Origin of the sequence: Clostridium paraputrificum AGR2156, assembly GCF_000424025.1 — a bacterium.
Lineage (GTDB): Bacteria > Bacillota > Clostridia > Clostridiales > Clostridiaceae > Clostridium > Clostridium paraputrificum.
On sequence record NZ_AUJC01000011.1, the window covers coordinates 110,689 to 168,359 of the forward strand.

Annotated in this window: 56 protein-coding genes, 1 riboswitch and 1 other annotated feature (1 of these 58 running past the window's edge); of the genes, 52 read left to right on the forward strand and 4 right to left on the reverse strand. The window is 30.2% G+C overall.

Annotated features, from left to right (window positions below):
- Positions 1 to 176, reverse strand: the beginning of a protein-coding gene (locus G594_RS0112555) for a cation-translocating P-type ATPase (protein ID WP_027098906.1). 2,473 nt of this gene lie to the left of the window's left edge; only the first 176 of its 2,649 coding nucleotides appear in the window; the start codon lies at positions 174 to 176; its stop codon lies off the left edge, out of view.
- A gap of 314 nt (positions 177 to 490) precedes the next feature.
- Here G594_RS0112555 and G594_RS0112560 point away from each other — a divergent pair, with 314 nt between their 5' ends.
- The 20 genes from G594_RS0112560 (at position 491) to G594_RS0112655 (ending at position 22,985) form a co-directional block, all read left to right on the forward strand.
- Positions 491 to 1,558, forward strand: coding sequence for a mannose-1-phosphate guanylyltransferase (locus G594_RS0112560; RefSeq protein ID WP_027098907.1), 1,068 nt, complete (start codon positions 491 to 493; stop codon positions 1,556 to 1,558).
- Between the two features lie 150 nt (positions 1,559 to 1,708).
- The gene (locus tag G594_RS0112565) at positions 1,709 to 2,068 is read left to right on the forward strand and encodes an ArsR/SmtB family transcription factor (RefSeq protein ID WP_027098908.1); all 360 of its coding nucleotides are present in this window, start codon (positions 1,709 to 1,711) and stop codon (positions 2,066 to 2,068) included.
- Positions 2,069 to 2,084: 16 nt separating this feature from the next.
- Entirely contained in the window at positions 2,085 to 4,262 is a 2,178-nt protein-coding gene (locus tag G594_RS0112570) for a heavy metal translocating P-type ATPase (protein ID WP_027098909.1), read from the forward strand.
- Between the two features lie 347 nt (positions 4,263 to 4,609).
- The gene (locus tag G594_RS0112575) at positions 4,610 to 5,170 is read left to right on the forward strand and encodes a manganese efflux pump MntP (protein WP_027098910.1); all 561 of its coding nucleotides are present in this window, start codon (positions 4,610 to 4,612) and stop codon (positions 5,168 to 5,170) included.
- 188 nt (positions 5,171 to 5,358) lie between these two features.
- Complete coding sequence (locus tag G594_RS0112580) at positions 5,359 to 5,991, forward strand: redox-sensing transcriptional repressor Rex (RefSeq protein WP_027098911.1); 633 nt, start codon at positions 5,359 to 5,361, stop codon at positions 5,989 to 5,991.
- Positions 5,992 to 6,280: 289 nt separating this feature from the next.
- Positions 6,281 to 7,066 carry a short-chain-enoyl-CoA hydratase gene (locus G594_RS0112585; RefSeq protein ID WP_027098912.1) on the forward strand — a complete coding sequence of 262 codons (786 nt, stop codon included), beginning with the start codon at positions 6,281 to 6,283 and terminating at the stop codon, positions 7,064 to 7,066.
- Between the two features lie 34 nt (positions 7,067 to 7,100).
- Complete coding sequence (locus G594_RS0112590) at positions 7,101 to 8,240, forward strand: acyl-CoA dehydrogenase (RefSeq protein ID WP_027098913.1); 1,140 nt, start codon at positions 7,101 to 7,103, stop codon at positions 8,238 to 8,240.
- 14 nt (positions 8,241 to 8,254) lie between these two features.
- Positions 8,255 to 9,034: an electron transfer flavoprotein subunit beta/FixA family protein gene (locus G594_RS0112595; protein WP_027098914.1), complete on the forward strand. Its 780-nt coding sequence runs from the start codon at positions 8,255 to 8,257 to the stop codon at positions 9,032 to 9,034.
- A 22-nt stretch (positions 9,035 to 9,056) separates the two neighbouring features.
- On the forward strand, positions 9,057 to 10,064 hold the full coding sequence (locus G594_RS0112600) for an electron transfer flavoprotein subunit alpha/FixB family protein (RefSeq protein ID WP_027098915.1): 1,008 nt from the start codon (positions 9,057 to 9,059) through the stop codon (positions 10,062 to 10,064).
- 33 nt (positions 10,065 to 10,097) lie between these two features.
- Positions 10,098 to 10,946, forward strand: coding sequence for a 3-hydroxybutyryl-CoA dehydrogenase (locus tag G594_RS0112605; RefSeq protein WP_027098916.1), 849 nt, complete (start codon positions 10,098 to 10,100; stop codon positions 10,944 to 10,946).
- Between the two features lie 172 nt (positions 10,947 to 11,118).
- Positions 11,119 to 13,839, forward strand: coding sequence for a sigma 54-interacting transcriptional regulator (locus G594_RS0112610; RefSeq protein ID WP_034866660.1), 2,721 nt, complete (start codon positions 11,119 to 11,121; stop codon positions 13,837 to 13,839).
- Positions 13,840 to 14,063: 224 nt separating this feature from the next.
- Positions 14,064 to 14,477, forward strand: a complete 414-nt coding sequence (locus tag G594_RS18930) for a PTS sugar transporter subunit IIA (protein WP_051196010.1) — start codon at positions 14,064 to 14,066, stop codon at positions 14,475 to 14,477.
- 25 nt (positions 14,478 to 14,502) lie between these two features.
- Positions 14,503 to 15,288 carry a PTS mannose/fructose/sorbose/N-acetylgalactosamine transporter subunit IIC gene (locus G594_RS0112620; protein WP_027098918.1) on the forward strand — a complete coding sequence of 262 codons (786 nt, stop codon included), beginning with the start codon at positions 14,503 to 14,505 and terminating at the stop codon, positions 15,286 to 15,288.
- Positions 15,281 to 16,072: a PTS system mannose/fructose/sorbose family transporter subunit IID gene (locus tag G594_RS0112625; protein WP_027098919.1), complete on the forward strand. Its 792-nt coding sequence runs from the start codon at positions 15,281 to 15,283 to the stop codon at positions 16,070 to 16,072. Before G594_RS0112620 ends, G594_RS0112625 begins: the two co-directional genes overlap by 8 nt.
- Before the next feature lie 18 nt (positions 16,073 to 16,090).
- Positions 16,091 to 16,570 carry a PTS sugar transporter subunit IIB gene (locus tag G594_RS0112630; RefSeq protein ID WP_027098920.1) on the forward strand — a complete coding sequence of 160 codons (480 nt, stop codon included), beginning with the start codon at positions 16,091 to 16,093 and terminating at the stop codon, positions 16,568 to 16,570.
- Between the two features lie 146 nt (positions 16,571 to 16,716).
- On the forward strand, positions 16,717 to 17,625 hold the full coding sequence (gene murQ / locus G594_RS0112635; RefSeq protein ID WP_027098921.1) for an N-acetylmuramic acid 6-phosphate etherase: 909 nt from the start codon (positions 16,717 to 16,719) through the stop codon (positions 17,623 to 17,625).
- 263 nt (positions 17,626 to 17,888) lie between these two features.
- Positions 17,889 to 18,779 carry a sulfide/dihydroorotate dehydrogenase-like FAD/NAD-binding protein gene (locus G594_RS0112640; protein WP_027098922.1) on the forward strand — a complete coding sequence of 297 codons (891 nt, stop codon included), beginning with the start codon at positions 17,889 to 17,891 and terminating at the stop codon, positions 18,777 to 18,779.
- Position 18,780: 1 nt separating this feature from the next.
- Positions 18,781 to 20,181, forward strand: a complete 1,401-nt coding sequence (gene gltA / locus G594_RS0112645; RefSeq protein WP_027098923.1) for an NADPH-dependent glutamate synthase — start codon at positions 18,781 to 18,783, stop codon at positions 20,179 to 20,181.
- Positions 20,182 to 20,673: 492 nt separating this feature from the next.
- On the forward strand, positions 20,674 to 21,852 hold the full coding sequence (nhaA, locus tag G594_RS0112650; RefSeq protein WP_027098924.1) for a Na+/H+ antiporter NhaA: 1,179 nt from the start codon (positions 20,674 to 20,676) through the stop codon (positions 21,850 to 21,852).
- A 239-nt stretch (positions 21,853 to 22,091) separates the two neighbouring features.
- Positions 22,092 to 22,985, forward strand: a complete 894-nt coding sequence (locus tag G594_RS0112655; RefSeq protein WP_027098925.1) for a DNA-3-methyladenine glycosylase family protein — start codon at positions 22,092 to 22,094, stop codon at positions 22,983 to 22,985.
- 207 nt (positions 22,986 to 23,192) lie between these two features.
- Here G594_RS0112655 and G594_RS0112660 read toward each other — a convergent pair whose 3' ends face one another.
- Complete coding sequence (locus G594_RS0112660; protein ID WP_027098926.1) at positions 23,193 to 23,489, reverse strand: HNH endonuclease; 297 nt, start codon at positions 23,487 to 23,489, stop codon at positions 23,193 to 23,195.
- Between the two features lie 193 nt (positions 23,490 to 23,682).
- Here G594_RS0112660 and G594_RS0112665 point away from each other — a divergent pair, with 193 nt between their 5' ends.
- The 15 genes from G594_RS0112665 to guaA all read left to right on the forward strand — a co-directional run bounded on the left by G594_RS0112665 (position 23,683) and on the right by guaA (position 39,685).
- A complete protein-coding gene (locus G594_RS0112665; protein WP_027098927.1) occupies positions 23,683 to 25,173 on the forward strand; it encodes a 4Fe-4S dicluster domain-containing protein in 1,491 nt (496 codons plus the stop codon).
- A 338-nt stretch (positions 25,174 to 25,511) separates the two neighbouring features.
- Entirely contained in the window at positions 25,512 to 25,796 is a 285-nt protein-coding gene (groES, locus tag G594_RS0112670) for a co-chaperone GroES (protein WP_027098928.1), read from the forward strand.
- A 13-nt stretch (positions 25,797 to 25,809) separates the two neighbouring features.
- Complete coding sequence (groL, locus tag G594_RS0112675; protein ID WP_027098929.1) at positions 25,810 to 27,429, forward strand: chaperonin GroEL; 1,620 nt, start codon at positions 25,810 to 25,812, stop codon at positions 27,427 to 27,429.
- A 252-nt stretch (positions 27,430 to 27,681) separates the two neighbouring features.
- Positions 27,682 to 29,379, forward strand: a complete 1,698-nt coding sequence (locus tag G594_RS0112680; RefSeq protein WP_027098930.1) for a GspE/PulE family protein — start codon at positions 27,682 to 27,684, stop codon at positions 29,377 to 29,379.
- A gap of 29 nt (positions 29,380 to 29,408) precedes the next feature.
- Complete coding sequence (locus tag G594_RS0112685) at positions 29,409 to 30,623, forward strand: type II secretion system F family protein (protein ID WP_027098931.1); 1,215 nt, start codon at positions 29,409 to 29,411, stop codon at positions 30,621 to 30,623.
- A 59-nt stretch (positions 30,624 to 30,682) separates the two neighbouring features.
- Entirely contained in the window at positions 30,683 to 31,084 is a 402-nt protein-coding gene (locus G594_RS20555; protein WP_034866668.1) for a type II secretion system protein, read from the forward strand.
- 66 nt (positions 31,085 to 31,150) lie between these two features.
- Entirely contained in the window at positions 31,151 to 31,912 is a 762-nt protein-coding gene (locus tag G594_RS0112695) for a prepilin peptidase (RefSeq protein ID WP_027098932.1), read from the forward strand.
- Between the two features lie 13 nt (positions 31,913 to 31,925).
- Positions 31,926 to 32,933 carry a type IV pilus biogenesis protein PilM gene (pilM, locus tag G594_RS0112700; protein ID WP_027098933.1) on the forward strand — a complete coding sequence of 336 codons (1,008 nt, stop codon included), beginning with the start codon at positions 31,926 to 31,928 and terminating at the stop codon, positions 32,931 to 32,933.
- Position 32,934: 1 nt separating this feature from the next.
- Entirely contained in the window at positions 32,935 to 33,492 is a 558-nt protein-coding gene (locus G594_RS0112705; RefSeq protein WP_027098934.1) for a PilN domain-containing protein, read from the forward strand.
- A complete protein-coding gene (gene pilO, locus G594_RS0112710; protein WP_027098935.1) occupies positions 33,482 to 34,087 on the forward strand; it encodes a type 4a pilus biogenesis protein PilO in 606 nt (201 codons plus the stop codon). The genes G594_RS0112705 and pilO overlap by 11 nt, the downstream gene beginning before the upstream one ends.
- 33 nt (positions 34,088 to 34,120) lie before the next feature.
- Positions 34,121 to 34,612: a PilW family protein gene (locus G594_RS0112715; protein ID WP_027098936.1), complete on the forward strand. Its 492-nt coding sequence runs from the start codon at positions 34,121 to 34,123 to the stop codon at positions 34,610 to 34,612.
- Positions 34,613 to 34,629: 17 nt separating this feature from the next.
- Entirely contained in the window at positions 34,630 to 35,175 is a 546-nt protein-coding gene (locus tag G594_RS0112720) for a PilW family protein (protein WP_027098937.1), read from the forward strand.
- Between the two features lie 10 nt (positions 35,176 to 35,185).
- Entirely contained in the window at positions 35,186 to 36,280 is a 1,095-nt protein-coding gene (locus G594_RS0112725; RefSeq protein WP_027098938.1) for a hypothetical protein, read from the forward strand.
- A 100-nt stretch (positions 36,281 to 36,380) separates the two neighbouring features.
- A riboswitch (purine riboswitch) is annotated at positions 36,381 to 36,478 on the forward strand.
- Between the two features lie 147 nt (positions 36,479 to 36,625).
- Positions 36,626 to 38,080, forward strand: a complete 1,455-nt coding sequence (gene guaB, locus G594_RS0112730) for an IMP dehydrogenase (RefSeq protein WP_027098939.1) — start codon at positions 36,626 to 36,628, stop codon at positions 38,078 to 38,080.
- A gap of 63 nt (positions 38,081 to 38,143) precedes the next feature.
- Positions 38,144 to 39,685: a glutamine-hydrolyzing GMP synthase gene (gene guaA / locus G594_RS0112735; RefSeq protein ID WP_027098940.1), complete on the forward strand. Its 1,542-nt coding sequence runs from the start codon at positions 38,144 to 38,146 to the stop codon at positions 39,683 to 39,685.
- A gap of 129 nt (positions 39,686 to 39,814) precedes the next feature.
- On the opposite strand, the gene G594_RS0112740 is transcribed toward guaA, so the two are convergent.
- The gene (locus tag G594_RS0112740; protein ID WP_027098941.1) at positions 39,815 to 40,177 is read right to left on the reverse strand and encodes a hypothetical protein; all 363 of its coding nucleotides are present in this window, start codon (positions 40,175 to 40,177) and stop codon (positions 39,815 to 39,817) included.
- A 310-nt stretch (positions 40,178 to 40,487) separates the two neighbouring features.
- Here G594_RS0112740 and G594_RS0112745 point away from each other — a divergent pair, with 310 nt between their 5' ends.
- The 17 genes from G594_RS0112745 (at position 40,488) to gltX (ending at position 57,291) form a co-directional block, all read left to right on the forward strand.
- Positions 40,488 to 41,012: a hypothetical protein gene (locus tag G594_RS0112745; protein ID WP_027098942.1), complete on the forward strand. Its 525-nt coding sequence runs from the start codon at positions 40,488 to 40,490 to the stop codon at positions 41,010 to 41,012.
- A 63-nt stretch (positions 41,013 to 41,075) separates the two neighbouring features.
- Entirely contained in the window at positions 41,076 to 41,426 is a 351-nt protein-coding gene (locus G594_RS0112750; protein ID WP_027098943.1) for a hypothetical protein, read from the forward strand.
- Between the two features lie 25 nt (positions 41,427 to 41,451).
- Positions 41,452 to 41,706 (forward strand): hypothetical protein, encoded by a 255-nt coding sequence (locus tag G594_RS0112755; RefSeq protein WP_027098944.1) that lies wholly within the window; start codon positions 41,452 to 41,454, stop codon positions 41,704 to 41,706.
- Positions 41,707 to 41,726: 20 nt separating this feature from the next.
- Positions 41,727 to 43,085: an FtsK/SpoIIIE domain-containing protein gene (locus G594_RS0112760; protein WP_027098945.1), complete on the forward strand. Its 1,359-nt coding sequence runs from the start codon at positions 41,727 to 41,729 to the stop codon at positions 43,083 to 43,085.
- A gap of 281 nt (positions 43,086 to 43,366) precedes the next feature.
- Entirely contained in the window at positions 43,367 to 43,873 is a 507-nt protein-coding gene (locus G594_RS0112765; RefSeq protein WP_027098946.1) for a hypothetical protein, read from the forward strand.
- Positions 43,854 to 44,882, forward strand: coding sequence for a replication initiation factor domain-containing protein (locus tag G594_RS0112770; RefSeq protein WP_027098947.1), 1,029 nt, complete (start codon positions 43,854 to 43,856; stop codon positions 44,880 to 44,882). Before G594_RS0112765 ends, G594_RS0112770 begins: the two co-directional genes overlap by 20 nt.
- Positions 44,883 to 44,903: 21 nt before the next feature.
- Complete coding sequence (locus tag G594_RS0112775) at positions 44,904 to 45,119, forward strand: DUF3173 domain-containing protein (RefSeq protein WP_027098948.1); 216 nt, start codon at positions 44,904 to 44,906, stop codon at positions 45,117 to 45,119.
- Positions 45,109 to 46,350, forward strand: coding sequence for a tyrosine-type recombinase/integrase (locus tag G594_RS0112780; RefSeq protein ID WP_027098949.1), 1,242 nt, complete (start codon positions 45,109 to 45,111; stop codon positions 46,348 to 46,350). The genes G594_RS0112775 and G594_RS0112780 overlap by 11 nt, the downstream gene beginning before the upstream one ends.
- A 195-nt stretch (positions 46,351 to 46,545) precedes the next feature.
- Positions 46,546 to 46,761 (forward strand): hypothetical protein, encoded by a 216-nt coding sequence (locus G594_RS0112785; RefSeq protein ID WP_167539563.1) that lies wholly within the window; start codon positions 46,546 to 46,548, stop codon positions 46,759 to 46,761.
- A 58-nt stretch (positions 46,762 to 46,819) separates the two neighbouring features.
- Entirely contained in the window at positions 46,820 to 47,578 is a 759-nt protein-coding gene (locus G594_RS0112790) for a metallophosphoesterase (protein WP_027098951.1), read from the forward strand.
- Between the two features lie 238 nt (positions 47,579 to 47,816).
- A complete protein-coding gene (locus tag G594_RS18940) occupies positions 47,817 to 49,109 on the forward strand; it encodes an O-antigen ligase family protein (protein ID WP_051196011.1) in 1,293 nt (430 codons plus the stop codon).
- Between the two features lie 292 nt (positions 49,110 to 49,401).
- Positions 49,402 to 50,751 carry a glucose-6-phosphate isomerase gene (locus G594_RS0112800; protein WP_027098952.1) on the forward strand — a complete coding sequence of 450 codons (1,350 nt, stop codon included), beginning with the start codon at positions 49,402 to 49,404 and terminating at the stop codon, positions 50,749 to 50,751.
- 1 nt (position 50,752) lies between these two features.
- Positions 50,753 to 51,199, forward strand: coding sequence for a YaiI/YqxD family protein (locus G594_RS0112805; protein ID WP_027098953.1), 447 nt, complete (start codon positions 50,753 to 50,755; stop codon positions 51,197 to 51,199).
- A 138-nt stretch (positions 51,200 to 51,337) separates the two neighbouring features.
- Positions 51,338 to 53,341 (forward strand): triple tyrosine motif-containing protein, encoded by a 2,004-nt coding sequence (locus tag G594_RS0112810; protein ID WP_027098954.1) that lies wholly within the window; start codon positions 51,338 to 51,340, stop codon positions 53,339 to 53,341.
- Between the two features lie 10 nt (positions 53,342 to 53,351).
- Positions 53,352 to 54,041: a lytic transglycosylase domain-containing protein gene (locus G594_RS0112815; protein ID WP_027098955.1), complete on the forward strand. Its 690-nt coding sequence runs from the start codon at positions 53,352 to 53,354 to the stop codon at positions 54,039 to 54,041.
- A gap of 190 nt (positions 54,042 to 54,231) precedes the next feature.
- Positions 54,232 to 54,948, forward strand: a complete 717-nt coding sequence (locus G594_RS0112820; RefSeq protein WP_027098956.1) for a pseudouridine synthase — start codon at positions 54,232 to 54,234, stop codon at positions 54,946 to 54,948.
- A 437-nt stretch (positions 54,949 to 55,385) separates the two neighbouring features.
- Positions 55,386 to 55,583 (forward strand) — a binding site (T-box leader).
- 52 nt (positions 55,584 to 55,635) lie between these two features.
- Entirely contained in the window at positions 55,636 to 57,291 is a 1,656-nt protein-coding gene (gltX, locus tag G594_RS0112825) for a glutamate--tRNA ligase (RefSeq protein WP_027098957.1), read from the forward strand.
- A gap of 42 nt (positions 57,292 to 57,333) precedes the next feature.
- Here gltX and G594_RS0112830 read toward each other — a convergent pair whose 3' ends face one another.
- Positions 57,334 to 57,657 carry a DUF1622 domain-containing protein gene (locus G594_RS0112830; RefSeq protein ID WP_027098958.1) on the reverse strand — a complete coding sequence of 108 codons (324 nt, stop codon included), beginning with the start codon at positions 57,655 to 57,657 and terminating at the stop codon, positions 57,334 to 57,336.
- Positions 57,658 to 57,671: the final 14 nt, after the last annotated feature.

The following is a 57,671-nucleotide window of genomic DNA, read 5'->3' on the forward strand; positions in this document are numbered from 1 at the left end:
AGATCTTTAAATTGCTCTAAGAAAACAACTAATACACTCTTTTTCTTTTTTTCTGTTAATTCATTAAATCCATTTTCCTCTTTTGATTTATTTACTTGTTCAGTAGATAAACCTTCTTTAGTCACATTAAAGTGGTTTAAAACATCCTTGGATGATTTTGAAAAAAACTTGTCCATAATATCTTCTCTCCTTTTTTGAGTAATAAAAAAAGACCCCTAATATAATTTACGCATTGCGAAAATTATATTAAAAGTCTGGTAACCTTGATTATTAGGCATATAACACCAGGTTTAAATAACCGCGATTGTTGATGCTATATTTTAAACTACTCCCTCTTAATAAAAGAAATTTATATTTAATTATATTTTTATGATAAATTGTAAATGTAAAAAAGTCAAGAATCTAAATTGAAAATGGAAAAATTATTAAATACACAAAGTGATAAATAGTTCATATACTATAATATAACATTACATGGAGTTGAAAAGTTGTGATATACGGGCTGATTTTAGCTGGAGGCAAGGGAAGTAGGCTATACCCCCTATCAAGAGCCGATCAACCAAAGCAGTTTTTAAAACTAATTAACGATAATAGTTTCTTAGTTAATACTGTTGATAGGATTGTACCTTTAATAAGTAGAGAGAATATTTATGTAGTAACTAATAGAGACTATGAGGATAAAATAAGGAACGAGTTAAGTGATATTAAAGAAGAAAATATTTTTACTGAACCAAGTAATAAAGAAACTGCTACGTGTATAGGTCTTTCAGCTGTTAAGCTTTTAAAGAAAGATGGAGATGCAGTTATGGTTGTTCTTCCGTCAGATCATTATATTGAGAATGAAAAGAATTATGTAGAAACATTGAATCAAGCTGTAGAACTAGCTAATAGAAGAAGAGGAATAGTTACTTTAGGGATAGAGCCAACTAGACCAGAAACGGGGTATGGATATATTGAAATGGGAGAAAGAATTAGTGGGAATATTGCCACTTATAAAGTAGCTAGATTTACAGAAAAACCAAATGTAGAAGTTGCTAAAGACTTTTTAGTTAAGGAAACCTATCTTTGGAATTCTGGAATGTTTGTTTTTAGAGCTGATGTAATATTAAGAGAAATTGAAAAGTATTTGCCTAAGATGCATAAAGCTCTAATGGAAATATATAAGCATGTTGGAGAAGAGGATGAGGAAGAGGTTATAAAGGAACAATATGAATTAATAGATGGTATTTCAATAGATTTTGGAGTAATGCAAAAAACTAGGAAGGCATATGTAATTAGATGTGATTTTCCGTGGGATGATATAGGGAGTTTTTCAGCATTAAGCAGATTTTTGGTGAGTTATAGGAATAATAATGTTTCTAAAAATGTTTATCTTGAAGAGTGCGAGAATTGTTCAATATTTGGAGAAAAAAATTTAATTATTGGGTTAGGGGTAAAAGATTTAGTTGTAGTAGATGCAGGGGATGTTATATTAGTTATGGATAGGGCTCGGGATCAAGAAATAAAACATTTATTAAATAATTTAAGTAAAAATGAAGAGTACCATAGGTTTCTATAAAACATAGTCGTTACAGAATGTAACGACTATGTTTTTTATTATCTTAGTGGCGATGAGGAAAATAAATCAAAAAATGTTGACAAATATACTCTGGATTCATATAATAAAATTAACATATGAACAAATGCTCATACGTTTGGAGGGATGAAAATGGAAAATGATAATTTAGAAAAATGTAGCTGTAATATAATTCATGGTGATGTTGTTGTAGAAGTAAAAGACAAGCTACCTAAAGAGGAAACTTTATATGATTTAGCAGAGTTTTTTAAGGTATTTGGTGATTCTACAAGGATAAAAATAATTTGTGCCTTATTTGAGGCTGAAATGTGTGTGTGTGATTTATCAGCTTTATTAGGAGTTTCACAATCAGCGATTTCACATCAGCTTAGAACTTTAAAAAGTGCAAGGTTAGTAAGGTATAGAAGAGAAGGTAAAATTGTATACTATTCATTAGATGATGAACATATTAAGCATATTTTTGATGAAGGTTTAAGACACATAACTGAATAGCAAATAGGAGGGTATTATGACAAATGAAATAAAATTATATTTAAAAGGATTAGATTGCGCTAACTGTGCAAATAAGATAGAGAATAAGGTAAACAAATTAGAAAGTGTAGAAGAAGCTGTTTTGAACTTTTCACTAAGTTTATTAATAGTAAGCTTAAAGGAAAATAGTGATGTAAATAGAGTCGAAGAAGAAATAAAGACTATAGTAAGTAAGCTTGAACCTGATGTTATAGTATCAAAATATAATAATAATATAAAAGAAAAGAAAAATGTATGTACTAGTGAATGTTGTAGTGGACATGCACATGACATTGAGGACAAACATGAAGAAAGCCATGACCATGATCATAGTGAAGGTATTTCTTTAAGAGATAAAGTATCCTTAGCAATAGGATTTATATTATTTGCTATTGCTATATTTATTGGAGAAGAAAAAAGTTATGTTCCATATATATACGCATTAAGTTATGTATTAGTAGGAGGTAAAGTTGTATTAAGTGCCATTAGAAATATATTTAGAGGGCAAGTATTTGATGAAAATTTCTTAATGACAGTTGCAACTTTAGGAGCTTTTGCTATAGGGAACCATCCAGAAGGTGTAGCAGTAATGATTTTCTACGAAATAGGAGAACTATTCCAAAGCTATGCAGTTAATAGGTCAAGAAAATCAATATCTTCTCTTATGGATATTAGAGCAGATTATGCAAACTTAATTACAGATGGAGAAGAGAAAAAGGTAGATCCTAGTGAAATTAAAATAGATGATATTATAGTAATTAAACCAGGTGAGAGAGTTCCTTTAGATGGTATTGTTATTGAAGGAAATTCCTCTTTAGATACATCAGCTTTAACTGGTGAATCATTACCAAGAAATATTGAATTAAATGATGAAATATTAGCAGGAGTTATTAATTTAACTGGTGTAATAAGAGTAAAAGTAACAAAAGAATTTGGAGAATCAACTGTATCTAGAATTTTAGAATTAGTACAAAATGCAAGTAGCAAGAAAGCTCAAACAGAAAAGTTTATAACAAAGTTTGCTAGATATTATACTCCAGTAGTAGTACTATCAGCAGTTGCATTAGCTATGATACCACCTCTAGTAGTTGAGGGAGCATTATTCTCGGATTGGGTATATAGAGCATTAATATTTTTAGTAGTATCTTGTCCGTGTGCGTTAGTTGTTTCTATTCCTTTAGGGTTATTTGCTGGAATAGGTGGAGCCTCTAAAAATGGAGTTTTAATAAAAGGTGGAAACTATCTTGAAGCTTTAAAAGATGTGGAAACAGTTGTATTTGATAAAACAGGAACTCTTACAAAGGGTGTATTTAAGGTTGTAAAGATTAATACAAATAATATAGAGGAATCTGAGTTATTGAGAATAGCAGCAACAGGAGAAAGTTTTTCTAATCATCCTATTGCACAATCTATATTGAAAGCCTATGGAAATGAAGTAGACAAATCAATAATATCTAATTATGAAGAAATTTCAGGAAATGGTATTAAGGTTAATATAGATAATAAAGAAGTTTTATTAGGAAACTACAAACTTATGAATTCTAATGGAATCAAATATAATAATAGTGAAGAGATTGGAACAGTGGTTCATGTAGTTGTTGAGGGTGAATATAAAGGTAGCATTGTAATAGCTGACGAGGTAAAAGAAGATTCTAAAGAAGCTATAGAAATGTTGAAAAAGATTGGCGTTAAGAAATGTGTAATGTTAACTGGTGATAATAAGAAGGTGGCAGAAAAAATTGCAGAAGAATTAGGATTAGATGAAGTATATGCTGAATTACTACCAACAGATAAAGTTGTTATGGTGGAAAAGCTATTAAAGGAAAAGTCTGAAAAGGGGAAATTAGCTTTTGTAGGTGATGGTATTAATGATGCCCCAGTTCTAGCAAGAGCAGATGTTGGGGTAGCTATGGGAGGCATTGGATCTGATGCTGCTATTGAAGCGGCAGATGTAGTGCTAATGAGAGATAACCCATCATCATTGGTTGATGCTATAGAGATAGGAAGAAAGACAAATAGAATTTTATGGCAAAATATAATTTTTTCACTTGGTGTTAAAATTGCAGTATTAATTCCAGCAGCTATTGGAATAGCAAACATGTGGGAAGGAGTATTTGCAGATGTAGGGGTTACTTTAATAGCTGTATTAAACTCTATGAGAGCCTTGAGGAAATAAATGGATTTAATATATTTGTTGACAAAGTTTGTCGATAAAAGTATAATTATTAACGTTGAAATTAAAAACTTTCAGGCATGAGGGAGTAGCATGCAGAGATGTTTTATCTCTGTAACAAGGTCAACATACTGATGATATAATCATCTGGCTTTGTTTTAAATTGTGAGACTTATGTATAACGGATTAGGGTTGCGTTATACATAAGTCTTTTTTTATTTTTTAAGAAATTATACTTGCAATTAAATTGGAGATAAGTTTAATATTTAAATGCTAATAAAGTTTATTCTTTAGTGTTTATAATGATAAAAAATGTATAAAATAAAGATGTGCTATTTAGGAGGGAAAATATGAGTGTTATATCTATTTTAATGATAGGATTGGGGTTAGCTATGGATGCTCTAGCTGTTTCGATTACTATTGGTATTAATTCTAATAAAAAAAGTAAAATAAAGATGGCTTTTAAAGCTGGTTTATTTTTTGGTGTTTTTCAAGCTATTATGCCCTTTATAGGTTGGGCTGTAGGCAGAAACTTTACTAAGTATATTGAAATGATGGATCATTGGATAGCTTTTATTTTATTAGCTATTATTGGTGGGAAGATGATTTATGAAGCATTAAAGGGAGAAGAGAGTGAAGAAGAGAAAATTTATTCAAATAAAACATTATTAATATTAGCTATTGCTACTAGTATAGATGCATTGGCCGTAGGAATAAGTTTTGCGTTTTTAAATGTAAATATATTATCATCAATATTAATAATAGGAGTAGTAACAGCTATTTTAAGTTTTATTGCAGTGTATATTGGTGAAAAGTTAGGAGAAATGTTTAAGAGTAGAGCAGAAATATTCGGAGGCATTGTTCTAATTTTAATAGGCTTAAAAATATTGATAGAACATCTTTTGAAATAGTTGTTCAAAAATCGACAAAATTCATGCTTGTTATATTGAAAGTGAAAATATTATTTAAGAAAAGTAATGGATTAATAATTAAGTTTTATGGTAATATAATAAATGGTGTATTAGTTGCGTAAAAAGTAAAGTGTAGAATTTACATAACTTTGTTAAAAAATAGATAAAATTTAGAGAGAAGGTGCAGTATGGAAAAGAAAAAAAATATTTCTATGGCTGTAATTAAACGTCTGCCAAAATATCATAGATATTTAAATGAATTAATGAAAAATGATGTAGATAGAATATCATCAAAAGAATTAGGGGAAAAGATAGGATTTACAGCATCTCAAATACGTCAAGATTTAAATTGTTTTGGTGACTTTGGTCAACAAGGATATGGGTATAATGTTAGAGAATTATACAATCAAATAAGTAGTATTCTTGGACTAAGTCAAGAATATAACACTGTAATTGTAGGTGCAGGTAATATAGGGCAAGCAATTGCAAATTATAAGTTTGATAAGCAAGGTGTAAATTTAGTTGGTATATTTGATGCAAATCCTAAGTTAGTTGGACTTAAAATTAGAGATATTGAAATAAGTGAAATAGATACTTTAAAATCTTTTTTAAGTAAGAACAAAATAGATATAGGAATAATTTGTGTTCCTAGAATAAATGCTCAAAAGGTATGCGATGAAATGGTAGAAGGTGGAGTTAAGGGAATTTGGAACTTTGCCCCTGTAGATTTATCGGTACCAGAGAATGTAAGAGTTGAAAATGTTCATTTAAGTGAAAGTTTGATGACGCTTATTTATTTATTACACAGTAATGAGGAATAAAAATAGGAAAAATATCCTTGGGTATAGCTTATAAATTTAACATAAAATCACAATTTGATATTGAAAAAAATTTAACAAGGTATTATAATCTTAATTGAAGTTTGTTAAAAACTTCAATTATTTTTTTATCTAAGTTTGTTATATTATTAACAAAAAAGATAATAAAAAAGTATTTATTTTCAGAAAATTCGACAGACTCATGCCACTATTTAGTGTATAATATTGGATAGTTTGTAAAATTAAAAAAGATTAAGAAAAATAAGAGTGTAAATAAGGAGGATATGAGGGGATGGAATTGAAAAACGTGCTTCTTGAAAAAGAAGAGCATTTAGCTATTGTTACTATTAATAGACCAAAAGCTTTAAATGCATTAAATTCAGAAACATTAAAGGATCTTGACGCAGTTCTTGAGAATTTAGAAAATGATAGCAATATTTATGCTGTTATATTAACTGGGGCAGGAGAAAAGTCTTTCGTTGCAGGTGCTGATATAGCAGAGATGAGAGATTTAAATGAAGAACAAGGTAAAGAATTTGGAATGCTTGGAAATAAGGTGTTCAGAAGATTAGAAAAGTTAGACAAGCCTGTAATTGCAGCAATATCAGGATTCGCTCTTGGTGGTGGTTGTGAATTATCAATGGCATGTGATATAAGAATAGCTTCAGAAAGAGCAAGATTTGCTCAGCCAGAATCAGGTTTAGGAATAACTCCTGGATTTGGTGGTACTCAAAGACTACCAAGAATAGTTGGTTTAGGAAAAGCGAAAGAAATGATTTATACAGGAGCTATGGTTAAGGCAGATGAAGCTTTAAGAATAGGACTTGTAAATAAGGTAGTTCCTCTAGAAAATCTTATGGATGAAGCTAGAGCTATGGCTAATGCAATAATTGTTAATGCGCCAGTAGCTGTTAAGTTATGTAAGGATGCTATTGATAGAGGTATGCAAGTAGATATAGATAGAGCAATTGAAATAGAGGCAGAAGACTTTGGAAAATGCTTCAGCACAGAAGATCAAACAGAAGGAATGACTGCATTCTTAGAAAAGAGAGCAGAAAAGAACTTCCAAAACAAATAAATTGTTTTTTTAAATATAAGGAGGGTCAAATCAAATGGATTTCGAATTAACTAGAGAACAACAATTAGTACAACAAATGGTTAGAGAATTCGCAGTAAATGAAGTAAAACCAATAGCTGCAGAAATTGATGAAACAGAAAGATTCCCTATGGAAAATGTTCAAAAAATGGCTAAGTTAGGAATGATGGGTATTCCATTTTCTAAGGAAGTAGGGGGAGCAGGCGGAGATGTTCTTTCATACATAATCGCTGTAGAGGAATTATCAAAGGTATGTGCAACAACAGGAGTTATACTTTCAGCTCATACATCACTATGTGCTTCAGTTATCAATGAACACGGTACTCCAGTACAAAAAGAAAAGTATTTAGCAGACTTATGCTCTGGTAAGAAGATTGGTGCTTTCGGTTTAACTGAACCAGGTGCTGGTACAGATGCAGCAGGACAACAAACTACTGCAGTTTTAGATGGAGACCATTATGTATTAAATGGTTCAAAGATATTCATAACAAATGGTGGAGTTGCTGAAACTTTCATAATTTTTGCTATGACAGACAAGAGCCAAGGTACAAGAGGAATATCTGCATTTATAGTTGAAAAAGACTTCCCAGGATTCTCAATAGGTAAGTTAGAAAACAAGATGGGTATTAGAGCATCATCTACTACTGAATTAATAATGGAAGATTGTATAGTACCAAAGGAAAACTTAATTGGTAAAGAGGGTAAGGGATTTGGTATAGCAATGAAGACTCTTGATGGAGGAAGAATTGGTATAGCTGCTCAAGCTTTAGGTATAGCTGAAGGTGCTTTTGAAGAAGCAATAGCTTACATGAAAGAAAGAAAACAATTCGGTAAGCCACTTTACACTAAGCAAGGTTTACAATGGTACATGGCAGAAATGGATGTAAAGATAGAAGCTGCTAAGCAATTAGTATATAAGGCTGCTATGAGAAAACAAAATGGACAACCTTATTCAATAGATGCTGCTAGAGCTAAGTTATTTGCAGCAGAAGTAGCTATGGATGTTACTACTAAGGTAGTTCAAATCTTTGGTGGATATGGTTACACTAAGGAATATCCAGTAGAAAGAATGATGAGAGATGCTAAGATAACTGAAATCTATGAAGGAACTTCAGAAGTTCAAAAGATGGTTATTTCAGGTAGCTTATTCAGATAGGAGGAAGTTATAAAATGAATATAGTAGTTTGTGTAAAACAAGTTCCAGATACAACAGTTGTTAAGATAGACCCTAAGACTGGTACATTAATAAGAGATGGTGTTCCATCAATTATTAATCCAGAAGACAAGCATGCATTAGAAGCAGCATTACAATTAAAAGAAGCTCATGGTGGAAAGGTTACAGTTGTTTCAATGGGGCTTCCAATGGCTAAGGCTGCATTAAGAGAAGCTTTATGCATGGGAGCTGATGAAGCTATTCTTTTAACAGATAGAGCACTAGGAGGAGCTGATACATTAGCAACTTCAAAATCTCTAGCTGGAGTAATTAAGAAATTAGATTATGATATAGTATTTGCAGGAAGACAAGCTATAGATGGAGATACAGCACAAGTTGGTCCAGAAATAGCTGAACACTTAAATATTCCTCAAGTAACATATGTTCAAGATGTAAAAGTTGAAGGTGACTCTTTAATAGTTAACAGAGCACTAGAAGATGGACATCAAATAGTAAAAGTTAAGACTCCATGTCTATTAACTGCAATCGAAACATTAAATGAACCAAGATACATGAATGTTAGTAATATTTTTGCAACTAATGATAATGATATCAAGGTTATGAGTGCAGATGATATAGATGTAGATAAGTCAGAATTAGGTCTTAAAGGTTCTCCAACAAAGGTTAAGAAGTCAATGACTAAGGAAGTTAAGGGAGCAGGAGAACTAGTTAAAGAAGGCCCTAAAGAAGCTGCAGCTTATGTTTTAGGAAAATTAAAAGAAAAACACTACATCTAAGATAATAGGAGGGTAATTTATTATGAATATAGCAGATTACAAAGGCGTTTGGGTCTTTGCTGAACAAAGAGAAGGACAATTACAAAAAGTATCTTTAGAATTACTTGGTGAAGGTAGAAGAGTAGCAGATAAATTAGGAGTAAAGTTAACTGCTTTATTACTAGGACACAATGTAGAAGGATTAGCAAAAACTTTAGGTGAACATGGTGCAGATGAAGTTTTAGTTGCTGATAATAAGAATTTAGAGCATTATACAACTGATGCTTATACAAAGGTTATTTGTGATTTAGCAAATGAAAGAAAACCAGGAATATTATTTGTAGGAGCTACTTTCATTGGTAGAGATTTAGGACCAAGAATAGCTGCAAGATTAACAACAGGATTAACTGCAGACTGTACTTCAATAGATGTTGAAGTTGAAAATGGAGATCTTTTAGCTACAAGACCAGCATTTGGTGGTAACTTAATGGCTACTATAGCATGTCCAGATCATAGACCACAAATGGCTACAGTAAGACCAGGGGTATTTGAAAAGGTAAATACTGATGCTTCAAACTGTAAGATTGAAAAAGTAGAAGTTAAATTAGCAGATAGCGATATTAGAACTAAGGTTCTTGAAATAATCAAGGAAAAGAAAGATATAGTTGATATATCTGAAGCAAACATTATAGTATCTGGTGGTAGAGGCGTAGGATGTAAAGAAAACTTTGCTTTACTACAAGAATTAGCAGATGCTTTAGGTGGTGTTGTTGCAGGTTCAAGAGCAGCAGTAGAAAAGGGATGGGTTGAAAATGCTTACCAAGTTGGACAAACTGGTAAGACAGTTAAGCCAACAATCTATATAGCTTGTGGTATTTCAGGAGCTATCCAACACGTAGCTGGTATGCAAGATTCAGAATTAATTATTGCTATCAATAAAGATGAAACTGCTCCAATAATGCAAGTTGCTGATTATGGTATAGTTGGAGATGTTAAGAAGGTAATACCTGAATTAATAGCTCAGGCTAAAGAAATGAAAGCAGCTGAATAATATAAAAATATTGAGTTTTTAGGAGGAATAAAAATGAAAAAGGTTTTCGTACTTGGTGCTGGAACAATGGGTGCTGGAATAGTTCAAGCATTCGCACAAAATGGATTTGAAGTTATAGTAAGAGATATTAAAGATGAATTCGTTGAAAGAGGAATAGCTGGAATTAATAAGAGCTTAAGCAGATTAGTTGCTAAAGAAAAGATGACAGAAGAAGTTAAGGAAGAAATACTTTCTAGAATTTCTGGAACAACTGATATGAGTTTAGCTGCTGATTGTGATTTAGTAGTAGAAGCTGCTATAGAAAATATGAAGATTAAGAAGGAAATATTTGCAGAATTAGATTCAATCTGTAAGCCAGAAACAATCTTAGCTTCAAATACATCTTCTTTATCAATAACAGAAGTTGCTAATGCTACAAAGAGAGAAGATAAAGTTATAGGAATGCACTTCTTTAACCCAGCTCCAGTAATGAAGCTTGTTGAAATTATAAGAGGCGCTAAAACTTCTCAAGAAACTTTCGATGCAGTTAAAGAAATGTCTGAAGCTATAAAAAAGGTACCAGTAGAAGTTGCTGAAGCACCAGGATTTGTAGTTAACAGAATTCTTATTCCAATGATTAATGAAGCAGTTGGAATTTATGCTGATGGAGTAGCATCTGTAGAAGATATAGATACTGCTATGAAATTAGGAGCTAATCACCCAATGGGGCCTTTAGCATTAGGAGATCTTATAGGATTAGATGTATGTCTTGCTATAATGGATGTTCTTTATAATGAAACTGGAGATTCTAAGTACAGAGCTCATACTTTATTAAAGAAGTATGTTAGAGCTGGATGGTTAGGAAGAAAGACAGGAAAAGGATTCTACGATTATTCAAAATAATATATATCCTTAATATATTAAATATAGAAAATAGACAAGTGTTGTTTTTTAACAAATACTTGTCTATTTTTTATTATAATTATATTTATATTTAATAACAGTAGATAGGTGACAAAAATATTATGCAATGATAATGTATACATATAATAGACTATAGGGCAGGTTGAAGAATATGGCAAGTAATAAACAAAAGGTAGAAGAGATATTAAAGAGATTAACTGAAGATAATAATGAGAAAGAAGATTTTTGTGGAATAGATACATTAACTATTGCAGAAGAGTTAGATTTAAGAAGAAATGTTGTAAGTCAGTATCTAAATGAATTGGTTGAAGAGAAAAAGGCTATAAAATCGAATACTAGGCCAGTTTTATTTACATATATAAACTCTAATGAAATAATGAGTTCATCTGGAAATGATGGAGAGGATATTTTTAGAGAATTAGTTGGATATAATGGAAGTTTGAAAACTGCTGTAAAACAATGTAAGTCAGCGGCTTTTTACCCTAGTAAAGATATGTCAGTATTATTAACTGGACCAAGTGGGGTTGGTAAGAGTTTCATAGCTAACTTATTACACAAATATGCAGAACAAAGAGGGAGGATAGAGGAAGGGGCCCCTTTTATTGTATTTAATTGTGCTGATTATGCTGATAATCCAGAATTGCTTTCAGCAAACTTGTTTGGCTATAAAAAAGGAGCTTTTACTGGTGCGGACAAAGAGCATATAGGTTCATTAGAGTTAGCAGATGGTGGATATCTATTTTTAGATGAAGTACATAGATTATCTCCTGAAGGTCAAGAAAAACTTTTTGTTTTTATGGACAAAGGGTTGTTTAAAAGAGTTGGTGAAAGTAAGGCAGAGAGGAAAGCTAATGTAAGATTTATTTTTGCAACTACAGAAAGTCCAGAAGAAACATTACTTGAAACTTTCACAAGAAGAATTCCGCTAGTGGTAAATATACCTAAGTTAAGAGATAGACCTATTGATGAAAGATTAACAATGATATATAAGTTTTTTAGTATTGAGGCGAAGGAAATTGATAAAGATATTAATGTAAGTAAGGATGTAATAAACTATATTTTATCGCAAAAGAAAGCTGGAAACATAGGAAGTTTAAAGAATTTAATTAAGCTTTGTTGTGCGTGGTCTTATAAAGACCAACAAGATGAGGAGATAATCATAATAGGAAAAGAATATCTAAAAGATTTAGAAGGTGTAGAAAAAAATAATGTAAAACAGTTTTTTTATGATGATTTTATGTACATAAGTAGTAAAGGGGAATGTTTAAAAGAAATTCATACAATAAGTAATGATAACTTCATAAGAATAAATGAAATTATATATGAAGTAGAAAAAGTGTTAAATGAATATATACAAAATAAAGTATCAATAGAAGAGTTAAAAAAGAAAATAAATATAGAACTTAATAGAAGTCTTGGATTGATGGTTTATGAGGAGAGTTCTAATGAAGGAAATGATTTAATAGAGAGTTTATATCTAGATACAGTAACCAATACCCTAAAAGCTGTTGAAGGAACGTACGGAATTAAATATTATGGTAATACATCTAAAATAATAACAAAAATTTTATTGTATTTTAAAAATAATAACTTAGATGTACTATCTAATAGTAGCTTTAATAGTATAAATATCATAAAATCTATAGTTGCTAAAAAATTAAGTAAAGCATCTATTGTTGCAGAGAAACTTATAAGAAATCTAGAATCTAATTTAGATTATAAATTAGACCCTAGAATTGAGTTAATTATTTTAATGTATTTTTTTGCTATGATGAGTAATGAAAGTACTCAAATTAATGCTATTATAGTTGCTCATGGATATTCAACAGCTAGTAGTATAGCAAGTGTAGCAAACCAAATGTTTGAACAGTTCATATTTGAAGCATTTGATATGCCAGTGGACATGTCTCCTATAGAAGTTAAGAATCAAATAAAGCAATATATAAGTGGTATTGATACTTCTAAAGGAACTATTATTTTAGTAGATATGGGTTCTTTAGTAAATATAGATAGAGATTTAAGAGATGTAATAGAGGGAGATCTTGGGATAATTAATAATATAACAACTAATATAGCCCTCGATATTGCAGGAAGAATAATTAATGGGCAAGACGTTCGTTCAATGATAGAAGGAATAGAAAAAAATAATGTGCTGTCTTGTAAGTATATAGAGGGAAAGAAAAAGAAGAAAGCTATTTTGACTACTTGTATATCTGGAATTGGTACAGCTGTTAAGCTTAAAAAACTAATAAGAGAGTGTATTGGAACTGCTGATATAGAAGTGAAGGAATATGAATACTCTAAATTAAGCTTAATGGGAAAAGAAGATAAGATTTTTAGCGATTATGATGTTAGATTAATTATTAGCACTACTAAGATAGATATTGATGGGGCAGAATGTCTTCTTTTACAAGATCTTATGAGTGGGGATAGTGATGATATTTTTGTTAATGCTTTAAAAGAAATAACATTGGATAAAAACATTGATATGATTCGTCAGGATTTAGTAAAGATGTTTTCTATGGAAAATCTTGTGTCCAGGATGACTATATTAAATCCAGGAAAAATAATTAATGAGGTAGAGGATATTATAATTAATTATGAAAGAATACTAGGTACAATATTCTGCAGCGAGTTAAAAATGACTTTATATATACATGTTAGTATACTTATAGAAAGATTGATGATAAAACAAGGATTAGAGTTTGAGATAGGGGAAAGAGATTATGAAGAGAAGAATAATAAATTTATAGACATAACTAATAGAATTTTTAGTCCTTTATTAAGAGAATATAATTTAAGCATTACTACTAAAGAAATATCTATAATTCAAACTATTATAGAATCAAGAATAGGAAAAATAGAATTATAAATTTAAAGGTATGACACTTGTAAATAGTGTCATGCCTTTTTTGGTTTTGTGGGTGTGACAGAAAGAAGATGAGTATGACACTAGAGTTTTGAAAAGTTTTTTTAATTGAAGAATGGCTATTTTACTGCTTTTATTGTATGCAAATTAAAATGATAAAAAGTTGGCACGTTAATTGCTAATATAAATAAGTGTGAAAATCAAATAGAGAAGTAGGAGGATAAAGAATGTACAAAATAATTATAGCAACACATGGTACTTTAGCAGAAGCATTTAAATCAACATTAAAGATGTTTACTAATGATATAGACGATGTATATTCTGTAGGTTTAACTGAAACTGGTGTTGAAGAGTTTAAAGAAAAAATAGATAACATAATGAAGAAGGCTTACGAAGATGGGAAAGAAATTCTTGTTTTAGCTGACTTATTTGGAGGAACTCCGTTCAATACAGCAATGTTAGAAATCAAGGGGAAATATAAAAATGTAGAGGTTATAGCAGGAGTTAATTTACCTTTATTAATTGAAGCAACTTTATTAAGAGGTGGAGATTTAAAAAGTTCAATGGAAACTTTAAGAACTTCAGCTCAAGATGCAATTATGATTCCACCATCATCTGCTGTAGATGATGATGATGAATAGAAAAAAATCATAGGAGGATTTTTATATGCAAATACAATTATGGCAAATCATTATTCTAAGCCTATTAGGTGGGATAGCTCAATGGGACGAAACAAATATGAAAATTGGATTTAGAAATCCAGCAATTACAGGACTTATTGTAGGGCTTATTTTAGGAGATGTAAAAACAGGTTTATTAGTTGGAGGAACTCTTCAATTAATGACATTAGGTATAGGTAGTTACGGTGGAGCAACAATTCCAGACTACGCAACAGCAACGATTATAGCAGGAGCACTTGCAATATCAACAGGTCAAGGCGTTGATTTTGCAATAGGTATAGGTGTACCAGCAGCATTATTACTAGTTCAACTTGATGTATTAGCAAGAATGAGTAATGTATTCTTTCAACATAGGGCAGAAAAATATGCTGATGAAAGAAAATATAACAAAGTAGAATTAATGAACGTTTTAGGTTTATCAACTTGGATGATTTCAAGATTTGTACCAGTATTTATTTGTTTATATTTTGGAGAAGGTTTAGTACAAACATTACTTAGTTCATCACCGGCATGGTTAATTGGTGGATTAAAAGCAGCAGGTGGAGTATTACCAGCATTAGGTATAGCTTTATTACTTAAATACTTACCAATTAAAGCTTATGCTCCATACTTAATAGTAGGATTTGTTTTAGCAGCATTCTTCAACTTACCAATGTTAGGAGTAGCTTTATTAGGGTTTGCAGTAGCTTTATATAACTTCAAAAAAGCAACTGATGCAGATGCAAAAGCAGTAAACGTAGGATTCGCAGGAGGTGCAGACGAAGATGAGTAAATTAAGTAATAAAACAATTAACAAAGTTTTCTATAGATGGTTATTCGCGTCACAAACAGCATGGAACTATGAAAAAATGCAAGGTTTAGGATATTGTTATTCAATGTTACCAGCATTAAAAGAGATATATACTAATGAAGATGAGTTAAATGCAGCAGTTAAGAATCACTTACAATTCTTCAACTGTAATATAGTAACAGGACAATTTGTATTAGGAGCAAATTTAGCTATAGAAGAGGCAGAAGGAGCAAAATCAAGAGAAGCAGTTGCGGCAATTAAGACTGGTCTTATGGGGCCTTTAGCTGGTATAGGTGATACATTATTCGGTGTTACTTTAAACACTGTATTTGGTTCAATTGCAGCTTATATGGCATTAGAAGGAAGCTCAATTGGATGTTATATGTGGATTTTAGCTAACATTGCTAAGATTATAATCAGTAGAGGGTTTATAAAAGCTGGATATAAACAAGGTGCCAAATTAGTTGCTTCGGTAGGAAATGTATTAAAAAATATTACGGATTCAGCTTCAATGCTTGGACTAATGGTAATTGGTGCTTTGATACCAACAGTTGTTAAGGCAACAGTACCGTATGTTTATACATCTGGAGAAGCTCAATTAGTTGCTCAAGAAATCTTAGATAAGATTATGCCAGGGTTAGTACCAGTAGCAATTGTTGCATTAACTTACTGGTTATTAGGTAGAAAGAAAATGAATTCTACAAGGGTTATTTTAATTCTTATCGTATTATCAATAGTATTATTTAATTTAGGAATTTTAGCATAATATTTGGAGGTTGTAATAATGAAAGGGATAGTTCATATTAGAATAGATGATAGATTAATACACGGACAAGTTGCAGCGTTCTGGACAAACTCCTTGTCAATAAGCAGAATTATGGTTGTTAATGATGAGGTTGCAGTAGATGAAATGCAAAAATCTTTATTAAGAATGGTAGCACCAGCTTCGGTTAGAACTTCTATCATTAGTAAAGAAACAGCAATTAAGAATATTTCTGCAGGTAAATATGAAGGACAAAGAGTTTTATTAATAGTTAAGAATCCTAAGGATATTTGGGAATTAAAGCAAGCAGGATTAGACATTACTTCATTTAATGTTGGAAATATGGCTGCAAAAGAAGGAACAAGATCAATAAAGAGATCAGTAAATGTTACTGATACTGATGTGGAATATTTTAATAAGCTATTAGATGCAGGAGTAGATATATCTGCCATAATGGTTCCTGATGATCCAGATTGTAAGTTAAAAGATATTTTAAAATAGTAAAGATAAATAGGAGAATGACTTTAGGTGAATGGTGAAGTAGTAGCAACGAATAGTAACATATGTAATTTCGAAGAAATTGCTAATTATTGTTCATCTTCACTATTAACTAAAAAAGTCATTCTTTTTTAGTAGGAGGATAAACCATGGTAAAAGTTGATTTAGGGAAATTAGATACTGAGAAAGTTAATGAAAATACAAAGAATATAGATAAATTATCAACATTAGATATGATCAAACTTATTAATGAAGAAGATCATAGGGTAGCAGAAGCTGTGAAAGAAGATGTGGAAAACATAGCAAAGGCTGTGGATTTAATTTATGGAAGGTTAATAAGAGGGGGAAGACTTATATATGTAGGAGCAGGAAACTCAGGAAGGCTTGGTGTTTTAGATGCTTGTGAATGTCCACCTACATTTGGAGTTGAACCTGGTGTAGTTGTTGGTGTTCTTGCAGGGGGACACAATGCTACTGTCTATGCGCAAGAAGGATCAGAGGATTTTGAAGAACTTTCTATAGAAGAGCTAAAGAAATTAGATTTAAATGAAAATGATGCAGTGGTAGCTTTAAGTGCTTCTGGTAGAACTCCTTATGCAAAAGGGGCACTAAAGTATGCAAAGGAGGTAGGGGCAGCACATATAGCTGTTAGCTGTAGTAGAAATGCAGAACTTTCTAAGCTTGGTGAGGTTGCTATAGAAGTTGTAACTGGTGCAGAAGTTATTACTGGATCAACAAGATTAAAAGCAGGTACAGCACAGAAGATGATTCTTAATATGTTATCAACTGGTTCTATGATTAAGAGTGGTAAAGTTTATGGTAACTACATGGTAGATGTAAGAGCGGGAAATCATAAGCTTGTTGAAAGAAGTAAGAAAATAATTGTTGATTGTACAGGAGTATCTAGGGAAGAAGCTGAAAAGTATCTAGAAATAAGTGAAGGGAGAGTAAAACTTGCTGTATTTATGATTCTTTCTCAATTAAACAAGGAAGAAAGTATTAAGTTTTTAGAAGAAAATGATAATACAATTTATAAAGCACTACAAGCTATAAAGTAGTTGTATGATTTTTGGATTAAAAAAAGACGCTTGGGCGTCTTTTTTTAGTACTATGGGTTTGTAGTGAACAACTAATAGTAGATGAAAAATTAATACACCTATAAATATAATTAATGGTGTCTATACCTATCACAAATTAAGAAGATACACCAAAATATATTTTTCTAGATAGATGTATTTTGTGAATTTATTGATAAAGTGAAAGATATTATTGTATAATATACAATAATATACCAAATAAGCAAAAGCATGGGGGGATGAAAGTGTTTAAAATCACTAACAAGAGATTATTGACAGAAAATATTTATCTTATGGATGTTGAAGCACCAAGAGTTGCTAAATCTGCTCATCCAGGACAATTTGTAATTGTTAAGATAGATGAAAAGGGAGAAAGAATTCCATTAACTATTTGTGATTACGATGCAAATAAGGGGACAGTAACTATTGTTTTTCAAACATTAGGAGCATCTACAAAAGAAATGGCAGAGTTAGAAGTTGGGGAATACTTTAGGGATTTTGTGGGTCCTTTAGGACAAGCGTCAGAAATGGTGCATGAAGATTTAGATGAATTAAAAAAGAAAAATATCCTATTTGTTGCAGGTGGAGTTGGAACAGCTCCTGTATACCCACAGGTTAAATGGTTATCTGAAAGAGGTATTAAAGCAGATGTTATAGTTGGGGCAAGAAATAAAGATATTGTAATTTTAAAGGAAGAGATGGAACAAGTTGCTGGAAATTTATACATAGCTACAGATGATGGATCTTCTGGATTTAAAGGATTAGTAACAGATAAAATAAAAGATTTAGTTAATAATGAAGGAAAGAAATATGATTTGGTAGTAGCAATTGGACCTATGATAATGATGAAGTTTGTTGCTTTACTTACAAAGGAATTAAATATTCCTACAATAGTAAGCATGAATCCAATTATGGTAGATGGTACAGGAATGTGTGGTGCATGTAGAGTTACTGTAGGAGGGGAAGTTAAGTTTGCATGTGTTGATGGTCCAGAATTTGATGGACATCTAATAGATTTTGACGAAGCTATGAGAAGACAATCCATGTACAAAACTGAAGAAGGAAGATCAGCTTTAAAGTTAGCTGAAGGAGACACCCATCATGGTGGATGTGGACATTGCGGAGGTGAAGAGTAATATGCCTAATATGAAGAGAGTACCAATTACAGAACAAGCTCCTAAGGTAAGAGCTACAAACTTTAAAGAGGTTTGTTTAGGGTATACAAAAGAGGAAGCAATGGAGGAAGCATCAAGATGTTTAAACTGTAAAAATCCAAGATGTGTTTCTAAGTGTCCAGTAAGTATTCAAATACCAAGGTTTATAGAACAAGTTAAATTAGGAGACTTTAAAGAAGCAGCTAAGATTATAGCAGAATCATCAGCATTACCTGCTGTTTGTGGAAGAGTATGTCCTCAAGAAAGCCAATGCGAGGGACAATGCGTTCTTGGTATTAAGGGGGAAGCTGTTGCAATAGGTAAGTTAGAAAGATTTGTGGCAGACTGGTCTAGAGAGAATAAAGTAGATTTATCTGAAACATTACCTAAGAATGGCAAGAAGGTTGCTGTTATAGGAAGCGGTCCTGCAGGTTTAACATGTGCAGGTGATTTAGCTAAATTAGGATATGATGTTACAATATTTGAAGCTTTACATGAAGCTGGTGGTGTTTTAGTGTATGGAATACCAGAATTTAGATTACCTAAAGATACTGTAGTTAAGACAGAAATAGACAATGTTAAAAAATTAGGAGTAAAGATTGAAACTAATGTTATTATAGGAAAGACTATAACAATAGACGAATTATTTGAAGATGAGGGATTTGAAGCTGTATTTATAGGTTCAGGTGCAGGATTACCTAAGTTTATGGGTATACCTGGCGAAAATTCAAATGGTGTATTTTCAGCTAATGAGTTCTTAACAAGAAATAATTTAATGAAAGCATATAAGGATGGATACTCAACTCCAATTAGAGCAGGACAAAAAGTTGCTGTAGTTGGTGGAGGAAATGTTGCTATGGATGCAGCAAGAACAGCCTTAAGACTAGGTGCTGAAGTGCATGTAGTATATAGGAGAAGTGAAGCAGAACTACCAGCAAGAGTTGAAGAAGTACATCATGCTAAAGAAGAAGGTGTTATTTTCGATGTACTTACTAACCCAACAAAAATATTATGTGATGAAAAAGGTTGGGTAAGTGGAATGAAATGTGTAAGGATGGAGTTAGGAGAACCTGATGAATCAGGAAGAAGAAGACCAGTAGAAATTAGGGGATCTGAATTTATTTTAGATATAGATACAGTAATAATGTCTCTTGGAACTTCGCCAAATCCTTTAATATCATCTACTACAAAAGGATTAGAAATAAATAAAAGAAAATGTATAGTAGCATCTGAAGATACTGGATTAACTTCAAGAGAAGGGGTATTTGCAGGTGGAGATGCTGTAACTGGAGCTGCTACTGTTATATTAGCAATGGGAGCAGGTAAAAAAGCAGCAGCAGGAATTCATGAATACTTATCAAATAAAATAGAAAACTTTAAGTAAAATAAACCCTAAATGTGATGGATTTTTAATTATATATCATATTTAGGGTTTTTTATTTAAAAAAATAAAAAAATATTTTAGAAAATAGTTAAAAAAATAACATAAATATGGATTTTATAATTAAAATTGCTATAGAAATAATTTGTAGGTTTTAAATATTAAGAAAATTATCAATAATTAGAATTAAAAAAGTGGTTGTTAAAGTTTATATAAATAGAAAAAACGTTAAATATTCTTACCAGAATCCATAAAAAGAAAAATATGGAGTATTTAAAAGAATATAAACAAATAATCTTGAATCTCAATTAAGTTTATGTAATCAACATTAAAGTGGTATATAAAACTTTTTAAGGAGTTTTATTGTTTGTATTAAGAGTTAAATGGTTAGATATCATTGTTAAATAGCCATCAATGCTAGGTATTGCCTTATTTATAAAAATTAAATATACTAGTTCAAGTACTTAAGAAAAAACAGTAAAGAAGGTTAAAAATATGGATTTTACACAAAAGAGATGGAAGCTAGCAGATACAGTACAAAATGTTATTAAATCAGAACTATTACCAGGTGCATTATTGTTAGCAGCAACTTTATGTGCATTAGTAATAGCAAATACGTCTTTAGTTAACGAATATCATCACTTTTTTGAAACTGAAGTTGTAAAAGGTGTAACAATGCATGCATTTGTTAATGATTTCTTAATGGCAATATTTTTCTTGGTTGTAGGTTGTGAAATAAAAAAAGAAATAGTTAGTGGACATTTATCAAATATAAAAAAAGCATCTTTTCCTATAGTAGGAGCAATAGGTGGAGTTACGGTTCCAGCAATAATATTTTACTTAATAAATAAAGGTACAAGCTATTCTAGTGGTGTTGGTGTACCAATATCAACGGATATTGCATTTGCAGTTGGAGCTTTTATGATTTTTAAGAAGAGCTTAAACCCAGCGTTAAAGATTTTTTTATTAACATTAGCAGTTGTAGATGATTTGATGTCTATAATAGTTATCGGGGTGTTTTATTCATCAAGTGTGAGAATGGTGCCTTTAATAATTGCAGGATTAATAATGTTTTTATTATTTACTTTAAATAAGTTTTTTAAGTGTAGAAAAGTTTCACCATATATAATTTTAGGATTATTTTTATGGTATTTTGTATATCAAAGTGGTGTTCATGCAACAATAAGTGGAGTTCTTTTAGCCATGCTTATTCCAATAGCAAGAGATGAGAAGGAAGAATGTATTTTATCCAAGATTGAACATTCCTTAAGTCCCTATGCAAATTTAATTGTTTTACCTTTATTTGCATTTTCAAATACTGCTATAGTTCTAAATTTAAGTTCTGTAACAATAGATACAATTCCGCTATCATTAGGAATTATAATTGGGTTGGTTGTAGGAAAACCTGTTGGAATAGTATTATTTACTTCAGTATTATCAAAATTAAATGTAGTAGAAAAACCGAAAGGTGTTAAGTGGAAAGAATTATTAGTAGTTGGAATGCTTGCAGGAATTGGATTTACAATGTCAATATTTGTTTCAGAGATAGCATTTGCAGGTATGAATAAGGCTCTAGATTTAGCTAAAATATCAATACTATTAGCCGCTATAGTATCATGCTTAATCGCCTTTATAACAATAAAATTATTTGGAAGTAAGAAGAGTTACGTATAACGTAGCTCTTTTTTGACATCTAGAAGAATATAAATATCCAACTTACCTTTTTACTTTTAGTTTCTAGAATATAAGTAAATCATAATAAAAAGTTGTAATAAACTACTTAAACGTATATAAAGTAAGATTATTTGATATTAATTATTAAACAATATATAATATAAATTATAATAATGAATAATATTTTTGTATTAAGAGGAAGAATATTATAAGAAATATAAGAGAAATAGGTGAAATATATGGATGTTAACAATATAGTAATTGATAATGATAAAGTAATTTTAGATGGAGTAAAGAATTTTAATATAAAACAAATTTTAGAGTGTGGCCAATGCTTTAGATGGGAAAAAGTTGGTGAGTTAAATTATATAGGTGTAGCTCATGGAAGAGTAATAGAAGTTATTCAAGAAGATGATAAAGTAACTATTTTAAATACTAATGAAGAGGATTTTAATAATATATGGTTAGATTATTTTGATTTAAAAAGAGACTATTCAGAAATTAAGGCTGGCCTAGCTCATGATGAGATATTAGGAAAAAGCGTTGAATATGGCTATGGAATAAGACTTTTAAACCAAGAACATTTTGAGTTGTTAATAAGTTTTATAATTTCTGCAAGAAATAGTATTCCTTCAATAATGAAAACTATAAAGAAGATTTCTGAAAAGTGGGGAACGCCAATTGAGTATAAAGGAAATACTTATTACACATTTCCAACTCCAGAACAATTGAAAGATGCAACAGAAGAGGAAATAAAGGAGACAGGCGCGTCTTTTAGAAGTAAATATATAGTTGATACAATAGCTAAAGTAAATGAAAATAGCTATGATTTTGATTTGGAGAGAATATCAAAACTTAATACAGATGAGTGTCATGTAGCGCTACAAAACTTCAAGGGAGTTGGATCAAAGGTTGCAGATTGCATAATGCTGTTCTCTATGAGAAAGTACTCAGCTTTTCCAGTTGATGTATGGGTAAAGAGAGCAATGATATTTTTCTATGGTGCAGAAGATGCTTCTCTAAATAAAATAAGAATATTTGCTAGAGATAAATTTGGTGAATTAGCTGGATTTGCTCAACAGTATTTATTCTATTATGCTAGAGAGAATAAGATAAAGGTTGGAGAAGAATAGATAAGTTAATAATGAACTTGTAGTATAAGAGAAATCTCTAGAAGATTTCTCTTATACTATATTTCTTATAAAAATAATATTATTAATATAAATTATATTTTTAAAATAAATTCTTTTATTAAAAAAATTCTTATTATTTATATTATAAAAATTAATAGTCAAATAGGAATAAAAAAACTCTATGTGAGAATCTAATCACATAGAGTTTTAGTTTTTGCAACGAACAGCTTTTGATTTTTTTATTGTAATGTGAGTATCACCTGAGTGCTTGGATATAAATTTTAAGTAACGTTTGATTTTTTCATCATTTCTTAAACGATCAAGGGTAAAAAGTCTAGCGGCTAATTCACGATTAGTATATAAAGCATGAATTTGTTTGTGACAAGTAATACATAAATTAGCTGTAGGAAAATCTTTTCCACCACGTTCTTTTGGAACTAAATGATGCTCAGTTAATTGAGATACTTCTCTATTACATAATTCACATTTATAAACTGCTATCATAATTATCACCTATGAATATAGAATTTAGACAAGAACAATTATAACATGAAATATACATACAAACAAAATAAAATCAGAAAATTCCGACAATATATTTCACCTTTTTTACCAATGAGTATATATGTTATAATTTAATAGTAATTACAAATAAAGTAACTATGAGGGTATAAAAGAAGGATGAAGAGGTGATTGTATGTTCCAATTTGAAACGCAACTAAATAAGTTGAAGCATGAAGTACTAACAGCTGTAGCTAAATTAGCAAAGGATGATAAGTTAACTAAAGAGGCGATTGAAAAAGTGCCCTATGAAGTAATTAAAGGTGATACAGCAATGTATAGGTGCTGTGTCTATAAAGAGAGGGCTATTGTTTTAGAAAGAGCAAAGCTTGCATCAGGGTTTCTAGCTAATGGGGATACAGAGGATTTAGAGCTAATAGACATTAGACCTGATGAACAAATTATCTATGTTATCGAAGCAGCTTGTGATAAGTGTCCTATAAATAAGTATAGTGTAACAGATTCTTGTAGAAATTGTCTTGCACATAGATGTCAAGAGGCATGTAATTTTAATGCAATTAGTTATATTGCTGGACGAGCATATATAAATCAAGAGATATGTAAAGAATGTGGTATGTGTAAAAAAGCATGTCCTTATGATGCTATTTCAGAAGTTATGAGACCTTGTAAAAAAGTTTGTCCAACAGGAGCTTTGGATGTTAATCCAGAAACAAGAAGGTCTATTATAAAAGAAGAAAAATGCGTAAACTGTGGAGCTTGTATGTCAGCATGTCCTTTTGGTGCAATTTCTGATAAGAGTTTAATTGTACCAGTTGCAAAGAGATTAGCAAGGGGAAGAAAGATGTATGCAGTAGTAGCTCCTGCTATAACTGGTCAGTTTGGAGCAAAAATAGGATATGGACAAATTAAAAATGCAATAAAGAAACTAGGATTTATTGATATGGTAGAAGCAGCATGTGGTGCTGATGGAGTTACTGTTCATGAAAGTAATGAATTTGTTGAAAGAATGGAAAAGGGAGAGAATTATATGACTAATTCTTGTTGCCCAGGATTTTTAAATTATATTGAAAAGATGTTCCCAGATCAAAAGGATAAGATATCAGGTACAGTTTCGCCAATGGTAGCTACAGGTAGATATATTAAAAAGAATGATCCCGATTCAAAGGTGGTATTTATAGGTCCATGTACAGCTAAAAAGAGCGAAGCCGTTAGAGATGGTATTAAGGGAGCTGTAGACTATGTACTTACATTTGAGGAGCTTATTGCATTATTTGAAGCATTTGATATAGATCCTGCAGAATGTGAGAATGAAGTTGTAGATGATGCATCTATATTTGGTAGAGGTTTTGGAACTGCTGGAGGATTAACTGCAGCTATAGAAAACTATATAAAAGAAGCAGGAGTAGATGTAGAATTTAAACCAGTTAAGGTATCTGGTGGAATAGAAATAAAGAAAACTATGAATATGGCTAAGGTTGGAAGATTAAGTGGTAACTTTATTGAAGGTATGATGTGTGAAGGTGGATGTATAAATGGTGCAGGTACAATAGTTCCATCTTTAAGAGCAAAAGGAGTATTCAATAAGACTAATATTCAAGCCACTAAAAAGACGGTATTGTCAAATAAATCTTTAAAAGAATATAAAGAAATTAATTTAGAAAGATAGGTATCTAAAAACTGCAAGAATAATATCATAATTAGTATTCTTGTAGTTTTTTCTTATGTATAAATAATTATTTGAAATAGTTAGAAAAATTAAGCAAATAGAAAATATTTAAGCCTAGTTAGTTATAATTAGGTTATTTAAGGTAATAATATAGAAGATAATATTTGAATAAAATGGATAGGGAGGATATTATAATAATTGTATTAGCACTCTATTAAAGTGAGTGCTAACAAAGGATAAAAATAAGTTTTTATAGGCCTACAAAAACTATAGATTCTAACTATGTCGGGTTAGAAACAGGGTTATAAATATATAAGGAGATTATAGGAGGTATTGTTATGAATATTAAACCACTTGGAGACAGAGTAGTAATTAAAAAGTTAGAAGCCGAGGAAACAACAAAAAGCGGAATTGTTTTAACAGGTAGTGCAAAAGAAAGACCTCAAGAGGCTGAAGTTGTTGCTGTAGGTCCAGGAGCAATGGTAGATGGAAATAGAGTAGCAATGGAAGTTAAGATTGGGGATAAAGTTTTATATTCTAAATATGCAGGAACAGAAGTTAAAGTTGATGGAGAAGAATACACTATTTTAAAACAAGAAGATATATTAGCAGTAGTGGAATAGGAGGAGATTTATTATGGCTAAAATGTTAATGTTTGGTGAAGAAGCAAGAAGATCAATGCAAGTTGGTGTTGATAAGCTAGCAGATACAGTAAAGGTAACTTTAGGACCTAAGGGAAGAAACGTAGTTTTAGGTAAGAAATTTGGTGCACCTCTTATAACTAATGATGGTGTTTCAATTGCAAGAGAAATAGAATTAGAAGATCCATATGAAAATATGGGAGCTCAACTTGTAAAAGAAGTTGCAACAAAAACTAATGATGTAGCAGGGGATGGAACTACAACAGCTACACTTTTAGCACAAGCAATTGTTAGAGAAGGTTTGAAAAATGTAACAGCTGGAGCTAATCCAATGTTAATAAGAAATGGTATTAATATTGCAGTTAAAAAAGCTGTTGAAGAAATACAAGCAATATCTAAGCCTGTAGAAGGTAAAGAAGATATATCAAGAGTTGCTGCAATATCAGCTGCTGATGAGGAAATTGGTAAGTTAATTGCAGATGCCATGGAGAGAGTAGGTAACGAAGGAGTTATTACTATTGAAGAATCTAAGTCTATGGGAACAGAATTAGATGTAGTAGAAGGTATGCAATTTGATAGAGGATATGTATCAGCTTATATGTCAACTGATATGGAAAAGATGGAAGCTAACCTAGATAATCCATATATATTAATTACAGATAAGAAGATTTCTAACATACAAGAAATACTTCCAATACTTGAACAAATAGTTCAATCAGGAAAGAAGCTATTAATTATTGCTGAAGATATTGAAGGAGAAGCAATGGCTACATTAGTAGTTAATAAGTTAAGAGGAACATTTACTTGTGTAGGTGTAAAAGCTCCTGGATTTGGTGATAGAAGGAAAGAAATGCTTCAAGATATAGCTATACTAACAGGTGGTAGAGTTATTTCTGAAGAATTAGGAATGGATTTAAAAGAAACAACTATAGATATGTTAGGAAAAGCAGATAGTGTTAAGGTTACTAAAGAAAGCACTGTAATAGTAAATGGTAAGGGAGATTCTAATGCTATAAAAGAAAGAATCACTCAAGTAAGAAGTCAAATAGAAGAAACAACTTCAGACTTTGATAAAGAAAAGCTACAAGAAAGATTGGCTAAACTAGCTGGTGGTGTGGCAGTCATTAAAGTTGGTGCTGCAACTGAAACAGAGCTTAAGGAAAGAAAGCTTAGAATAGAAGATGCTTTAGCAGCTACAAAAGCAGCTGTTGAAGAAGGAATAGTACCAGGTGGTGGAACAGCTTATGTTAATGTTATAAATAAGGTAAATGAATTAAAGTCTGATGTTGCAGATACTCAAGTTGGTATAAATATAATTGTTAGATCTTTAGAGGAACCAATGAGACAAATAGCTAAGAATGCTGGTGTAGAAGGTTCAGTTATAATAGAAAAAGTTAAGAATAGTGAAGCTGGTATAGGTTATGATGCTTTACATGACCAATATGTGAACATGATAAAGACCGGTATAGTTGATCCAACTAAGGTTACAAGGTCTGCGCTTCAAAATGCTGCATCTGTAGCATCAACATTCTTAACAACTGAAGCTGCAGTTGTAGATCTTCCTGAAAAGGAAGCTCCGATAGCTCCAGACCCATCAATGGGTGGAATGTACTAAGAAGTTTTAGAGAGATAAGGAAAAAAGTCCTTATCTCTCTTTTTTACGTGTGTAGTAATAAAATATCATAAATGTTAAGAGTTTTTTAAAAAAATTAAATTTATATAAAAAGCATAGGAGATATATGAAGAAAGTAGAGCTAGTAAGTAAATGGATTTAGTGGAAAATGTCGTCAAAAAAACTGTGTAAATTATTTAAATTTATTCCATAAAAGTGTATAATTAATATAAAGTAGGAAATAGTGGTGAGAAGATGATTAGGACTAAGAAAAGGTTAGGAGATATTTTAGTACAAGCAGGGAAGATAAATCAATCGGATTTAATGTCGGCCTTAAAGAAACAAGCTTTAAGCGGAAGACGACTTGGGGAAATATTAGTTGACGAAGGACTAGTTAGTGAAAACGATATCTTGTCTGTTCTTGAGTTACAATTGGGAATAAAAAAAGTTAATTTAGATTCCATTGATATAGATGAAAATGCCATAAGATCAGTATCAGAATCTATTGCTAGAAAACATAATATTTTACCTATAAAAATTGAAGGAAATGATATATATATTGCAATGTCAGACCCCTTTAATTTAATGGCTGTAGAAGATGTTAAGGTAGTAACTGGACTTAATGTTAAAAAAGTATTAGAAAAAAAAGACTCTATATCAAAAGCTATTAAAAACTTTTATACGAAACAATATGCAGAAAAAGTAGCACAAGATTTAGTTCAAAAAGAAAAAGAGAATACTAAGAAAAAGCAAGAAGAAAAGCAAGTTTCAGAACTTGAAAAAGCTACGGCTAATGCTCCAGTTGTTAAATTAGTAGATACTATAATACAAAACTCTATCAGAATGGGTGCGAGTGACGTTCACGTAGAACCATTTGAAAATGAAGTTAGAGTAAGAGCAAGAGTAGATGGAAGCTTACAAAATATGCTTAGTATACCTAAAGAGTCACAAAATACTTTGATTACAAGAATCAAAATATTAGCAAATTTAAATATTGCAGAAAAAAGAATTCCACAAGACGGTAGAATTCTTACCAATATAGATGGAAAAGCAGTTGATTTGAGAGTTTCTATCCTTCCAACCGTAAATGGTGAGAAGGTGGTTATAAGAATTCTTTCTAAAGATTCTAGCCTTATGAATAAGGAAAGCCTAGGAATGAGAAAGGATGACATGAAAAAACTTGAACAGATATTGCAAAATCCTTTTGGGATAATCCTAGTAACTGGACCTACAGGAAGTGGTAAATCAACTACCTTATATGCAGTTTTAAATGAATTAAATACTATAGATAAAAATATTATTACAGTAGAAGATCCAGTTGAATTTATGGTTGATGGTATAAATCAAGTAAATGTTAATGCAAAAGCTGGATTAACATTTGCATCAGGTCTTAGATCAATATTAAGACAAGACCCTGATATCATAATGGTTGGAGAAATTAGAGATGGTGAAACGGCAGAAATAGCCATTAGAGCAGCTATTACAGGACACGTAGTTTTAAGTACACTACATACAAATGATGCACCATCCTCAGTTGCTAGATTAGTTGATATGGGAATTGAACCATATTTAATATCAACATCTGTAACAGGAATAATTGCACAAAGACTTGTTAGAAAGGTTTGCACCAAGTGTGCTAAAAAGTACTATGCCTCAGAATATGAAAAAAGAATTCTTGGTAGGGATAGTGATGAAAAGATAATTTTAACTAAGGGAGAAGGATGTCCACATTGTAATGGGACAGGCTATAAAGGAAGAATTGGTATTTATGAAATACTTCCTATTGAAAGAAATGTTAGGGATGCAATTACAGCAGGAAAGAATTCAGATGTGTTAAAAGATATTGCTATTAGAGATGGAATGAAAACACTAACAATGGCATGTATGGAACATGTTTATGAAGGAATTACAACTGTAGATGAATTATTAAGGGTAGCTGTAGTAAGAGAATGATGTATTCATAAAGGAGAGGGGGAGTTCTAGTGGCTATATTTAGATATAGTGCAGTTAATGATAGCAATCATGCTATTAGTGGGAGTATGGAGGCTAATTCAAGCAAGGAAGTTGTAACTAGCTTGAGAGAAAGAGGATATTACATTACTGATATACAAGGAGAAAGTGCTTTAAATAAAGATATTGATTTGAATTTCTTAAAAAAGATAACATTGAAAGATTTAGCTTTATTTAGTAGACAGTTTGCATTTACTCTTCAATCAGGTATGCCAATGTTAAGATGTGTAGAACTTTGTATAGAGCAAACTGAGAATAAGGTTCTTCAAGATGTTTTAAGAAGAGCAAAGGAAGAAATAAAAAGAGGTAGAGCTTTGTCAGACGCTTTAAAGTATGAGGATGGAATTCCAGACTTTATGGTAAATATGATAACAGCAGGTGAAGCATCAGGTAATTTGGATACAGTAATGTATGAGGTATCTGAGTATTATGATAAGTTATATAAACAACAAAGAAAGATAAAGTCTGCAACCGCATATCCGAAAGTAGTAGGAGTTTTTGCTGTACTTATAGTTATTTTCTTACTTATATTTGTTGTTCCCCAGTTTGTAAATAACTTAGCAGCAGCTGGAGGGGAGTTGCCGTTACCAACAAAAATAATTTTAGCGATAAGTAATTTTGTATCAGCTTATTGGTATATAGTTTTATTAATAGCAGTAGCAGCTATAGCCTTTAAGAAGTTAGTTTTAGATAAGGATGAAAACTTTATCCTTTGGAGAGATAAAAATAAAATAACTGGTCCATTGTTTGGATCAATTAATGCACAAATAATGGCTAGTAGGTTTGCAAATACATTTTATATTTTAAATAATTCTGGAATGTCTATTTTAAAAAGCTTAGAAATATCTACTAATGTATTAGAAAATTCTTATGTTGAAAGTAAGATGGAATATGCAAAAGAGGATATAAAAAGAGGAAATCTAATAGGAAAAACTATAGAAGATTTAGATATATTCCCGTTAATGTTAACTCAAATGATAACTGTTGGTGAAGAAACAGGAGCCTTAGATGCTTTGCTTAAGAAGACGGCTGAATATTATGATGGTGAAGCAGAAGCAGCAGTAGATAAATTAATTACAATGATAGAGCCATTGTTAATTATTGGACTTGCTGGAGTTGTTTTAATTATAATTCTTGCAGTAATGCTTCCAATGTTTAATATGATGGATGCTATTCAAGGAATGTAAAGTTGTATATAAATTTAAAGTTTATATAAATATTAATTAATTTTTAGGAGGTATAATTTATGAATGAATTAGCTAAGAAGAAAAAGAAAGGTTTTACACTTATTGAACTTATTGCAGTTATCGCTATTATTGGTATTTTAGCTGCAGTGTTAGTACCAAAAGTTATTGGGTATATGGAAGATGCACAAGATTCTAAGGTAATTACTCAAGCAAGGAATGTAAGAATGGCATATGAGACAATGATATCAAAGGATCCAGATATAACTTTTGGAGGTGTTGGAACAGATCCAGGTACTGTTACTGTAGACGATGTTGTGTCAGAGTATACCACCAATACAAGTACTTGGGAAAAATATGTATCAGTTACAAGTAATGATGTAAGCGAATTAAAAGGTGATGTAGATATGGATGAATTAAAAGCTGCAACTGCATCAGGGGATCCTTCATCAATAGCAAACTAGTATATATTTAATTATTAGAATAGCCTCTTTAATGTATAAGAGGCTATTCTGAAATAGGAGAATTAAATGGATTTTATTATTAGCATAATGATATTTATCTTTGGAACAATTATTGGAAGTTTTTTGAATGTATGCATATATAGAATACCCAAAGAAGAATCAATAGCATATCCGCCTTCTCATTGTGGAAGTTGTGGACATAATCTTAAAGTATGGGATTTAGTGCCTATATTTAGTTGGTTATTTTTAAAAGGAAAATGTAGATATTGTGGAGAAAAGGTATCAAAGCAATATCCATTGATTGAGGGAGCAACAGGGTTGCTTTTTGTATTTTTATATTTAAAATTTGGACTTACAATTGAATTATTAAAATATATGATTTTTACAAGTATTTTAATAGTTATTGGTATAATAGACTTTAAAACTCAAGATGTGTACGATTCAACAATTATAGTTTTAGTGGTAATTGGAGTATTTTTTACTATAATTGAGTTTTTTATGAATAAACAAGTAGGCTTTATTAGTATTATATTAGGAATAGCAATTCCAGTCCTAATAATATCAATCTTTGCCTGGTTTGGAGCAATGGGCTGGGGGGATGTAGAAATAATAGGTATTGTAGGATTGTTTCTAGGATTTAAGATGAATATGTTAAATTTATTCATCTCAATAGTCTTAGGAGGAATGGCTGCATTTGTATTAATGATATGGAAAAGAAGAGGGGGCAAGGATACCATGGCATTTGGTCCTTATATAGCTCTCTCATCATATATAACACTTCTTTTTGGAAGTGAAATTTTACAATGGTATTTAAGTTTTATAAGGTAAGTGAGGTGGGGGTATGTTCGAAAAAGACTTAATTGCAATAGACATAAATAAAGAAACTATTTCAATTTTAGTTGGAACAAGATACAAAATATCTAATGGTACTACAATTGAAACTCCGAGAAATTCATTTGATAATGGGAGAATTTTAGATGTAAACATAATATCAGGAGCAATAGCACCGCATATAAAGAAGGCAAAAACTAAGGATGTTGCTTTTGTTGTAAGAGGCGAGGATATTATTACAAGACATTTAAACATTCCATTTGCAAAAGATGAAGCTATGAGAGATTCAGTAGATTTTGAGTTAAGGCAGTTCATGGGAGATAGAGTAGACGAATATTATTTTGATTACCAAATCATAAATCAAAATAAAAATGATGGAACAGGAAAATGTGATGTTCTTGTAGTAGCTTGTTCTAAGGATAAGATTGATGCGTTTATGGAACTTGGAAAAACTTTAAGGCTTAATGTAAAGGCAATAGACTTATATGCGAATGTAGTAGCTAGAGTCTTTGGAGATTTAAGAAAATCTACAACAAAAGGAATAAAAACTATTGGAGTAATTGGAATAGATTCTGATGATTCCAATATTACAATTATGGAATGGGGAAAACTTATACTAGAAAAATATAAAGATAGTGGAATATTAAGTACAGTAGATAAGGATTTTACTAATTTAACTGAATATAATTCTATATTAGATACTGTGGACTTAATTGAGCCTAAACAGTCAGGAGAAGAAAGTGATATAGAATTATACTTTAAGGATGAGGCTAATGACTATAATACTCTAATACAGTACTATACATCAGGTAAAGTTAAGAAAAACTTAGATAGAATATATGTAATGGGATCAGCTACTAGAATTAAAGGGATTGAACAATATTTTGAAGTTAATTTAAGTTCTAGGGCAGCTAAGTTACCTATGTTTTCTGATTTAAAGACAAGCGTAAAGACACCTAAGAAGATTAAGTTGAAAGACTATATTATGTGTTATGGATTATTATTGAGGAGGGATTAGGGTGAGTAGAGAGTTAAATTTAGTCCCTCAGGTAAATTCCAATACCAAAGGTGCTGTGAAATCAAGTAAAACAATAATGTTAATTTTATTATTAGTGGTTGTGTTTGTTGGAGGAAGCTTTGGCTATAGAATAGGGAAAGAGTATCTATTAAATAAGAAAGCAGAAAATTTAAAGAATGAGTTAGCTTTAAGTAATGTTAAAGTAAAGGAAAAAGAAGAGCTAGATCAACAAATAGCGGCAACAAATCAGCAAATTACTAAAGCAGAACAATTGAAATTGCTTATGGATATAGATACAGATGAGTTAATAAAAGAGTTATATAAATTAGTAGAAATAGATGGAATAAAGATAACAAGTATTAACTATAAAGGGGGAGTATCTTCCAGTGTAGAAATTAATGGAAATTCAGGTGATAAGAGTGCTATACAAAAGATGTGGGCTAATCTTAGAGAAAATGAGAAATTTGCTGATTCTCATGTTAATAGTTGGAGTGGTGAAGGTGAAATAAAGTTTTCAGTAAGTGTAAAGACAAAGGGAGGTAGTGCAAATGAAAAGTAAAACTAATGGACGAGCTACCACAAAAAATGAAAAGATAATATTATATGTGTTAGGAGTATTATCTATATTTGCTCTTTGTTATTTATTCATAATATCTCCAGGTGAAGAAAAAACTAAAAATTTAAAACAAGAAATTAAAAGTTTAGAGAGTCAGTTAGTTTCTGTTCAAAGTATTGACTATGATATTGAGCAGAGAAAAAAAACATTGGATGATTTGATGGTTAAGTATAAAGAAGCTACTATAACGTTACCTAAAACAGATAGATATCCAGAAGTTTTTAGAGATGTAGAAAAAATGGTTACAGAATCAGGCCTTTCCTCATCTAATGGCTCTTTTGAAAAAACATCAGTTATTCAATTAGTCGGGGTAGAAGAAGGACAAGAGTCTTCTAATTTAAAAGGAATGAGAAAGATTCAAATAACTTATTCTGTTAAAGGGGATATAAACAAGGTATTATCATTTATTGATAAGTTAGAGAATTATGACAGAATTGCAGAGTTAAACTCTTTTAATCATAGTGGTGAAGGGTGTTCTATAGTGTTTTCATTCTATGATTCTGGAGAAGGCGGAGCAGAAGAATATGATTTTAATTAATAAAACCTTCTAATTAAAGATGGAGGTGTAGTTTTGAAAGTAAAAAAGAAAAAAGGATTTACTTTAATAGAGATTGCAGTGGCTTTAGCAGCTTTTGTAATTATTATGCTTGCAATAACTGGACTGTTAATATCTGTTATTAAAATTAGTTCAATAAATAGTGCAACATATAGTACAGATAATATTTCAAAAGTATTTTTTGAAACATTGAAGGAAGATAGAGTTGCGTTGAACAATATGCCCAAAACAGTAGGTACAAAATATAAGTGTAGCTTTTCAAATGCAGATGAGGTTAGAGCATTAGTAAAAGAACATTTGTTAGATGATGATTCAAGTAACAAGCCAGATGGGGTCTCTGATCCAAGTGATTTTAATTTATGTAAGCAAAGTTCATCAGAGTATAGTATGGGAATATATATTAATTGGAATGCTGATGGATTCTATGAAATAGAGACTTGGTGTTGGGATACAAATAAAGGTGAATCAAGCCTAATTAATAGAAAAACCTATGTAACTCCTAGGTAGATGAGGAGGTAGAGTATATGAAAAAGAAAAAAGGTTTTACATTAGTTGAACTTATAGCAGTAATAGGAATAACAGTTATATTTGGGGCTATTGTACTTGGAATATCAATTACATCTGGAAAATTATTTTCAATGACACAATCTCAATCAGTTTTTAATGATGAAGCAAGACTAATTATAAGTACATTAGAAGAAGATTTAAGAATTGGTAAAGAAATAGATGCTACAGCTTTAAATCTTACAGGAAGTAGTAGTATTACAATTAATGGAATTATAGATACTTGCTATAATTTTAATTTGCCATCCGGTAGCTTTGAAAAATTATTATCGTTAAAGGTAAAGGGAGATTTGTATTATTATATTAAGGTAGGAGATAGAGTTGAAAGAAAGAAATTTGGAGGGGCTGCATTTACATCAGATGTTTCTGGAATTGAAAAAATTAAAGATATAGAGATAAAAAAAAGTGTTGATTCAACGGATAAAAGATATTTTATAACTATTGAATTTGTAAATTTACATGGTGAAATTACAGAATATAAGTCAGCTGTAATGCCAAGAAATTAGGAGGGGAAGTATGAGGAGAAAAGTTAAAAAAGGATCAGCATTAATAACTGTACTAGTTTTTTCCCTTTTATTTGTGGTTATATCTGGAGTTTCTACTTTAGCAGTAGTAAATACAATGAAGGGAAATTCTGGTGAAGAGAAATATCAAACTTTATACTATGAAGCAGAGGCTGGAATTGAAAGAGCATTGGCTAATGCAAATAGTGGTGATTATGATGCATTAGGGGATTTAGGAACATCATCATTTACAATACATGATTCTGCAATGTTTGGAGAAGTTAATGTGAATTTAACAAAGCATATAAATGCATCAGATGAGTATTTACAAGTTGTAAGTACATCAACAACAACTTCTGGGCAAAGTAGGACAGTTAATGCAAAAATAAGAAAATATATTTATGCAAATGATATATTTAGGTATTCAATATGTGGTGAAAATGTAGAGGTAAATGGTGGAGGTTCTCTTAATTTAGATCCTTCTTTAATTAATTCTTCTAATTCAACAGCTAATGTGGGGGCAGGCAGTGTAGCTGCAGGCTCAGAAACAAATGAGCAATTTGAGTTGCCTATTTTTGATAATAGTAAAATACCATATTATAATGGAACACTAGAAATAAATTGTTCAAATAGTAATACTTTAATAAATAATTTAGAGTCCATGAGTTCAGATTTTAGTAAGCCTGTAAGAAAAGTTCCATTATCAACTCCTAATTTTAATGTGTATCTAATTAATGCTGATAAAGTTAAGGTGGTTACACCTGCATTTAATATAGAGAATGTGATGATATTATGCAATGGAGACTTGGAGTTTGTGTTATCAGGACCTTGCCAAATGAAAGGATCTAGTTTAGTGGCGAAAAGTGTAACTGTTGGTAATTTTAATATGCAAATATCTTATAGACCATATGATGAAAATAGTCCAGATTCTCCAGCTATAACATTTTCTCCTTTGTATAGAGCGCATTTGGAAATGTTAATGGATGGATATACTGATGCTTCTAGCAACACTGTAAATGGAATTTCGTATTATGCACCTAATTATAGTTATGGTGGCGGTCCAAGTGCTGGAGGTAGCTTATCAGGGATAATATCAGATTATGAGTAGAAATAAAGTGTTAGTTTGGCTAACACTTTTTCTTTTTGCAATTTTAATTTCATATTTTATTGACAGAAAAGAATAAATAATCTATAATAAGTTTAATTTAATAAGTAGCACATTTACAACTCGTATATCCCCTGAATAAGGCAGGGAGTATCTACCGGAAGCCGTAAATTTCCGACTATGGGTGAATTTGATATAACTTAGTATAGATTACTATAGGCATATTAACTTCACTTAGGTAAGTTAATGTGCTTTTTTTGTACTCAAAAATAGGTAAAAAATGAAATTATACTTGCAAGAAAATTTAGAAATGCAAATAATTATTCAAAGATATGGGGAGGCAATATTATGGCAAGAATTTTAAAACAAGCTTATACATTTGATGATGTATTATTAGTACCTAACAAATCAGAGATTTTACCAAGGGAAGTAACATTAAAAACAAACTTAACAAAGAAAATAGCTTTAAACATTCCTCTAATTAGTGCAGGTATGGATACAGTTACTGAATCTAAGATGGCAATAGCTATGGCTAGAGAAGGTGGAATAGGAATTATACATAAAAATATGACAATAGCAGAGCAAGCTAAAGAAGTTGATAGAGTAAAGAGACAAGAAAATGGAGTAATAACAGATCCCATTTATCTTTCACCAGAACATACTTTAGCAGATGCAGAAGAATTAATGGGCCAATATAGAATTTCAGGTGTACCAATAACTGTTGAAGGAAAGTTAGTAGGTATCTTAACTAATAGAGATACTACTTTTGAAACAGATTATTCTAAAAAAATAGGTGATGTAATGACTAAGGAAAACTTAGTTACTGCACCAGAAAATACAACTGTAGAAGAAGCTAAAGAAATTTTAAAGAAACATAAAATAGAAAAGTTACCTTTAGTAGATAAGGAAGGAAATTTAAAAGGACTTATTACAATAAAAGATATAGAAAAAACTAAATCTTATCCTGATGCTGCAAAAGATGGACAAGGTAGATTACTTTGTGGAGCAGCAGTTGGTGTAACGGCTGATATGATGGATAGAGTTGATGCTTTAGTAAAAGTTAAGGTTGATGTTATAACTTTAGATACAGCTCATGGTCATTCAAGGGGTGTTTTAGATGCTGTTAAGAAGATAAAAGCTAAATATCCAGAACTTCAAATAATAGCAGGTAATGTTGCAACTGCAGAAGCAACTGTAGATTTAATAAAGGCAGGAGCAGACTGTGTTAAGGTTGGTATTGGGCCTGGATCAATCTGTACAACAAGAGTTGTTGCAGGGGTTGGGGTTCCTCAATTAACAGCAGTTATGGATTGTGCTGAAGCTGCAAGAGAATACGGAGTTCCAGTTATAGCAGATGGTGGAATTAAGTATTCTGGAGATATAGTAAAGGCTTTATCTGCAGGAGCAAAGGTAGCAATGATGGGATCATTATTTGCAGGATGTGAAGAAGCTCCTGGGGATATAGAAATATATCAAGGAAGAAGCTACAAAGTATATAGAGGCATGGGATCATTAGCTGCTATGGCTTGTGGTTCAAAGGATAGATATTTCCAAGAAGGAAATAAAAAATTAGTTCCTGAAGGTGTTGAAGGTAGAATTGCTTATAAAGGATATGTTGCAGATACAATATATCAATTGCTTGGTGGAATTAGATCAGGTATGGGATACCTAGGATCGAAAGATTTAGATACATTATATGAAACTGCAACTTTTGTAGTTCAAACATCTGCAGGGTTAAGAGAAAGTCACCCTCATGATATTAATATAACTAAAGAAGCACCAAACTATAGTGTAAGCCAATAAAATGTTGTAAAAAAGTGAGAACTGTAAGATAATATAAAATAATACTATTATTTGGAGGTCAGCATGAAAAAAGAGTTAGTTTTGGTTATTGACTTTGGTGGTCAATATAATCAATTAATAGCTAGAAGAGTAAGAGAGTGTAATGTATATTGTGAGGTTCATCCGCACAATTTAAGTATTGATAAGATTAAGGAAATGAATCCAAAGGGTATAATTTTCACAGGTGGTCCAAACAGTGTATATGGAGAAGATTCACCTTTATGTGATAAAGCTATATTTGAATTAGGAATACCTGTACTTGGTATATGCTATGGTTCTCAACTTATGGCTCATATGCTTGGTGGAAGTGTTGCAACAGCACCTGTAAGTGAATATGGAAAAACAGAAGTGGCTGTAGATTCAAAATCGAAATTATTTAATGAAGTTTCAGAAACAACAATTTGTTGGATGAGTCATACAGACTACATAGAAAAGGCTCCGGAAGACTTTAAAGTAGTAGCTCATACTCCAGTTTGTCCAGTTGCAGCTATGGAATGTGAAGAAAAGAACTTATATGCTGTTCAATTCCATCCAGAAGTTATGCACACACAAGAAGGTACGAAGATGCTTTCAAACTTTGTTTATAATGTTTGTGGTTGTGTTGGGGATTGGAAGATGGATTCTTTTGTTGAAAAAACTATTGAAGAAATTAGAGAAAAAGTTGGAGATGGTAAAGTATTATGTGCTTTATCAGGTGGAGTTGATTCATCAGTAGCAGCTGTATTACTTTCAAAAGCTGTTGGAAAGCAACTAACATGTGTTTTTGTAGATCATGGATTACTTCGTAAAAATGAAGGGGATGAAGTAGAAGAAGTATTTGGACCTAATGGTGCTTATGATTTAAACTTTATACGCGTTAATGCTCAAGAAAGATTTTATGAAAAGCTAGCAGGAGTAGAGGACCCAGAAACAAAGAGAAAAATAATTGGTGAAGAGTTCATTAGAGTATTTGAAGAGGAAGCTAAGAAGATAGGCTCAGTAGATTATCTTGTTCAAGGAACAATATATCCAGACGTTATTGAAAGTGGTTTAGGTAAGTCAGCTGTAATTAAGTCACATCACAATGTTGGAGGGCTTCCTGATTGTGTAGACTTTAAAGAAATAATTGAACCATTAAGATTATTATTTAAGGATGAAGTTCGTAAAGCAGGACTTGAGCTTGGAATTCCAGAAAAACTTGTATTCAGACAACCTTTCCCTGGACCAGGACTTGGTATAAGAATAATTGGAGAAGTTACGGCTGAGAAAGTTAGAATTGTTCAAGATGCAGATGCTATATATAGAGAAGAAATAGCTAAGGCTGGTATAGATAAGGAAATAGGACAATATTTTGCTGCTTTAACTAACATGAGATCAGTTGGTGTTATGGGAGATGAAAGAACGTATGATTATGCAGTTGCCCTTCGTGCTGTAACAACAAGTGACTTTATGACTGCAGAATCTGCAGACCTTCCATGGGAAGTACTTGGAAAAGTAACAACTAGAATAGTAAATGAAGTAAATGGGGTTAATCGTGTAATGTATGATTGCACTGGTAAACCACCAGCTACTATAGAATTTGAATAATAGATAAATATTAACTTAAGTAAAAAAGCCTGTTTTATAGTATTTGTTTTAATTAATAAACTATAAAATAGGCTTAAATTTATGTAGTTCCCCCCTAATTCTACCACCAAATTATTTATTATAAATACATTAAATAATATCAATATTATTTTTTAAAAATATGTATTCTGGGAATGTTAAAGAATCAGCAAAGATAATATCATTAGTATTATTGTAATGAAAAAAAGCTAGAAACTTTCCATTGCAGTCTATTTCTAAATTATTTATTATAATTTTTTTTGACCAATTTAATCTAGGGGATGGTATTGGGTCGGGTATTATTAGTATTTTATTAATATAATAGTAGTCGAAATAATTAACCTTAGAAAGTTGTTTAAAAATTTTATCATTTTCTTTAGTATCAGTTATCCAATCAAACTCCATAGTATCAATTTTTAATAATGCTATTGAAGGCTGGTAAGCAAAAGCTATCATAGAATCTATTATAATCATTTCCTTTCTAAAATTTATTTATATCTTAACTAAAAGTTAGGTTGGTAAAAGCTATTTGTTATTACTTTATTATACTATATGTATTTAAATTAAATAAGTTTTTAAGAAGTCTTTATTTGTTTAAGGGCTTCTTTTTATATTTATATTTATTAAAAAATAAAAAGTTGTTGCAAAGTGGATATAAGAGGAATATAATGAGTTTATGATAAGGTTATGAAGGGAGGTGAAATGGAGGCGAGTTATGGGTGAGAGCTTTAATTTTGAATTGTTTAAATAAAAAAAGTATCAATAAAAGAGAGGAGTTTCGCAAATGAAACTAAAATTAGAATTAAACTACAAATACCATATTATTTTATCATTGGCTAATAAAGAAATAAAGATGTCAAGAATAGAGGGAAATATTTTAGACGCTATTGAAAAGTATAATAGTTATTCATTAAAAAGTGTCAATAAGAAAAAAATATCTCATTATGAGGTAGATGATAACACCGATTTATTCTCGTTAATATTGGAGAGTAAAGAACCACTGCCTATACCAGTACGTGGATTAAGGTATTTCACTCAAGTAATAATGAATGATGTTGGTGAGGAATTACGTAATGAAATAGTTAGGAAGAAATCATTTTTTAGAGTAGTAGATGTAAAAGAAGTTACTAATTTAAAATTAGAAAAATCAGAAGAAGCAGGAGAAGTTAAAGAATTTCAAGCAACTAATTTTAGTTTAAATAAGATAAGCGAGTCATTGCAAAGTCTTATAGCATTATTCTTAAATACAACCCCTAATGAGGAGGATAGAGAGAAGATAAATAAAATATTAGAAATTTTAAATAAATAAATTATAGATGATGTAAATATCTTTAATTCTTATAAATAATAATGAGGGAAAGGGGGTGAAAAAATGAATGAAAGCAGTAAAAAAAATAATATTTTAGGTAAAATAAAGGTTATCTCGATTTTAATTACTCTGATTGTAATGGTTCCGTTTGTTATATCTGAATACTTAAGTCTTTTTGGTCTGAATTTGAAATATTACTTAGATAATTTGCCAATCTATGAATGGATTTGCTCTCAACCATTTGCTTTAACAACTGATGGTAGGATGTGGATGCATTCATCTCCTAGATATGCTTTTTTAGGAAATATGCAAGAATTTATCACTGCAAGTATTTTTATGATTTTAGCTGTATTACTATATTGTGTTATAAATAAAACTTTAAATTTTATTTTTAATAGAAAGGAAATGAAATGATTAGAAGAAAGGAAGGTATAAGAATATGTTAGTAAATGATATTTTAACTTATATAAGCAAGAAAGAAGGCGTTTATAATTATACTCAAATTCCGTTGAAAAGATGGAGTGAATTTCAAAAAGCAAATATTACAAAGATTGTAAATCTTGATAGTAATATAAATATAGACAATGATAAAGATTTTAATGAGTTTTTTATTTTTTTGAACTCCATTTTTTTAGGTAGAGTTAATAAACCAACAGCTTTTAAAATTTTTAATAATGCTTATTACCATATATAAGTGATATAGGAGAAAATATTATGATTAATAAATTTTTAAGCTTAATAAAGAAGAAGGGTAAAGGTTGGCAGACCGTTACTTACCCTCCTTCTCCAGTAATTAAATTGTTTTATATACCACTAAGATTAGCATTGGTAATTTCACTAATATTTCTAGAAATAATTATTACTGTTAATATTTCGGATAAGATTCACAGTAATATTTTACAAATCATATTAACACTAATTTTCTTTTATGTGATATATAAAACTATAGTTTATTATAAAAGGTTTCGAGGAATGAAACAAGAAGGAATAAACAAGAATATTGAAAAAGCATTGCAATACTTAATTCATTCTTTGAAGCTATATGATGAAGATATATTTGAAATAGGAGAAAAAAAGGAAAAAAGAATAGTTAGAACTATAAAAATTTTTTATAAAGAAGATGACAAAAAAGTATATATTAGGATTGCAAAACTAGGCGATAGGTTTGTTAAGATTGCTTCAACATTGGGAGAAAATCTTGAGAGCACTTTAGGATTAGAATTAGATAGCACTAATTCAACAGTAGATTATTTTGAGTATATATTTCTAAAAGAAAGAGATGAGAGAATTGATTTATCATCAAGTATCAATAATCAACAGAAAAATTCTGATGTTATTCAAATTACTGGAAATATATCTTATAAGTTAAGTAAGACTCCGCATTCCTTGATTGTGGGAGGAACTGGTTCAGGAAAAAGCTTTTTTATACTGGCAAAAATTGTAAATTACTTAAGTTTAACTCCACAAGCCGAATTATACATTGTAGACCCAAAGAAGGCAGATTTAAGTCTTTTAAGATTTATAGAAGGAATGGAAGATAGAGTTGTTACTGAACCTAATCAAATAGCAAAAATGTTAAAAGAAGTAGTTGAAATAATGGAAGAGAGATATAAGACTTATTTTAATGATATATCTGCATTTGGTAAGGATTATGTAGACTTTGGATTACCACCTATAATTCTAATATTTGATGAATTTAGTGCATTTATCCATTCGGTTGATAAGAAATTAAGTAAAGAAGTATTAGACTATATTTTTACAATAGTTATGAAAGGAAGGCAGTGTGGCGTGTTTTTTGAGTGCCTTATGCAACGTCCATCGGCTGATGACCTACCGACGAATATAAGGGCACAAATGGGATTTAAAGCAGGACTTGGAAATATGGATAAAATTGGGTACAATATGATATTTGATACCAACGATGTTGATTATAAAACTGTTACAGAAAAAGGGGGAGGTTATATTAAAATAGATGGAATACATACTGCTCCAGTATATTTTGAAACGCCGTATATTGACAGAGATTTTGATTTTATAAAAGAGATAACAAAGTTAGTTAAATATAAGAAATAATGATAATTGTTATTTTGATAGAAGATTGTAGACGAAAACGGAGTTTTCGAATGGAATGTTCGGAAATATTCTATCGAAAGAACAATTGAGCGATAGCTCAAAATATTAAAAAATTAATTTTAAAAAAATTTCTCACGTGAGTAACACGTGAGAATCTCCCTCAACGAAAAATCCGATAAGCGTTGATATATAAGGGGGTATAGGTAGTTTGAAATTCCGAGAGTTCGGAGTTTTCATAAATTAATTATTGAATAAAATTTTTGAAAAGGAAGGTATTAAAAATGGAAAAATTGATTTTAAAAAGTTCGACATTACATAATTTAAATGATTCTGAATCTATAGATTTAGGGGAGTTATATTTCGATATTTCACAATTTAAAGTTCCTGTAGCAATGGTAACTCCTAAGGAAGGAATTAATGTTAAATTAGAAAGAGCAAAAAATTTAAATGGTGAATTGGTTGAAACTGGAAAGTATACTTTAATTTTTAAAGTTTATGATTTGAATTTTATAAAATTAGTAATAGCAAATGGCTCAACAGAGATAGGAAATCCAATAACTATAGTTTTAGAAGGGCAAAATGATATTCCTAATAATTTAGAAAATTTTGAAGAAGGAGAGTTTATTCCAATATCATTTAAAGGTCTTAAAGTCAAACCTAAAAGGATATTGAAAAAAGTATTTGTAGGTCAAGGGAAGTCAATGGTTGATGCTTGGATGTATGATGACATTAAAATAGAAGCTGATAGTTATAGTATAGGTAAAATGAATGAATCAAAAGAAAAATAATCATTGTTTAATTGATTATTTACGTTGTTCAATTCCGAATAGTAATTTTTCTATTGTATCAAATGATGTATTGGGGATTCCTATATTAGAATTTTCAAGTTTAAAGGGATCCTCTCCTTATCCCACTTACGATAGTAGTATAAGCTATGCTAATATTACTCTTCATTCAAGTCAGACACATAATAATATTCTTATAGATATGAGCGGTCAAGCTTGTAGACAATATGAAGAATTTATGTGTAGAAGCGAAGGATGGCATTGGTATAAGTTGATTTCTTTTATATTAGATATTGATGGAGTATTTTCAAGATTAGATTTAGCCTTGGATATATTTGATGATTCAAGTCCATCTGTAAAAGTTATACAAGATTATATTAAACGAGGACAGTTAAGCACCAAAAGTCATAAGTTTGTTGAAATAAATAGTGGAAGAATTTTAGATGGAAAATTAACTGGATTTACCATTTATATTGGAGCTTCGCCACAAATACTTAGAATTTATGATAAAAAACAAGAAAGAATAGATAATGTAGGTGAAGTTTTCAATGTGGAGAAGTGGGTTAGATGGGAATTAGAATTGACAGGTAAAAAAGCTATGTTAGTAGCTTATAAAATATCTAGTGGTAAACCACTTAATTCTATAATAAAAGGAATTTTATCAGCTCATTATTCATTTAAGACAAGACCTAAAAATAAAAGTGATTTACATAATAAAAATAGGTTACCTAATATGAGATGGTGGGAAAAGTTTGTTTGTGGAATTGAGGAGATACCTTTAAAAGTTCAACGTGAAAAAATGACATTAAAAAAGAAGAAGAATTGGATTGAGAAGAATACAGCTAAATCAATAAGTATGGTATATGAAGCTTTTAGAAGTGTATATGGAGAAGAATATGCAGAAATTTATTTAAAAGAACTAATTGAAAGTGGGAGAGAAAAAATCACAAAATTAGATGAAACTTTAATAGAGCAACGTATATTAGAACTTGTAAGTGAAGATGAATATTAAATATAGAAGGAGTAGATTTAATTGGGTGTAACTATATGTAAAGATGATTTAATAAAATTGGGATATAAGAAGTATCAAGCTATTTCATTAATTAGAGAAGCTAAAGCTATTATGGTTCATCAAAAGGGATGTGCATACTACAATAATAAAAGATTAGGAAGAGTTCCGAGAGAAGTTGTTGAAGAAATTTTAGGAGTGTCTTTTGAATCTGAAATGAGTGGTATTAATGAAAAATAAGACTCAACAAACCACAAAATATCCAGGAGTATATATTGATAATAAAGGAAATTACTTCTATCAGACTGAGTTTGGGGTAGATAGATTTACGGGAAAAAGAATAAGAAAAAAGGGAAGAAAAGATAGGAATGGTAAGCCTTTTTCTTCCGCTTTTGAAGCTAATAAAGAGTTAACTCGTTTAAAAAGAGAATATCATAAAGCTAATGGTTATGGCAACTATAAAATGACATATGGTGAGTTTATGGATAAAGTATATATACCATATTATAAAACAGAAGTTGAAGAAAGCACATTTAATGTTAAAGAGGGAATATTAGAAAAAATAAGGGATAGATTTAGTTCTATCCCACTTCGTTCTATATCAGTAGAAAATGTTCAAAACTTTCGCACATGGCTATTAAGTAGTAAAGAAAATGGTGGGGAAGGATATTCTCAATCATATGCAAGTCTTATTTTTGGTATGTTTAGAAAAAGTTTAGATAAAGCAGTAGAAATGCAATACTTAGAACATAATATAGCTAAAAATGTTAAAGCAATTCAAAAAGGAAAGGCAATAGTTCCATATTGGACAAAGCAAGAATTTGAAAAAGTTATTAATCAAATTTATATTGGAGATTTTTACGAGCATTTAAATTTTGTTATGTTATGGGTGTATTATATGACAGGAATTAGAGTAAATGAAGGTACGGCATTATATTGGAATAATGTTGATTTAACAAAGAAACGATTAACTATTCATCATATGCTTATTATTAAAAATAAAACGGAGTGGAAAAGAAATTCATATACAAAGACGGAAGATGGCAAGAGAATAATTGCGTTAGATGATGATACTATAAAAATTTTAAAAGAGTGGAGAATAAGACAGAAGGAAATTGGGTTAGGTGGAGAAGAAGATTTTGTTTTTACTTATGATGGATTACCAATGATTAAATCAACAATATCTAGAATAATTAATCGTTATTCTAAATTAGCTAAAGTAAAGAAGATACAAGCGAAAGGATTAAGGCATTCTCATGCTAGTTATCTTATTAATGAATTTAATGTATCTGTACTTGTATTATCTCAACGTATGGGTCATAGTAGCCCAGAAATAACATTAAAGCATTATGCACATATGTGGAGTGGAGCAGATACAGAAATAGCTGCGAAAATAACAGGTAATATAAATATTGAAACTGCGAATGAAACAAAAGTTAAATTTAATGGAAATCAATCATTAAAAAAATAGTATAATATTTATGTAGTGAATGGAAAATGACGTGAGTGCACCATTTACAGTGAGAGGGGGGGATGATAGCCTATTTGGTATGAGCCTATAATTAAAAATGAGGTGGCTCCGTAGGCTCTTAAGAATTATCACCCCAGAGCCTCACTGTCAATGGCATTTGGAATGGATTGCGTATAAAATAAAGTATATTAACTTATGAAGGTGATCATAATGATTTATAATATTACAGATAATAGAATATCTATAGATGATTATTTTTTTGAAATGGATACGAATAACAATATTCATATTTATACTAATGGAATGAAATATCTTGGTATTATCAAGGTAGGATATCTTCTTGATTTTAAGCAGTTTAAAGAAATTTGTAATGAGTGGATACTAAAATGTGAATTAAAAAAAAGATTTTAGATGTTTAATTGTATAATTGTGTTGATAAGATTATGAAATTTATAAAGGGTGATATTGGTTGAAAAAATATATTATCTTATCAGATTTACACTCTAATTGGGGAGCTTTGCAACAATTAGAACATATAGAAGAATTTAAAGATGAAAATAGTCATATTATTTTTGCTGGTGATTACATAGATGGAGAAGAGCAAGAGTTTGAGTATGGTATAAAAGTTCTTGATTATGTTATTGAGTTGGTAGAAGATAAGAAAGCAACAGCATTATTAGGAAATCATGATGAGTTTTGGGTAAAAACGAGTAATTACAATTTTGAGGCGTATAATTTGTGGTTATTAAATGGAGGGAGAGAAACCTTTGATAAAAATGGACTGAAAAATGTTGATGGGTTTCTTGAAGTTGTTGGGATGCTTAATTTAGAACCTTTATCTAAATATACTAAATTTTTAAGTAAGCTTCCTAAAAAATTTATTACAGATAATATTCTAGTAGTTCATGCAGGAATTGACTGGAGAGTTAATATTAATGAGCAAGATGATTATGATTTACTTTGGATTAGGAATTCTTATATTTATACAAATTTAAGAATTGATATAAATGATATTCCGAAAGATAATTTAAAAAGGGTAATTGTAACTGGACATACTCCTACTGCATATATGACTAGAGAAGGTACATGTAACATAATTAGTTATGAATATCCATGTAAAAGATATTTTATAGATGGTGGATGTAAAATGGGGAGAGAAAGAGGACAAATTAATGTATTGGTTTTAGATGAATTGGGAAATGAACTTAACAGATATATATTAAAGTAAAAAAATAAGCTTTAAAATTATAACAATAAGTTACAGTACCCACCATATTCCCCACTTAATAGTTATGATTCTTTATAAATCTAGAGTTTAAGCACTTTATAAGGAACCGTATATAATTGAATTTGAATAAAATTTTAGATTTAGATAGTTATAGTAAATATGCTATAACTATCTTTTTTATATACCCTCAAATGATCGCTTTATGCTATAATTGTATTATTATGGAAGGCTGGTGGGTATGAAAGTAAAAGATAATTTACTAAGTAAAGATTTTGATGATGTTGATATATTAAATATGTTACTTTATTCTGTAGTTATATTTATGCCATTTATAGTAACAACTATAGCAAAACCATATTATGTGTCAGGTAAAGTAGTATATCTATATTTAATATTTTTTCTTATACTCTTTTTATTAGTAAAACTTAAAATGAAAATTAGGTTTAAAATAGAAGAATGTTTAATAATTTTATTTTTGGCGAGTTTGATAATAGCAACATTATTTAGCATTGAATTATCAGTTGCTATTATGGGAAATAAATATAGATATGAAGGACTTCTAGCATATATAATTTATATATTGTTATTTATGAGTTCTTTGTATTTTATAAAGTTTTATAAATACACAAGTCATATTTTTTGTATATCTGGAACAATTATGTCCATATATGCTGTTTTTCAATATTATGGTATTGATCCGTTAAGAATAAGAATGTTCGGTGGCGAAAAGTCTATAGATATGGTTGCGACCATTGGTAATAGAAATTTTCTATCTTCTTATTTACTTTTGTTTTTGATTTTATCAATAGGCATTTATATATTTAAGAATAAGAAAATTTTTTCTATATATTCATCAATAATTTTAGCAGGAGTATTAGTAACCTATACTAGAAGTGGGTGGCTATCATTAGTTGTATGTTGTATAATAGGATTGAGTTTTGTTTTTATAAATAAGGATAGAATTAAAAGAAGTTTAATTCTAGTAATGATGTTTTTTGTAGTATTTTCTGTTATGGAGGTAACAGGAAGAGGTGGGTTTGTTTTTAGGGCTAAAAGTATAGTTGAAGATGCAATAGATAAAAGTGAGAAATCAGGTTCAGGAAGACTTTTGATTTGGAAGATTACTAGCGATGCAATTAAAAAAAGTCCAATTATAGGTACTGGTCTTGATACATTACAATCAAGATTGTTAAGAGATAATTTTGATGGATATACTTATTATGTAAATACTAAAAAGGCAGGAATAGATAAAGCACATAACGAGTTCTTAGAGTATTGGGCATGCGGAGGAATATTAACATTAATTTCATATGTAGCACTTATAGGAGTTATTTTAACAAAATTATTTAAAAGGCGAGAAGATGACAGATGTAAGATATATTTCTTAATGATTTTAGGGTACGTAATACAAAGCTTCTTTAATATCAGTGTCATAGGAGTAGCACCATTATATTGGATTCTTCTAGGTGCAGCAGTTAAACATTATAGAGATTTAGATAAAGCAAAAACAGTACAAGCTATAGCTGAGTAATTTAAAGCGATGAAGAAATTCATCGCTTTTTCTATATTTTAAATACAAGAATAACAAACTATGATGAGAAATATGTATAAAGTATATATATTATTAATTTGTCTAAGTGTAGTAGTGATAAGGCTTCAAGAGAGATTGGAGATAATTATTAGTAATAAGTACTTCATTTTAAAATATAAATAATATGTAGCTTAAAAAGTGGGAATAATACATAAGTAATTTAAAAAATCATACTAATTATGATATAATAAATTAGGCAAGTTTCCATAATTAATATTTGGAGGTAACAATTATGAGAAGAGATTTAACATTAGATTTATCAAAAACAGCTCCATTTCTAAAAGAAAATGAATTAGATTATATGGAGGATTTAGTAAAAGCAGCTCATGAAAAAATACACAATAAAACAGGGGCAGGAAATGACTTTTTAGGTTGGGTGGACCTTCCTATAAATTATGATAAAGCTGAATTTGAAAGAATAAAGGCAGCAGCTAAAAAGATACAAAGTGATTCAGAAGTTTTAATAGTTATAGGTATTGGGGGATCATACCTAGGTGCAAGAGCAGCTATTGAAATGTTATCACATTCTTTCCACAGTGCATTAGATGCAAGCAAGAGAAAGACACCTCAAATATTCTTTGTAGGTAATAATATTAGCTCAACTTACATGGCTGATTTATTAGAAGTAATAGAAGGTAAGGATGTATCTGTAAATGTAATATCTAAGTCAGGTACTACAACTGAGCCAGCTATAGCATTTAGAATATTCAAAGCATATTTAGAAAAGAAATATGGAAAAGAAGAAGCTAAGAAGAGAATATTTGCTACAACTGATAAAGCAAAGGGAGCATTAAAGTCTTTAGCAGATGCAGAAGGATATGAAACTTTCGTAGTTCCTGATGATGTTGGGGGAAGATTCTCAGTATTAACAGCAGTTGGTTTACTTCCAATAGCAGTTGCAGGTATAAGTATAGATGAAATGATGCAAGGTGCAGCAGATGCTAGAGAAAAGTATTCTAATCCATCATTAAAAGAAAATGCATGTTATCAATATGCGGCAGCAAGAAATGCTTTATACAATAAGGGAAAAGCAATTGAAATATTAGTTAACTATGAACCATCATTACATTATTTTAATGAATGGTGGAAGCAATTATATGGAGAATCAGAAGGTAAAGATGGAAAGGGATTATTCCCAGCAGCAGTAGATTTTTCAACTGATCTTCACTCAATGGGTCAATATATTCAAGAAGGTAGAAGAAATTTAATTGAAACAGTACTAAATGTAGAAGAAGTTAGTAAAAAGATATTTATCGAAGAGACTCCAGATGATGGGGATGGATTAAACTTCTTAGCAGGAAAAGATATGGATTTTGTTAATAAAAAGGCATTCCAAGGAACATTATTAGCTCATAATGACGGTGGGGTTCCTAATATGATAGTTAATATTCCAGAATTATCAGCTTATTACTTTGGACAATTAGTTTACTTCTTTGAAAAAGCTTGTGGAATAAGTGGATACTTATTAGGTGTTAATCCATTTGATCAACCAGGTGTTGAAGCATATAAGAAGAATATGTTTGCTTTATTAGGCAAGCCAGGATATGAAGATATGAAGGCTGAGCTTGAAAAAAGATTATAATATGAGAATAATTATAGATGGGGATGCTTGTCCAAGCATCCCTATTATTGAAAGTATAGCAAAGGAAAATAATATAGAAGTTCTAATATATTGTGATATAAATCATTATATTAGAAGTGATTATTCTATAGTTAAAGTTGTAGATAGCGGTTTCCAAAGTGTGGATATGTATGTTGTAAATAATACAAAAGAGAATGATATTGTTGTTACTCAAGATTATGGTGTAGCGGCATTATGTTTGCCTAAAAAAGCTGAAGTAATTAATCCAAAAGGATACATTTATACGGATAAAAATATAGATAGATTATTAGAAGAACGACATATTTCTCAGAAAATAAGGCAGGCTGGTGGGAGAACACCTAATCCTAAAAAAAGAAGTAAAGAAGATGAAGAAAGATTAATAAAGAATTTGAAAAAGTTAATATTTAAACTAGAAATACCAAAGTAATTAAAATTATTTTGGTATTTCTTTTTCATATCTTAACTATTAAAAGAAAAAAATGTATAATAAAATTGAGAAATATGAGGCAATAACTTACAAAATATGGTAAAATAAATATGGCATTAAGATAGAGGGGTGAGGTTATTGGAGAATTTAGTTATTTTATTTGATAAAGATAGTCCTAGAAATAAAGAGGATGAAGTTCTTATAGAAGCAGTATTTGGTAAAGAACCATTGCAGTATAAATTTATTATAGGTAATGATGGAGTATGGAATACTATACAAGAGTTTTCTGAAAGTGATACATGTATATGGAATCCATCAGCTGAAGGAAAGTATATAGTTATGGTGCAAGGTAAAAAAGAGGGGTCTAGTAGACCTTTTGATTATCTTGCAAAGGAAGAGTTTGTTATTGGAGAAAAAGAAATTGAGAAATTAATTAAAGATGTAAATATGGATAAAACCCATTTAACTGTAGGAGAGAAAATTACTATAGATGTTCTTGGTAATGAACAAGGATTATTATATAGGTTTTGGATAAAGGGTAATCAAGATTGGGAGCTTATTAGAGATTATACAACAAGTAATAGGCTAGTGTTTACAGCTAATAAGGAAGGAAAGCAAGAAATTCTTATTGAATGTAAAGAGGTAAATTCAAGTGAAAATTTTGATGAGTTTACTACAATAAAATTTGATGTAGTATTACCTACTAAAATAGAAATCACTGATTTTAAATGCTTAACAGAAGAATTATTAATTAATCAGGAGTTAGTATTTAAAGTTAGTTCATCATTAGATGATAAGAGAAGTTTGTTATATAAATTTATAAAAATAAGTAAAGATGGAAAGGTAACTTGTATACAGGATTATTCTTCTAGGAGGTTAGTTTCATATCAAGAGAAGGAAGCAGGAGAATATAAGCTTTTATGCTTAGTTAGAGATATACTTTCAAATAAGGAATATGATGATAGAGCTATAATGTTATATTCTGTAAAAGCATATAATCCAATTAATATAAAAAGTTTTACTCCAGATACTAATTCACCACAAATGAATGGAAGTACAATTAATTTTAAAGCTGAAGTAGATGGTGGACGAGAAATAGTATATAGATATATTGTTGAGGGCGAGGTTGCAGAAGACTCAGGATATATAAGGAGAAATGAGTATACTTGGGAAACTCAAAAAGAAGGAGAGTATACAGTAACTTTATATGTAAAGGATATATCTTATGATGGAGATTATGAGGATAAAAAGGTAATAAATTATACTATTGATAAGAAGTCAGATAAACCTGTAAAAATAGTGGATATCATCACTGATAACAAGAAAACTGCATTAATAGGACAACCTATTAATATGAAGGTAAAGGCAGAGGGCGGAATAAGTTTAAAGTATTCCTTTGTAATATATAAAGATAATAAAGAAAAAGAACGTATAGGCTTTAGTGATTCTAACTGGATAAACTTTATCCCAGATGAAAAGGGAGAATATGAAGTTGAAATAAGAGTTAAGGATAAGTATTCAAACAAAGAATATGACAGTCATACATTTATATATGTTAGAGCAAAAGAATATTTACCAGGAGAAATAGATTATATACTACTTCCAAATAAAAGTAGTTATTTAGTTGGAGATTTAATTGATATAGAAGCTGTAGTTCAAAATACAAGAAGTGTTCTCATTAGATATGTTACAAAAATAAATGGTTATTTAGTGGAGGATACTGGATTTATACAAAATAAAAAAATACAATTAAAACCTAAGTGTTCAGGAAAGTATACATTTGAAGTTTATTCAAAAAACATAAAATGTGAAGAAGAGTTTGATAGTAAAAAAGAGGTAAGTATATATGTTTCTGAAGCAACACCAGTGACCAATACAAAAATTCTTTGTGATAGAGAAGAAATAGTGTGTAATGAGGAAGTAACATTTAAAGTTACTAGTGTTGGTGGAAAAGATGTATGTTATGAATTTTACATTATGGAAAAAGGTAATTGGATAAAAACTCAAAGCTATAGTAAAAAAGATTACTATACTTTTATTCCATTTTTAAGAGGGGAATATAGAGTGATGGTTTTAGCTAAAAGTTTTTATAAAAAAGTAAACTATGAGGATTACGGGGAGTTTTCTTTTACGGCTTCCTAAGGAGGAACAAATGAATATAAATGATATTTCTACAGAAAAGTTAGTTGGTATGACATTACTTCAAAATACATTAAAAAGTCAATTGGGTGATGGGATGGAGTTTGAGCTAGTATATCAAGCTTTATTAAACTCTATGGAAGGTCAAGAAGGAAATAAGGATGAGAGTTCTAATTTAATAAGTGTTGGAGTTGGTCAGGATTTAAATAACATACCAATAAGATATTCAAGTGGGATTAATTCAAGTACTTATTCAATAGGGGCTGTTAATAAAGTATCAACTATAAGTGATGATGAGACTATGCAAAGAATTTATAGCGCAGTAAATAAATATTCAGAAGAGTTTGGGGTAGATCCTAATTTGGTTTTAGCTGTAATTAAAGCAGAATCTAATTTTAATCCCAATGTAGTTTCTTCTGCTGGAGCGATGGGGCTTATGCAATTAATGCCTGTTAATTGTGAGGAAGATGGAGTTTCAGATCCCTTTAATGTTGAAGATAATATAAGGGGGGGCGTAAAACAGTTAAGAGGACATATCAACAGGTACAATGGAGATATAGAAATGGCTCTTATGGCATATAACGCTGGTCAAGGAACAGTGAAAAGAAGAGGTGTTACTTCAGCTGATGATTTATATAAGATGCCAAAGGAAACTCAAAACTATGTTCCTAAGGTTATGAAATATTATTTGAATGGACTTTAGAAAAGAAGTAGAATTATTGATGTAATAAAGTTATTTGAATTAAAAACTCCTAAGGGAGTTTTTTTCTTTAAATTTTTATGGTTTAATGGCTCAATAACTATCTTTTTTTTCTTTATTATTTATATTATCTTTATTATCCCATTTCCCTTGGGTATAATAATAAGGAATTCATTGTTTAGGAGTTGTTTTTGTGGAAAGATTAGATAAAATAATATCAAATTTAGGATATGGGAGTAGAAAAGAAATAAAAGCCTTAGTAAAGAAGGGGTTAGTTAAGGTAGATGGAGAAGTGGTAAAAGATAATGGGGTATTAATTGATCCGGAAAAATCAGTTATAAATATAAATGGAGAAGATTTATTCTATAGAGAGTATATATATTTAATGATGAATAAGCCAGATGGTGTAATATCTGCAACATACGATAATAGAGAAGAAACTGTTATAGATTTATTAGAGGTAGAACATCAAGTATTTAATCCATTTCCAGTAGGAAGATTAGATAAAGATACTGTAGGATTATTATTATTAACAAATGATGGGGAACTAAATCATAGATTAATTTCACCTAAGTGGCATGTTGATAAGGTTTATTATGCGAAAATTGATAAGGCAGTAGATGAAAAAGATGTTGAAGCATTTAAAAATGGAATAACTTTAGATGATGGGTATAAGTGTAAGGAAGGTAAGTTAGAAATAATTAATTCATCAAATGAAGGGGCAGAAGTGATGGTAACTATACAAGAAGGAAAGTATCATCAAGTAAAAAGAATGTTTGAAGCGTTAGGAAAAACTGTTGTGTATTTAAAAAGAACAGAGTTTGGAGGTTTGCCTTTAGACCAAGAATTGGAGGAAGGCGAATATCGTGAACTAACAGAAGATGAATTAGCTCTTTTAAAGAGTTATTAACGAATGATTAAAAAAAGTGCAAGAAAAACATTCATAATAAATCAAAAGTTAAATATTTTTCACAAAATCTCTTGCATTTTGATATCTAATAACATATAATATCAGTGCAAGGATAAATAAAAGGAATAAATAGCCCCCTTTTTATTTATTGCTTATTGCTAAAGCGCAACCTAGCCCCAAGGGTTGCGTTTTTTGTTTTAGAAAAATAATTATATGTAAAAGTTAACAAATTTTAAATTTATATTATTTAGCCTAATAAATTAAAAAAGTAATTTTTAGATAAGAAAATATAAGAGAAAAAATATAATTGTTCATAAATGAATTAAATCTTGCATAATAAAATTATGATGAATAATACAATTCGACAATAAACTTAAAGTTATTTACAATAATGTTTTGAGAAGTTATAATAATAAATAGTTTGTAAATAATATATATTAGAGACGTTGAAGAAGAAGAGTATATAGTGGAACTTTAAAGAGAGTTAAGTATATGGTGGAAGCTTAACAAGTAAAGCTATAGAAAGAAGCTTTGGAGTTGTTATGGGATTTTCCCCTTAAAGAGAATGAGTGGAATAGGCTATTGTTTATTCAATTTAGGTGGTACCACGGAAGTTAAGTTCTTTCGTCCTATATTTTAGGATGGAGGATTTTTTTATTTTATAAACAAAAAAGGAAAGGTGATAAAATGAGTTTAGAAAAATTAGCTGATATTCTGTTCCCAGAGATAGGTAAAACACCAGAATATTATTTAGAAAAGTACCCTAAAAGAAATTTAAAGGAGGGTGCAGTTGTAGGAAGATATGCACCAAGTCCAACAGGATTCCAACATATTGGAGGAGTATTTGCTGCTTTAATTAATGAAAGATTAGCTAAGCAAAGTGAAGGTATTTTCTTCTTAAGAATAGAAGATACAGATCAAAAGAGAGAAGTTGAGGGAGCAATAGAAGATACTATTGCAACAATGAAAAACTTTGGAATGAATTTTGATGAAGGAATGACAGGGGAGCATAGTGAAATAGGTAATTATGGTCCATATAGACAAAGTTTAAGAAAAGAAATATATTCAACATTTGCTAAAGACTTAGTAAAGAGAGGATTAGCATACCCATGTTTTTGTACTCCTGAGGAGTTAAATGCTGTAAGAGAAAAGCAAATGGCAGAAAAAATCACTCCAGGATATCATGGAGAGTTTGCAACATGCAGAAATTTATCCACAGAAGAAGCTATAAAGAGAATAGAAGCTGGGGATAAGTATATTGTTAGATTAAAATCCCCTGGAAATATAAATAACAGAGTAGAATTCCATGATTTAATAAAAGGAGATATATCTTTCCCAGAAAATGATCAAGATATAGTTATTGTTAAGTCTGACGGATTACCAACATATCATTTTGCTCATGCTATTGATGATGCCTTAATGAGAACAACTCATGTTATAAGAGGTGAAGAATGGTTATCATCATTACCAATACATGTACAATTATTTGATGTGTTAGGATTTGATAGACCAAATTATGCTCACATTCCAACAATAATGAAGAATGATAATGGTTCAAAGAGAAAGCTTTCAAAGAGAAAAGATGCTGAAGCAGCAGTTTCATATTATAGAGAAGTTGGATATCCAACTGAAGCTGTTGTTGAGTATTTATTAAATATTATTAACTCAACATATGAAGATTGGAGAGCTGAAAATCCAATTACTGACTATCACGAATTCCCAGTTGCTTTAGAAAAGATGAGTAAGAGTGGAGCTTTATTTGATATTGTAAAATTAAATGATGTAAGTAAAGAATTAATATGTAAAATGAAAGCTGATAAGGTATATGAAAGTTATATAGCTTGGGCTAAAGATTTTGATAAAGAGATGTATGATTTAGTTACATCAAATGAGTCTATGTCAAAAGAGATATTTAATATTGATAAGGATGGTCCTAAGCCAAGAAAAGACTTTGCTAAATGGGAAGATGTAAAAGAGAAAGTCTTCTATTTCTTTGATGAATTATTTAATAAGGAATCAGATGAAAATATAGAGTTACCAAAGACTCTTTCTTTAGAAGCTGCAAAGGAAATAATAAATGTATATGCAGATAAATTTACATTTAATATTGGAAGCCAAGAGGATTGGTTTGAAGAGTTAAAAGAGATAGGTACAGAATTAGGATATTGTACAAATAGAAAAGAATTTAAGGCTAATCCAGAGAACTACAAAGGAATGATTTCTGATGTAGCTGGTGCTGTTAGAGCTGCATTAACTCATAGAAGTAATACACCTGATTTATATACTATTATGCAAATAATGGGTGAAGAAAAGGTTAAATCAAGATTTAAAAACTTTATATAATAAAATTTATTAAAAAAATAGAGTACGTAAGTACTCTATTTTTTAATGAGCTGATTCTGCTTTCATTTCTGAATGAATTACAAATGCTAATAATGCTCTCAATAAAATAATTGCAGCAAGTATGTACATTTCGTCAAAAGAATTAATTATTACGGTTTTTAAAATCTCTGCACCCATTTTAAATTCTAAAGCTAAAGTTAGTGCTTTTGCAAACTCTACTTTTATAGGATAGCTTGTCTTAGAAATAAGTGATAATGCATATTTGTAAAAGGCTTTTATAGCACCTACAAATATAATTATTATTCCCATAAGTTCTAGTGTGTGAATACCTATAGGAACAATAGTGCCTATAGCATGTTCTAACATAAAATTTTCCCCCT

Bases quoted from the DNA above. Each gene is read 5' to 3' on its own strand.
- G594_RS0112565 (WP_027098908.1), top strand. From the start codon at position 1,709: ATGGAAAATGATAATTTAGAAAAATGTAGCTGTAATATAATTCATGGT.
- G594_RS0112570 (WP_027098909.1), top strand. From the start codon at position 2,085: ATGACAAATGAAATAAAATTATATTTAAAAGGATTAGATTGCGCTAAC.
- G594_RS0112575 (WP_027098910.1), top strand. From the start codon at position 4,610: ATGAGTGTTATATCTATTTTAATGATAGGATTGGGGTTAGCTATGGAT.
- G594_RS0112580 (WP_027098911.1), top strand. From the start codon at position 5,359: ATGGAAAAGAAAAAAAATATTTCTATGGCTGTAATTAAACGTCTGCCA.
- G594_RS0112585 (WP_027098912.1), top strand. From the start codon at position 6,281: ATGGAATTGAAAAACGTGCTTCTTGAAAAAGAAGAGCATTTAGCTATT.
- G594_RS0112590 (WP_027098913.1), top strand. From the start codon at position 7,101: ATGGATTTCGAATTAACTAGAGAACAACAATTAGTACAACAAATGGTT.
- G594_RS0112595 (WP_027098914.1), top strand. From the start codon at position 8,255: ATGAATATAGTAGTTTGTGTAAAACAAGTTCCAGATACAACAGTTGTT.
- G594_RS0112600 (WP_027098915.1), top strand. From the start codon at position 9,057: ATGAATATAGCAGATTACAAAGGCGTTTGGGTCTTTGCTGAACAAAGA.
- G594_RS0112605 (WP_027098916.1), top strand. From the start codon at position 10,098: ATGAAAAAGGTTTTCGTACTTGGTGCTGGAACAATGGGTGCTGGAATA.
- G594_RS0112610 (WP_034866660.1), top strand. From the start codon at position 11,119: ATGGCAAGTAATAAACAAAAGGTAGAAGAGATATTAAAGAGATTAACT.
- G594_RS18930 (WP_051196010.1), top strand. From the start codon at position 14,064: ATGTACAAAATAATTATAGCAACACATGGTACTTTAGCAGAAGCATTT.
- G594_RS0112620 (WP_027098918.1), top strand. From the start codon at position 14,503: ATGCAAATACAATTATGGCAAATCATTATTCTAAGCCTATTAGGTGGG.
- G594_RS0112625 (WP_027098919.1), top strand. From the start codon at position 15,281: ATGAGTAAATTAAGTAATAAAACAATTAACAAAGTTTTCTATAGATGG.
- G594_RS0112630 (WP_027098920.1), top strand. From the start codon at position 16,091: ATGAAAGGGATAGTTCATATTAGAATAGATGATAGATTAATACACGGA.
- murQ (WP_027098921.1), top strand. From the start codon at position 16,717: ATGGTAAAAGTTGATTTAGGGAAATTAGATACTGAGAAAGTTAATGAA.
- gltA (WP_027098923.1), top strand. From the start codon at position 18,781: ATGCCTAATATGAAGAGAGTACCAATTACAGAACAAGCTCCTAAGGTA.
- nhaA (WP_027098924.1), top strand. From the start codon at position 20,674: ATGGATTTTACACAAAAGAGATGGAAGCTAGCAGATACAGTACAAAAT.
- G594_RS0112655 (WP_027098925.1), top strand. From the start codon at position 22,092: ATGGATGTTAACAATATAGTAATTGATAATGATAAAGTAATTTTAGAT.
- G594_RS0112660 (WP_027098926.1), bottom strand. From the start codon at position 23,489: ATGATAGCAGTTTATAAATGTGAATTATGTAATAGAGAAGTATCTCAA.
- G594_RS0112665 (WP_027098927.1), top strand. From the start codon at position 23,683: ATGTTCCAATTTGAAACGCAACTAAATAAGTTGAAGCATGAAGTACTA.
- groES (WP_027098928.1), top strand. From the start codon at position 25,512: ATGAATATTAAACCACTTGGAGACAGAGTAGTAATTAAAAAGTTAGAA.
- groL (WP_027098929.1), top strand. From the start codon at position 25,810: ATGGCTAAAATGTTAATGTTTGGTGAAGAAGCAAGAAGATCAATGCAA.
- G594_RS0112680 (WP_027098930.1), top strand. From the start codon at position 27,682: ATGATTAGGACTAAGAAAAGGTTAGGAGATATTTTAGTACAAGCAGGG.
- G594_RS20555 (WP_034866668.1), top strand. From the start codon at position 30,683: ATGAATGAATTAGCTAAGAAGAAAAAGAAAGGTTTTACACTTATTGAA.
- G594_RS0112695 (WP_027098932.1), top strand. From the start codon at position 31,151: ATGGATTTTATTATTAGCATAATGATATTTATCTTTGGAACAATTATT.
- pilM (WP_027098933.1), top strand. From the start codon at position 31,926: ATGTTCGAAAAAGACTTAATTGCAATAGACATAAATAAAGAAACTATT.
- pilO (WP_027098935.1), top strand. From the start codon at position 33,482: ATGAAAAGTAAAACTAATGGACGAGCTACCACAAAAAATGAAAAGATA.
- G594_RS0112720 (WP_027098937.1), top strand. From the start codon at position 34,630: ATGAAAAAGAAAAAAGGTTTTACATTAGTTGAACTTATAGCAGTAATA.
- G594_RS0112725 (WP_027098938.1), top strand. From the start codon at position 35,186: ATGAGGAGAAAAGTTAAAAAAGGATCAGCATTAATAACTGTACTAGTT.
- guaB (WP_027098939.1), top strand. From the start codon at position 36,626: ATGGCAAGAATTTTAAAACAAGCTTATACATTTGATGATGTATTATTA.
- guaA (WP_027098940.1), top strand. From the start codon at position 38,144: ATGAAAAAAGAGTTAGTTTTGGTTATTGACTTTGGTGGTCAATATAAT.
- G594_RS0112740 (WP_027098941.1), bottom strand. From the start codon at position 40,177: ATGATTATAATAGATTCTATGATAGCTTTTGCTTACCAGCCTTCAATA.
- G594_RS0112745 (WP_027098942.1), top strand. From the start codon at position 40,488: ATGAAACTAAAATTAGAATTAAACTACAAATACCATATTATTTTATCA.
- G594_RS0112750 (WP_027098943.1), top strand. From the start codon at position 41,076: ATGAATGAAAGCAGTAAAAAAAATAATATTTTAGGTAAAATAAAGGTT.
- G594_RS0112755 (WP_027098944.1), top strand. From the start codon at position 41,452: ATGTTAGTAAATGATATTTTAACTTATATAAGCAAGAAAGAAGGCGTT.
- G594_RS0112760 (WP_027098945.1), top strand. From the start codon at position 41,727: ATGATTAATAAATTTTTAAGCTTAATAAAGAAGAAGGGTAAAGGTTGG.
- G594_RS0112765 (WP_027098946.1), top strand. From the start codon at position 43,367: ATGGAAAAATTGATTTTAAAAAGTTCGACATTACATAATTTAAATGAT.
- G594_RS0112770 (WP_027098947.1), top strand. From the start codon at position 43,854: ATGAATCAAAAGAAAAATAATCATTGTTTAATTGATTATTTACGTTGT.
- G594_RS0112780 (WP_027098949.1), top strand. From the start codon at position 45,109: ATGAAAAATAAGACTCAACAAACCACAAAATATCCAGGAGTATATATT.
- G594_RS0112785 (WP_167539563.1), top strand. From the start codon at position 46,546: ATGAAGGTGATCATAATGATTTATAATATTACAGATAATAGAATATCT.
- G594_RS18940 (WP_051196011.1), top strand. From the start codon at position 47,817: ATGAAAGTAAAAGATAATTTACTAAGTAAAGATTTTGATGATGTTGAT.
- G594_RS0112800 (WP_027098952.1), top strand. From the start codon at position 49,402: ATGAGAAGAGATTTAACATTAGATTTATCAAAAACAGCTCCATTTCTA.
- G594_RS0112805 (WP_027098953.1), top strand. From the start codon at position 50,753: ATGAGAATAATTATAGATGGGGATGCTTGTCCAAGCATCCCTATTATT.
- G594_RS0112815 (WP_027098955.1), top strand. From the start codon at position 53,352: ATGAATATAAATGATATTTCTACAGAAAAGTTAGTTGGTATGACATTA.
- gltX (WP_027098957.1), top strand. From the start codon at position 55,636: ATGAGTTTAGAAAAATTAGCTGATATTCTGTTCCCAGAGATAGGTAAA.
- G594_RS0112830 (WP_027098958.1), bottom strand. From the start codon at position 57,657: ATGTTAGAACATGCTATAGGCACTATTGTTCCTATAGGTATTCACACA.